Source organism: Deltaproteobacteria bacterium (assembly GCA_016208165.1).
Classification (GTDB): Bacteria; Desulfobacterota; Desulfarculia; order JACQYL01; family JACQYL01; genus JACQYL01.
The window spans coordinates 1-57,671 of the sequence record JACQYL010000011.1 but is presented as its reverse complement, the minus strand read 5'-3'; the positions used below and the strand labels follow the sequence as shown (position 1 = coordinate 57,671).

The 57,671-nt window shown below is 54.2% G+C and carries 46 protein-coding genes (1 of these 46 running past the window's edge); 31 read left to right on the top strand and 15 right to left on the bottom strand.

Translation table 11 applies throughout. From position 1 onward, the window contains the following. Together HY788_02240 and HY788_02235 are read right to left on the bottom strand one after the other, a co-directional pair. Positions 1-70, bottom strand: partial view of a helix-turn-helix domain-containing protein gene (locus HY788_02240; protein ID MBI4772996.1) — the start only. It extends 758 nt beyond the left edge of the window; the window shows 70 of its 828 coding nt (coding positions 1-70); its start codon is at positions 68-70; the stop codon falls past the left edge of the window. Beyond that, on the bottom strand, positions 67-423 hold the full coding sequence (locus HY788_02235; GenBank protein MBI4772995.1) for a hypothetical protein: 357 nt from the start codon (positions 421-423) through the stop codon (positions 67-69). Before HY788_02235 ends, HY788_02240 begins: the two co-directional genes overlap by 4 nt. 391 nt (positions 424-814) lie before the next feature. Between HY788_02235 and HY788_02230 the strand changes: the two genes are divergently transcribed. Then, the gene (locus HY788_02230) at positions 815-979 is read left to right on the top strand and encodes a hypothetical protein (GenBank protein ID MBI4772994.1); all 165 of its coding nucleotides are present in this window, start codon (positions 815-817) and stop codon (positions 977-979) included. Between the two features lie 25 nt (positions 980-1,004). Here HY788_02230 and HY788_02225 read toward each other — a convergent pair whose 3' ends face one another. The 5 genes from HY788_02225 to zwf all read right to left on the bottom strand — a co-directional run bounded on the left by HY788_02225 (position 1,005) and on the right by zwf (position 14,025). Then, positions 1,005-3,416 (bottom strand): PAS domain S-box protein, encoded by a 2,412-nt coding sequence (locus HY788_02225; protein MBI4772993.1) that lies wholly within the window; start codon positions 3,414-3,416, stop codon positions 1,005-1,007. Positions 3,417-4,321: 905 nt separating this feature from the next. After that, the gene (locus HY788_02220) at positions 4,322-5,986 is read right to left on the bottom strand and encodes a transposase (GenBank protein MBI4772992.1); all 1,665 of its coding nucleotides are present in this window, start codon (positions 5,984-5,986) and stop codon (positions 4,322-4,324) included. A 1,840-nt stretch (positions 5,987-7,826) separates the two neighbouring features. Continuing rightward, positions 7,827-8,744 (bottom strand): diguanylate cyclase, encoded by a 918-nt coding sequence (locus HY788_02215; GenBank protein MBI4772991.1) that lies wholly within the window; start codon positions 8,742-8,744, stop codon positions 7,827-7,829. 43 nt (positions 8,745-8,787) lie between these two features. Beyond that, the gene (locus HY788_02210; GenBank protein MBI4772990.1) at positions 8,788-11,718 is read right to left on the bottom strand and encodes a response regulator; all 2,931 of its coding nucleotides are present in this window, start codon (positions 11,716-11,718) and stop codon (positions 8,788-8,790) included. 750 nt (positions 11,719-12,468) lie between these two features. After that, positions 12,469-14,025 carry a glucose-6-phosphate dehydrogenase gene (gene zwf / locus HY788_02205; GenBank protein ID MBI4772989.1) on the bottom strand — a complete coding sequence of 519 codons (1,557 nt, stop codon included), beginning with the start codon at positions 14,023-14,025 and terminating at the stop codon, positions 12,469-12,471. Positions 14,026-14,549: 524 nt separating this feature from the next. Here zwf and HY788_02200 point away from each other — a divergent pair. The 15 genes from HY788_02200 to HY788_02130 all read left to right on the top strand — a co-directional run bounded on the left by HY788_02200 (position 14,550) and on the right by HY788_02130 (position 33,983). Then, positions 14,550-16,388: a transketolase gene (locus tag HY788_02200; protein ID MBI4772988.1), complete on the top strand. Its 1,839-nt coding sequence runs from the start codon at positions 14,550-14,552 to the stop codon at positions 16,386-16,388. A gap of 109 nt (positions 16,389-16,497) precedes the next feature. Then, complete coding sequence (gene tal, locus HY788_02195) at positions 16,498-17,631, top strand: transaldolase (protein MBI4772987.1); 1,134 nt, start codon at positions 16,498-16,500, stop codon at positions 17,629-17,631. 212 nt (positions 17,632-17,843) lie between these two features. Further along, positions 17,844-19,259, top strand: a complete 1,416-nt coding sequence (gene gndA / locus HY788_02190; GenBank protein MBI4772986.1) for an NADP-dependent phosphogluconate dehydrogenase — start codon at positions 17,844-17,846, stop codon at positions 19,257-19,259. A gap of 288 nt (positions 19,260-19,547) precedes the next feature. Further along, positions 19,548-19,862 (top strand): NADH-quinone oxidoreductase subunit A, encoded by a 315-nt coding sequence (locus HY788_02185; protein ID MBI4772985.1) that lies wholly within the window; start codon positions 19,548-19,550, stop codon positions 19,860-19,862. Continuing rightward, positions 19,844-22,240 (top strand): NADH-quinone oxidoreductase subunit B/C/D, encoded by a 2,397-nt coding sequence (locus tag HY788_02180; GenBank protein MBI4772984.1) that lies wholly within the window; start codon positions 19,844-19,846, stop codon positions 22,238-22,240. Before HY788_02185 ends, HY788_02180 begins: the two co-directional genes overlap by 19 nt. A gap of 10 nt (positions 22,241-22,250) precedes the next feature. Next, positions 22,251-22,745, top strand: coding sequence for an NADH-quinone oxidoreductase subunit NuoE (nuoE, locus tag HY788_02175; GenBank protein MBI4772983.1), 495 nt, complete (start codon positions 22,251-22,253; stop codon positions 22,743-22,745). Between the two features lie 5 nt (positions 22,746-22,750). Continuing rightward, positions 22,751-24,049, top strand: a complete 1,299-nt coding sequence (locus tag HY788_02170) for an SLBB domain-containing protein (GenBank protein MBI4772982.1) — start codon at positions 22,751-22,753, stop codon at positions 24,047-24,049. 6 nt (positions 24,050-24,055) lie between these two features. Further along, positions 24,056-26,539 (top strand): NADH-quinone oxidoreductase subunit NuoG, encoded by a 2,484-nt coding sequence (gene nuoG, locus HY788_02165; GenBank protein MBI4772981.1) that lies wholly within the window; start codon positions 24,056-24,058, stop codon positions 26,537-26,539. Positions 26,540-26,550: 11 nt separating this feature from the next. Beyond that, positions 26,551-27,543, top strand: coding sequence for an NADH-quinone oxidoreductase subunit NuoH (nuoH, locus tag HY788_02160; GenBank protein MBI4772980.1), 993 nt, complete (start codon positions 26,551-26,553; stop codon positions 27,541-27,543). 69 nt (positions 27,544-27,612) lie between these two features. After that, positions 27,613-28,176 carry an NADH-quinone oxidoreductase subunit NuoI gene (nuoI, locus tag HY788_02155; GenBank protein MBI4772979.1) on the top strand — a complete coding sequence of 188 codons (564 nt, stop codon included), beginning with the start codon at positions 27,613-27,615 and terminating at the stop codon, positions 28,174-28,176. A gap of 11 nt (positions 28,177-28,187) precedes the next feature. Continuing rightward, positions 28,188-28,724 (top strand): NADH-quinone oxidoreductase subunit J, encoded by a 537-nt coding sequence (locus HY788_02150; protein ID MBI4772978.1) that lies wholly within the window; start codon positions 28,188-28,190, stop codon positions 28,722-28,724. Further along, the gene (gene nuoK / locus HY788_02145) at positions 28,721-29,026 is read left to right on the top strand and encodes an NADH-quinone oxidoreductase subunit NuoK (GenBank protein MBI4772977.1); all 306 of its coding nucleotides are present in this window, start codon (positions 28,721-28,723) and stop codon (positions 29,024-29,026) included. Before HY788_02150 ends, nuoK begins: the two co-directional genes overlap by 4 nt. Before the next feature lie 9 nt (positions 29,027-29,035). Then, entirely contained in the window at positions 29,036-30,892 is a 1,857-nt protein-coding gene (locus tag HY788_02140; GenBank protein ID MBI4772976.1) for an NADH-quinone oxidoreductase subunit L, read from the top strand. Between the two features lie 197 nt (positions 30,893-31,089). Continuing rightward, the gene (locus tag HY788_02135) at positions 31,090-32,571 is read left to right on the top strand and encodes an NADH-quinone oxidoreductase subunit M (protein ID MBI4772975.1); all 1,482 of its coding nucleotides are present in this window, start codon (positions 31,090-31,092) and stop codon (positions 32,569-32,571) included. Continuing rightward, positions 32,568-33,983: an NADH-quinone oxidoreductase subunit N gene (locus HY788_02130; GenBank protein MBI4772974.1), complete on the top strand. Its 1,416-nt coding sequence runs from the start codon at positions 32,568-32,570 to the stop codon at positions 33,981-33,983. The genes HY788_02135 and HY788_02130 overlap by 4 nt, the downstream gene beginning before the upstream one ends. Before the next feature lie 53 nt (positions 33,984-34,036). On the opposite strand, the gene cydB is transcribed toward HY788_02130, so the two are convergent. From cydB to HY788_02110, 4 genes are all read right to left on the bottom strand, one after another. After that, positions 34,037-35,032 (bottom strand): cytochrome d ubiquinol oxidase subunit II, encoded by a 996-nt coding sequence (gene cydB, locus HY788_02125; protein MBI4772973.1) that lies wholly within the window; start codon positions 35,030-35,032, stop codon positions 34,037-34,039. Between the two features lie 33 nt (positions 35,033-35,065). Then, positions 35,066-36,412 carry a cytochrome ubiquinol oxidase subunit I gene (locus HY788_02120; protein ID MBI4772972.1) on the bottom strand — a complete coding sequence of 449 codons (1,347 nt, stop codon included), beginning with the start codon at positions 36,410-36,412 and terminating at the stop codon, positions 35,066-35,068. Positions 36,413-36,640: 228 nt separating this feature from the next. After that, complete coding sequence (locus HY788_02115) at positions 36,641-37,702, bottom strand: radical SAM protein (GenBank protein ID MBI4772971.1); 1,062 nt, start codon at positions 37,700-37,702, stop codon at positions 36,641-36,643. 332 nt (positions 37,703-38,034) lie between these two features. Further along, entirely contained in the window at positions 38,035-38,994 is a 960-nt protein-coding gene (locus HY788_02110) for a UbiA family prenyltransferase (GenBank protein ID MBI4772970.1), read from the bottom strand. A 525-nt stretch (positions 38,995-39,519) separates the two neighbouring features. On the opposite strand from HY788_02110, the gene HY788_02105 reads away from it, so the two are divergent. Next, on the top strand, positions 39,520-41,232 hold the full coding sequence (locus tag HY788_02105) for an AarF/ABC1/UbiB kinase family protein (GenBank protein MBI4772969.1): 1,713 nt from the start codon (positions 39,520-39,522) through the stop codon (positions 41,230-41,232). A gap of 43 nt (positions 41,233-41,275) precedes the next feature. On the opposite strand, the gene HY788_02100 is transcribed toward HY788_02105, so the two are convergent. Both HY788_02100 and HY788_02095 read right to left on the bottom strand, forming a co-directional pair. Next, complete coding sequence (locus tag HY788_02100; GenBank protein ID MBI4772968.1) at positions 41,276-41,869, bottom strand: class I SAM-dependent methyltransferase; 594 nt, start codon at positions 41,867-41,869, stop codon at positions 41,276-41,278. Positions 41,870-41,875: 6 nt separating this feature from the next. After that, positions 41,876-42,577: a ubiquinone/menaquinone biosynthesis methyltransferase gene (locus HY788_02095; protein ID MBI4772967.1), complete on the bottom strand. Its 702-nt coding sequence runs from the start codon at positions 42,575-42,577 to the stop codon at positions 41,876-41,878. Positions 42,578-42,833: 256 nt separating this feature from the next. Here HY788_02095 and HY788_02090 point away from each other — a divergent pair, with 256 nt between their 5' ends. From HY788_02090 to HY788_02045, 10 genes are all read left to right on the top strand, one after another. Next, positions 42,834-43,079, top strand: a complete 246-nt coding sequence (locus HY788_02090; GenBank protein MBI4772966.1) for a hypothetical protein — start codon at positions 42,834-42,836, stop codon at positions 43,077-43,079. Between the two features lie 513 nt (positions 43,080-43,592). Further along, positions 43,593-44,264, top strand: coding sequence for a response regulator transcription factor (locus HY788_02085; GenBank protein MBI4772965.1), 672 nt, complete (start codon positions 43,593-43,595; stop codon positions 44,262-44,264). Positions 44,265-45,137: 873 nt separating this feature from the next. Next, the gene (locus HY788_02080; protein MBI4772964.1) at positions 45,138-45,536 is read left to right on the top strand and encodes a response regulator; all 399 of its coding nucleotides are present in this window, start codon (positions 45,138-45,140) and stop codon (positions 45,534-45,536) included. Continuing rightward, a complete protein-coding gene (locus HY788_02075) occupies positions 45,515-45,973 on the top strand; it encodes a response regulator (protein ID MBI4772963.1) in 459 nt (152 codons plus the stop codon). The genes HY788_02080 and HY788_02075 overlap by 22 nt, the downstream gene beginning before the upstream one ends. 85 nt (positions 45,974-46,058) lie before the next feature. Next, the gene (locus HY788_02070; protein MBI4772962.1) at positions 46,059-46,361 is read left to right on the top strand and encodes a hypothetical protein; all 303 of its coding nucleotides are present in this window, start codon (positions 46,059-46,061) and stop codon (positions 46,359-46,361) included. A gap of 176 nt (positions 46,362-46,537) precedes the next feature. After that, positions 46,538-47,542, top strand: a complete 1,005-nt coding sequence (locus tag HY788_02065; GenBank protein ID MBI4772961.1) for a sensor histidine kinase — start codon at positions 46,538-46,540, stop codon at positions 47,540-47,542. 436 nt (positions 47,543-47,978) lie between these two features. Next, a complete protein-coding gene (locus HY788_02060) occupies positions 47,979-49,109 on the top strand; it encodes a site-2 protease family protein (GenBank protein ID MBI4772960.1) in 1,131 nt (376 codons plus the stop codon). A gap of 234 nt (positions 49,110-49,343) precedes the next feature. Next, positions 49,344-49,619 (top strand): AF1514 family protein, encoded by a 276-nt coding sequence (locus HY788_02055; protein ID MBI4772959.1) that lies wholly within the window; start codon positions 49,344-49,346, stop codon positions 49,617-49,619. A gap of 27 nt (positions 49,620-49,646) precedes the next feature. Next, positions 49,647-50,033, top strand: coding sequence for a class II SORL domain-containing protein (locus HY788_02050; GenBank protein MBI4772958.1), 387 nt, complete (start codon positions 49,647-49,649; stop codon positions 50,031-50,033). A gap of 277 nt (positions 50,034-50,310) precedes the next feature. After that, positions 50,311-51,030 (top strand): response regulator transcription factor, encoded by a 720-nt coding sequence (locus HY788_02045; protein ID MBI4772957.1) that lies wholly within the window; start codon positions 50,311-50,313, stop codon positions 51,028-51,030. A 101-nt stretch (positions 51,031-51,131) separates the two neighbouring features. On the opposite strand, the gene HY788_02040 is transcribed toward HY788_02045, so the two are convergent. Continuing rightward, positions 51,132-51,908 carry a hypothetical protein gene (locus HY788_02040; protein MBI4772956.1) on the bottom strand — a complete coding sequence of 259 codons (777 nt, stop codon included), beginning with the start codon at positions 51,906-51,908 and terminating at the stop codon, positions 51,132-51,134. A gap of 699 nt (positions 51,909-52,607) precedes the next feature. Next, entirely contained in the window at positions 52,608-53,084 is a 477-nt protein-coding gene (locus HY788_02035) for a universal stress protein (GenBank protein MBI4772955.1), read from the bottom strand. 656 nt (positions 53,085-53,740) lie between these two features. Between HY788_02035 and HY788_02030 the strand changes: the two genes are divergently transcribed. From HY788_02030 to HY788_02015, 4 genes are all read left to right on the top strand, one after another. Further along, positions 53,741-54,397 carry a hypothetical protein gene (locus tag HY788_02030; protein ID MBI4772954.1) on the top strand — a complete coding sequence of 219 codons (657 nt, stop codon included), beginning with the start codon at positions 53,741-53,743 and terminating at the stop codon, positions 54,395-54,397. Positions 54,398-54,401: 4 nt separating this feature from the next. Next, the gene (locus tag HY788_02025) at positions 54,402-55,637 is read left to right on the top strand and encodes a glycosyltransferase (GenBank protein ID MBI4772953.1); all 1,236 of its coding nucleotides are present in this window, start codon (positions 54,402-54,404) and stop codon (positions 55,635-55,637) included. A gap of 357 nt (positions 55,638-55,994) precedes the next feature. Beyond that, positions 55,995-56,528, top strand: coding sequence for a YIP1 family protein (locus tag HY788_02020; protein MBI4772952.1), 534 nt, complete (start codon positions 55,995-55,997; stop codon positions 56,526-56,528). A 785-nt stretch (positions 56,529-57,313) separates the two neighbouring features. Next, on the top strand, positions 57,314-57,448 hold the full coding sequence (locus tag HY788_02015) for a DUF3096 domain-containing protein (protein MBI4772951.1): 135 nt from the start codon (positions 57,314-57,316) through the stop codon (positions 57,446-57,448). Positions 57,449-57,671: the final 223 nt, after the last annotated feature.

Below are 57,671 nucleotides of genomic sequence, written 5' to 3'. Positions count from 1 at the left end.
GCTTCTTCAAGTCCATCGAGCCGCACTCGTTGGGGCAGTCCTTCGTGTGTGCTTCGAATGTAGGCGTCATGGTTTTCTGGCCTCATGTAACGATACGAGCCAAAGTGTATTTCCTTTGAGCGCGAACTTGAGGTAGGCTCGACACCCCAGTCGCTTACTCCACCAGGTGAAGGCGAAAAGCTCACTATCGCGAATCACCTCTTTGTACGATCTCTGTGGAGGATTTCCTCCCGAGTAGTCCTGCTCCCTGACTTCGTCGAGCAAAGCCCTAAGAATCGATGGAAGATCCTCGACCAGATACCCGAGGTCAAGGAGATCCGCAACCAGACTCTCCTGGTCGACCACCTCGATCGAAGAGCTTGCGACCCGTTGCCGGGCTCTTGCAAGCTTTCCGGACAGTTCCTTGCGCGAAGGTTGTTTCATTGGCTATTTTAGTATCAATTGATACCAAGTCAAGAGGAATCCGGATAGGGCCCCTGTAGATATGTTGGCCCCGGCCGGTGCTTTGCTTTCAAGAGTGCACTTAACTCATATCCCCTCGCTTGGCAACAAAGAATGATGTGGCGCCTGCATTTTGAACAGTGGACATGGTGGGGACGTCCATGATTTTGAGCTTTATAAGAATTCATTACAGTTGATACGAGAGGCCCATGCCACGGAAAGCAAGAATAGACGCGGCGGGGGCGCTGCATCTGATCCTCGAGGGGATAGAAAGACGGAGGATATTCCGGTGCGATGATGACCGGTTGAATTTCGTTAATCGGCTCTCGGAATGCGGCCGGTGGGTGGCGTATGGTCAGGGAGGCTTACCGGAATGGAGTTCGGCTTATCGATCTCCGGAAGCGAAGTGGCGCGTCGTCTGAATGTAGACCGTTCGGCCATCTGCCGTGCGGTGAAGAGGGCGAAGGGGGATGAAGAGTTGATCGCAGCCGGAGCAGCCGTTCGGGAATTGCTCGAGACCGAAATAAGTCAACAATGAAACAACGTCCCTTTTCTGCGGTCGGTTACGCCGCGTCCAGGACCTCCCGAACCACCTTCAGCAACCGCCTCATTTCATAGGGTTTGCTCAGAACCTCTTTTGCCTCGAATTGAATAGCCGCCGCCGAAGATCCATTGGCGGAATACCCGCTGGCAATAATAACCTTTGCTTTCGGATCGATTTTCAACAGCTTCTCGAGGCACTCCTTTCCTCCCATCTTCGGCATGATGAAGTCCAAGATTACCAGGGAGATGCCGCTCCGTCGGCGTGCGTAAAGCTCTAATGCTTCTTGTCCGTTGGAAGCAGTGATAACGGTGTAGCCCGCTTGGCTGAGGACCTTTTTCCCAAGGTCTCTCAAGAGTTCCTCGTCATCCACAAGCAGAATGGTCTCAGTTCCGACACTGGGTATGGCTCTTTCCGTTTCGTAGTGGGATACCCGTGGCTCGTCTATGAGCGCCGGAAGGTAAATCATGAACGTAGCGCCTTGGCCGGGTTCGCTGTAACAGGCGATATAGCCCATATTTTGCTTGACGATTCCGTAAACAATGGCAAGTCCCAGACCTGTGCCCGCTCCTGATTCCTTAGTGGTGAAGAAGGGTTCAAATACGTGCTGAAGCGTTTCCTTATCCATGCCGACGCCGGTGTCCGATATGGTGAGCAGTATGTAATCACCGGGTACGGCTCCCGGATGCAGCATGCAAAACTCTTCATCCAGAGTGACATTTGCAGTTTCAATGGTAAACTTGCCACCCTCGGGCATGGCATCTCTGGCATTGACCGCAAGGTTCATCAGTACTTGATCCATCTGGGTGGGGTCCGCATTGACCCTGGCTAGATCATGGGCAAGTTTCAAATCGATCTCGACCATCTTGGGAATGGTTCTGCTCAGGATATTCCTGATCTGTTTCAGCTGTAAGTTCATGTCTATAGGCCGGGGCTTCATCGCAGACTTGCGACTGAAAGCAAGCAATCCCTGCACCAGGTCGGTTCCTCTCCTGCCCGCCTCGGCTATCCTTTCGAGATCCGCCCGATCCGGGTGCTCCGATGGTTTGTCCGACAGAAGCAACTCGGAGAAGCCCAGGATAATGGCCAGAATATTGTTAAAGTCGTGCGCAACTCCGCCTGCCAGCGTCCCTATAGCTTCCATTTTCTGGGCCTGAAAAAGCTGCGCCCTCAGTTTTTTTTCTTCGGTCCTGTCTGCTAAAAAGTATAAAAGGGCAGGCTCTCCAAGGTAATCAATTCTCTTCGGCCAGAAAACCAGATCGAGCAGTTCTCCGGTCATTTTCAGGGCCGTTCCCTCGAAAAAGCCGGGAATCGACTTCCCGGCCCGGCGTGCTATTCGTCTTTTTACAATAAGCTCTTGGGTCTCACTGGTGACAAGATCTTCCTGGGACGCACCAAGAACCTCCTGTGGGCTCTCATATCCAAAGAACTTCAGGAACGTCGGATTGACATAGACGACTTTATCGTCCTGCAAAATCTCGATGCCGAGAGGGGACCCTTCGATGAGGAGTCGATTTCGTTGTTCCGATTTTCTTAATGCCTCGTCCGACTGCTTTCGCTCGGTGATGTCCCGAAAAACGATCACCCTTCCCAAAATCCCGCCGTCTTCGCCAACCGGACCGGCTGTGAATTCCACGGGGAAGGCGGCGCCATCCTTTTTCCAGAAGACCTCTTCCCCTGCAAAATTGGAAATGCTTTCCCTCAAAGGGGCGCAAATGGGGCATTCCTCTTCCGGATAGGGACTCCCGTCCGCTTTGAAGTGGTGCCAGGTCGAATGGCTATGGCTGCCGACAAGCTCTCCTGTTTCATAACCGAGCATTCGCGCCGCTGCCGGGTTGACAAACGTGTGAATGCCACTGGTGTCCACTCCGAGTATTCCCTCCCAGACCGAATTCAGGATCAGTTGATGCTGCCTTCGAAGCCCGTCGAGCTGCTGCTCGGCCTTCTTGTGGGCATCAATATCCACGTTGGTTCCAATGGCCCGAAGCGCCCTCCCATGTTCATCCCGTTCCACCACTTTTCCACGGTCCAGAACCCACTTCCATTCCCCTCCTCTTGTTCTCATGCGGTGTTCGGCCCGATAGAATTCCGTACTTCCTTTGAAGTGATCGATCAGTGCTTTTCTAATAACCGACAGGTCGTCCGGATGGACAAGGCCTTTCCAAAAGCTCATCCGCCGGGGCACCTGATCAACGGTATAGCCAAGCGCTTCCACCCACCGCGAATTGAAATAGAGTTCATCCGTTTCGATATTCCAATCCCAGAGACCTTCCCTGGCTCCCTCGAGCGCCAGTTTCAGCCGTTCCTCGCTCTCGTACAAAGCCTTTTCAGTGTTCCTGGCCTCTTCTTTCGATACCTGGAGTTCATCGATCCTCGCGCGGAGTTCGTTCAGCTCGTTGAGGAGTTGCTTCTTGCTCTTGTGGTGGTCTCTCATATTTAGTCGCTTTCTTTGGAGATCCGGATGGTCGGGGCGCGATGATGAACCTCAGCTGATCATGGATCTTCCCAGGCCGGTGAACATCAAATTCGGGGAAACCTTGTCGGAGAAAGGCTCAGGCGCTCGGCCCCGAGAGGTCCCGACACATTTGGTATCGGTAAAAACAGCCTTTTCTAAACCAATTTCTTCAAGGATTCCGATTTGTTCAGAAGGGTGTTTTCGGAGCTTCCGCCCTTTGGCCAATTTTTCCCCGCCTTCCAAGCGAGGATACAATGGGGACGTCCATGCTTTTAAGCTTTATAAGAATTCATTTCACTTGATATGAGAGGCCCATGCCTCGGAAAGCAAGAATAGACGCGCCGGGGGCGCTGCATCATGCGATCGTCACAGGGATCGAAAGACGGAGGATATTCCGGTGCGATTCTGATCGGTTGAATTTCGTTAACCGGCCCTCGGAATGAGTCCCCGAAAGAAAAACCGACTGTTTGGCCTGGCCGAGTATAGAAAACCACGCCCATCTCTTGTTCAGGATCGGGAGAATAAAGGTATAAAAGCACGGACGTCCCCATTATTTCCTAGGAAAGGTCGAGGCGCACTTGCCGTTTATAAGGAATCCGGCAAACAGCAATTTCACTGGATATTTGAGATAGTGAAACCTGGGTTTGAGGATTCTTGTCAGAATGGGTGTCAGAGGGCTTCAGCGAGACGTACGGAGAGGCAAGAATTGTGTGCAAGGGGGGAATCAGGGGCGGCAAAAGGAGTGAAACATCCTCCATGCGAGAAGGAGGTCGGAAGTTGGCGTGTGATGGGGAAAGCGTAAAAAAGGAGAGGAGAGACCAACCGGGAACCTGAAAACTGATTCGGGTCAGGGAAAATAAGAACGGCCGAAAGAGCGTATGAGGTTATTCCAGTAATGCGCCGTACTTGAGCAATATATCCCTTTTGGTGATGGTTTCGGGGACGCCCGTGGGCATGAGGACGGTTCGGCCGCAGAGGATAAGGACCTCATAGGTGTCAAAGATTGCATAGCGGTGTTCGTCAAAGAGAATCAGCTTGTTGCCGTTTTCCTGTTTAACCTTTTGGCGAAACTTTCGTATGCCGGTCTCGTTTCCGGCCTGCTCAAGTCTATCCTGCTGGTCCATCCAGGTTTGGAAGGCGGTGGTAAGGGCCATGACGATCATGGTCAGATAGACATGGGCTCGGAAGGCGGAGGCATTGTTGCGGGGCGGACGTTGAATGAACCATGCCTGCTTGGCCTCGCGGAACACGGTATTTTCGATCTCACTTCTGGCGTCATAGCCGTCATAGACCTTAAGGGGTTTTTGTACGGGGGCGTTGGTAAGGATAACGAGAGTGTCGGCATTGGGGTTATTGACCTTGTAAGGGTCGTCTACGACCGCCACGGCGTTGATAGGGTTGGGGGCAAAGTCGGGACGATTTTCATGACTCCCACTTCCCTTCTCCCCGTAAAAGCCGGCAGAGATAAGGCCCTCGATGCCCACCACGCGCCAACGATCCATCACGGTGGTCTTGTTTTTCCCGGCCCCAATGGTGCGTTTTCTCTCTCTGGTTTGGGCAATGCCTGTCTCTATAAGGGAAAGAGCGTCCTTATAAACGTTCATATTGGTCTTGGCCGGGATGTAGAAGGTGATCTGCATGGTCTGTGCAAGCCACCACAGAAACGGGCCGTCCACAAAACCCCGATCAATGGCCAGAGATGCAATCGTGGCATGGGGGGTAAGGTTGCTTACGGCTTGGCTGACGACTTCGCGGGCGAAATCCAGATCGCTGTGCTCGATTGTCGCAAAGCGGATGGCAAGGGGAAGACGACTGACAGGGTCCCAGACGACCCAGAGCTTAAAACCGAAGACGGCTTCCATGACTTTACGGATACGGTTTTTTCTACGACGAAGCTGGGGGGCTTTCTCTTTGCCGACTTTCCCGCAGCCTTCACACGCTTCGGTGGATTGAATCTCCGAGGAATCCAAAAGGGCGTGGATGCGCTTGGGGAAGAAGGACTTGGCTGCCAGGATAGAGATCACACGGTTAAAGAAACGTTCCAGGGCGTGTGCGGAGATGGCCTGAATGTAGGCGGCGATGGAATCAGGGCAGAGAGGACCTCGGATGTTGTCCTCTGAGTTTTGATCGGCAGGAGGAGCGGAAGAGTTCTTTTTTCCCCTCTGAGAGGTGCCGTGGCGTATCTGTGTGCCGTTGAATCCCACAATCCTCATAAGGGGTTGGGATCGAAGGAGCACGGGGTGGATATGCCAAAAGAAGGCAAGGCCGGCCACGATGCGCATCACATAAATAAGGATGACGGCAGGGAAGGTGACATTGCTTGAGCGCTGGGTATGTTGAGGGTCAAGGTCCAGGAATAGATCCATGATGCCGAACTGATCCAGGAAGTAGAAGAACTCATCGAAGAGTCCTGCTTCGCCAAGGCCATAGACTTCGGAGATGTCTTTGCCCTCGGCGAGGTCTTTTGCGATACCGGCCTGGTCCCTGTGGGCGACGCACCAGGTGAGTCGTTCGGCGATTCGTTGAGAGGCCCGTTTGATCAAATCCATGGTGTGCGAGCGTAGCAGGCGAGGTGGGAGTTGTCAAACGGGTATTAGATATAACATATTGATAATACTACTAAAATAGGCCGCCATATCCTAACGGGACGGGCATTTGACCGTTGATCGAGGGGGGGGATGTATCATGCTTACGTTACGCCATCCTGTGGCCGTCTCAGCCCACGTGGCGAGGGCATATGGCGGCCCTCGGAATGGCAAGAGAAAAATCGAAAAACAACGACCAGGGGAAATTTTCCTAATTTTTTTTGCTCTTAAAAAGATTGCCTTCAGGATCTTTGAATCACTATTTCGAATATCCAGAGCAATTTCACGTAAAAATTGACAGTATATTGAAGAATCGTGTAAAATTTAATTTATAACTAAAGGGTACGATGATATTTGCAATTTTGACAGACTGATGACAATCTCAATCAACCGCTTGTCCCCCGCTGTTTGAGTCTTTGGCATGTGATCGTTACCTGTTCGGCGGTCTACCGGATTACAATGTATTCGAATCCAATAAGAGAAATGGAGGTCGCACATGGCCGTGAGAATCCGCCCATCCGTGGCCGTACTGATTTTTGCCATCGCATTTTTCTTAACCAATTCGGTTTCAACAGCCGAGAGTGATAAATCAGATTTTATTCCAATCATAGTAAACTTGCTATTAAGTGGCTATGCATCTTGAACCGATGTGGGGAAAACGGCCCTGGAAGGGCTGAAAGGCGTAACAAGGGTCGAGAGAGCAAGGATGAACTTCAAAGAGATCAACACAGTAGACTATTCCCCTGATCTGATCTCCATAGAAGAGATGGAGGCTGCTCTCCAAAAGGCAGGGACCTACCGCGGGACCGTAAAATAGTGTTTAATGGCGTGAGGCTGCGGGGAACTTTAAGGAGTTTTCCTCGGATTCCTTTCGAATTTTTGAAACAGGGGACATGGTGGGGACGTCCATGCTTTTAAGCTTTATAAGAATTCATTTCACTTGATATGAGAGGCCCATGCCTCGGAAAGCAAGAATAGACGCGCCGGGGGCGCTGCATCATGTGATCGTCACAGGGGTCGAAAGACGGAGGATATTCCGGTGCGATTCTGATCGGTTGAATTTCGTTAACCGGCCCTCGAAATTCGCCCCCGAAACGAGAACCGACTGTTTGGCCTGGCCGAGTATAGAAAACCACGCCCATCTCTTGTTCAGGATCGGGAGAATAAAGGTATAAAAGCACGGACGTCCCCATTATTTCCCTCGACCTCATCTGCAATCCCACCCAGTTCCTTTGTCGCTTATCCAGCCTTGGCCCAAACCAAGCACAACGGCCGAAACCCTTCTGGGCCGGAGAAACCCTGACGACGTGCTTTTCCATGCTGCCACGCAATGCGGTCCCGGATCGGTGCAGTTGCCGAGATTGCGTTATTGAAGGACCAACCCTGCCGGCATCAGCAACCCCAGAGTCCCCAATACCAGCGCCAGGATCATAAGGGAACGAAAACGCCACACGGTAAAGGCCTCGGCCGTACCCGCTTTAACCACCTTGCACCAGGGGAAATCCGGGATAGGTGGGATGGCCGCCGCGAACCACGGTTCGCCGTAAATCGCCTATAAAATCTTGCGCTTTGCCGCCTTCCATATGAAGCAAGATTTATGTTGGCGGTTTGTTCGCCCGACGAAATGAAAGCTAACCCTGTTGTGGATAATCACATCCGCTAAGCTCCAGACGACATTGTAACCACCCTGTGATTCACGATCGGCTGATAACATCCGGAATCAACGTGTGATTACCTAACGGCACTGTGTCGGGATCGCCTAATTTATCGATACGCCGATCTTTTTCAAACCGATCCAGTGCGATTATTCATTATCCTTGGAGCATTCAACGCGATTGCGCCCCAATTTCTTGGCTTGATATAGTGCAGCGTCTGCAGCTTGTATTACCTCATCCGCATTTCCGCTCCCGTCTGAGCTCACCACACCCGAGCTTACAGTCACCCGAATGGCCTTATCCGCTAAGACCATCTCTCGCTCTCCAACGGCCATTCGCACTCTCTCCAATACGTTTTTCGCTTCAACTTCCTGGACCCCTGGAAGAATAATCAAGAATTCCTCTCCTCCGTACCGCCCTACGGAGTCGTAGTCCCTGACTGTGGAAAGGATTCTCTTGGCGCATTCCCTCAGCACCCCGTCGCCCGTCAAATGTCCCAAAGAATCGTTCACTCGCTTGAAATGGTCAATGTCAATCATTGCCACACCGAGGCTCCTTCTTTCTCGTCGCGCTCGGGAGAGTTCCATCTTGAGCCGTTCGAGAATGGCGCCATGATTAAGGAGCCCTGTCAGCGTGTCAAGAGTTGCCTGTATCTTCAAAGCCTCCTTTGCGGAAACCAGTTCGGAGTGAAGTTCCACGATCCTTTGGCCGGCTCGGATGCGCACTCGGAGCTCCTGAGGGTGGAACGGTTTCACCATATAATCATCCGCACCCGCTTCTATGCCGACCACAACCTCTTCCTTTGACCCTTTCGAAGTCAGCAGGATGATGTACACGTAGCGTTCGTGCATGGGGATATGGGCTCTGATATTGCGGCACACCTCCACACCATCCATTTCAGGCATAATCCAATCAAGCACGACCAGTAGAGGTGGATTGTCCGCTTGCATCGCGCGCCATGCCTCGGCTCCGTCACGGACGGCGGTGACTTCGTAGCCGCACTTTGCCAGCGTGGATTCGAGGATGCGGCGGCTGGTCACATCGTCTTCAGCAATCAATACCCTCATAATGCGGTTCCGATTTCTTGGGTTCCATTTCAAACCCGGGTGTTCATTCTCCGAATGTCGCATGCGAAGCCAAGGCTTTGAACCGTTCGAATTCCCGGCCCATTTTCCGAACAAGGAAGAGCATGGTTTCTGTTTCACCGCGCTTTCCCGCGGATTCTATCTCGAGAGCCGTGTCGCGCAATCGCTGGGCTCCGATGTTGGCGGATGCTCCTTTAATCGAATGCGCCTGCCGAACTGCGACTGACATATCGTTCTTTCTCAAGGCAGATTCCAGCTTTTCCATCTGAATAGGCAGATCTTCCACATAACCCATCAGGATATCCCTACACAGGTCCTCGTCCCCCTCGAGTCTATGGAGTAGTGATGTCCCGTCAAAGATTTCTTTTTCCGATTCCGGCGCCGGTGCTTCGGGGGGTTCAGGGGGTTCCAACCGCAGAGTTCCGGAAGACTGTCTCTCTATGGCATCCGCGAGTTCCTTGGGCTGGATGGGCTTGCTCACGTAATCGTCCATTCCCGCGGCGAGACATCGTTCTCGATCCCCTTCCATGGCATGTGCGGTCATGGCGATTATGGGAATTCTTGGATTACGAACCCTGGATTGGGGGTCCCGAATGGTCTGGGTGGCTTCAAAGCCATCCATTTCCGGCATCTGGACATCCATTAAGACCAGGTCGTAGGACTTCCGTTCAAGGGCCTCGACGGCTTCCGCGCCGTTCGAAACCACATCGGCGCGGTAGCCAAGTTTGCCCAGCATCCCTAAAGCCACCTTCTGGTTTACGATGTTGTCCTCGGCAACGAGAATACGAAACCGGCCCTTCTGGTTTTCCGCCAGTGTATGCCTTGTAATGAGGGAGGGAGCCGGCGCCGTCACACCAGCGCTTCTCGCGCCGACCGCAGTGGCTATCGCATCGTAAAGCTGAGAACGTTTAACCGGCTTGGTGAGGTACGCACCAAAACCGATTTCCCTCAGGCGGGCGGCATCACCCCGCTGGCCGACGGACGTAAGAAGGACAAGGATGGTGCTCGCCAGATTCGGATCTCCCTTGATGATTTTTCCGAGCGTCTCACCGTCCATTTCAGGCATGTGCATGTCCAGGATGGCAACACCGAAGGGCCTCTTTTGAGATGCGGCCTCTGTCAGCTTCTCGATCGCCTGCTTTCCATCCACGGCCTCTTCATAGACGCAACCCCATGATCCAAGGTACCCCGTAAATACTTTCCTGTTGGTGGCGTTGTCATCCACGACTAGGATCCGCTGCCCTCGGATATCCTCGGGAATGACGATCTCCGCCTCCCGGCCCTCTGGTTGCTTTTCCAAATTCACTGTAAACCAGAACATAGATCCCTTGCCTTCGGCGCTCTCCAACCTAATCCGTCCATTCATCGCCTCCACCAGTTGACGGGAAATGGCCAATCCCAGACCTGTGCCACCATATTTACGCGTGGTCGAGGCGTCCACCTGAGTGAAAGGTTGAAACAGACTACTAACTCGGTCCTCGGGAATACCGATTCCGGTGTCGAAAACGCTGAAACGCACCCGTACGTGGGTATCGGTTTCTTCTTCTATCCCAACTCGGATGAACACCTCGCCTTTTTCGGTTAACTTGATGGCATTGCCTGCCAGGTTGACAAGGATTTGACGCAAACGACCGGGATCACCGCGCAGGAGCGAGGGAAGTTCGGGGGCAACCCAGCACACAAACTCAAGCCCCTTTTCGCTGGCTTTAACAGCCAGGGTATCGACAAGATTCTCTACGGTGACCCTGATATCAAAGTCGACGGAATCCAGCTCCAGTTTTCCGGCTTCGATTTTGGAGAAGTCCAGAATATCGTTTATCAGGCCCAGCAGAGCATCCGAGCTCGTGCGAATCAGTTCAGCGTAATCGTGCTGTTCCGGGGTGAGCTTCGTATCGAGGAGCAAAGTGGTCATTCCAACGACACCGTTTAGAGGGGTACGAATTTCGTGGCTCATATTGGCGAGAAATTGAGTCTTGGCCACGTTGGCTATCTCCGCTGCCAAGGCCATCCTGTTCGCGTCCGCAATGGCTTGTTCAAGCTGCCCGTTCAGCTGCAACAGGTCGCGGTTGGCGGTTTCGGCCGCCAGTTTGGCCTCTTGCAGAGCCTGCTCCATTTTCTTGCGTTCGGTGATGTCCCGCGCGATTGCGGCGACCCGGTCAGTTTTGCCTTCCTCCCCTTGGATCCGGACGCCTCTGGCCCAGACCCACCGAATGGAACCGTCAGGTCGGACGATCCTGAATTCCATATTGTATTCCGCCCGGCCCTGAAGGAACGCTTCCAAGGTCAAATACACCTTCTGTCGATCCTCCTCATGCACGGCTTCCAGCCATTTCCTATGATCTTTGTACGCCTCCTCTCGCTTAAGGCCCCACACCTGTTCAAAGGAGGGGCTGAGATACAGAATTCGCCTCGGCCTTTCGAAGGTAGCCAGGAAAAACACGTCCTGGATGTTTTCCGCCAGTTCCGTGAACCGTTTTTCGCTTTCCTCCAGGGCTCTTTCGACCTTCTTCTGCTTTGTATTGTCGCGGACAATCCCTTGGAAGGCAACGGGACGGCTGGAATCATCACGGATTACAACCCATTTGTCATGCATCCATCGAACGGATCCATCCTCATCCAAAAACCGGTATTCAATCTCTCCGCCGGGGCAACCCGGTACTAGAGATGCTTGCGCCGCTTTCCGCACCTTGTCCCTGTCGTCTGGATGGATACGCATCAACACAGTCTTTCGACTTACTATTCGACCGTGTTCTTTGTCGTCAATTCCAAACAGATCAGCGAATTTCTTATTCCATAATACAAATTCCGTTGAGATAATATCATATTGAAAAATTCCATCTTGTGATTGTTCCACAATGGTCTTGAAACCGTCAGGTATCGAGTTCCTTTCTTTGTGTTCTGAATCCACTTTTCCCGATTCATATCTAAGGTTCGTTGGATACTCATTCGCTTCCATGGTGTATGTCCTAAATTAAAGAATGCGTGACCCCGGTTCATCAGACAGTTGCATCTCGTGTATCAATAAATTAGAGGCCTCGAACACCTATGTGTACGTGCGTTCTGCCTTCAAGAGTCTTTTGCAGGAATGATGCACGCCTTGTTTACGAACCTCCGTTCAGGGCTGCAGTCGCGGTATTGGGGCGAGTCCGAAACAAGGACCGAGTCCTGCGCCATCCTTGGAGCGTTTTGGGCCTTTTCCGAAGTATGCGAACAAAAAATGAACATTTGCCATTATTTGGATAAATTAAACCCTTCACGTCCTATCGTCAAAGCATTTCTGACGCCTGTACTTTTAAGCCATAATTCGTCAACCAAAGCGCTGATTGGGACAATACATTCCAAGAGCCTCGCTCCTCTATATCAGCCTCTTATCGTCCCGTCGAATAGCTCACTCAAATACGCAGCCACATGTCCCAAAATCCACCGCGCATCCCTGTCTTCCGGGCTCGCCAAGCTCGCTCATTCTCCTTTTCGCTACGCTGAAAACCAATGAGCCAAAAGCAGATGGCTCGCTTGTCTTTTTCGCCCATCAGGAGGTGATGCCGATGCTGCTGGATCGGGACATGTGGCTTTTGTGCCGCATTGGTGAGATGCGCAGAGACGAGCAAATCAGGATCGAAGAGAAAACATGGGAAGGGGGACGGAGTTGATTTTGCATGGGAAGGGGGACGGGGTTGATTTTGTGCGTTTCTATTCTTCAGCGGACTTACCTCGCCGCCGATTCCTCACGGACTCCGCAAGAGGCATGGTCGTCACATACGAGGAGCGTGGGTATGACCCAACTGAACCCGTCCTGAGCAATGAGGACTTCCGCCTCTTCGGGGCCCCAGGCGCCCGCCTGGTAATTGGGAAAGCCGGTGAACTTCATACTCCCCCAAACATCGAGAATGGGCGTAATCACCGACCATGCCGCCTCCGTCTCATCCCCCCGCATGAATAATGTGCGGTCCCCCAGCATGACGTCCAACAGCAGCGTCTCGTAGGCATCCGGCGAAGGTATTTTAAAGACCTCGTGATAGAAAAACCGCATGGTCACCGGAGAGAGCTGCATGGTTGCCCCCGGATATTTGGTTTCGAAGCGAAGCAGAATGCCCTCCTCAGGCTGGATGGCGATGATCAAACGGTTCGGATGCAAATCCAGCACCGTGGTCGGAGGGAAGGTCTGGTGAGGTACGGTTCGGAACTGAATGGATATCTCGGAGACTCTGGCAGGAAGACGTTTGCCGGTCCTCAGATAGAAGGGCACGCCCTGCCACCGCCATGTGTCTACAAAGAGCCGCACGGCGGCGAAAGTCTCGGTGAACGAGTTCGGTTCGACATTCGGTTCTTCGCGATAGCCGCATACATGCTTCCCTTCGATCCAGCCGGCGCCGTACTGGCCGCTGACGGCAAACTGATGGATCTGTTCCGTGGCGATCGGACGGATGGCATGAAGCACGTCCACCTTCTTGTTGCGAATTTCGTCATCCGCCAACGAGACAGGAGCTTCCATGGCCACCAGGCACAGGATCTGAAGCAAATGGCTTTGCACCATGTCCCTCAATGCTCCGGCGCTGTCGTAATAATGGCCTCGATGCTCGACTCCCACTTGTTCCGCAACCGTAATCTGTACGTGATCGATATAGCGCCTGTTCCACACGGGCTCGAAAAGGGTGTTGCCGAAGCGGAAAGCAAGAATGTTCTGAACCGTTTCTTTTCCAAGGTAGTGGTCGATACGAAATATCTGTGATTCGCGGAACACATCGGAGAGGATCCGGTTCAGTTTCCGAGCAGAATCCAGGTCGCGGCCAAAAGGCTTTTCTACGACAATTCGGTCCCGCTCCCTGTCCTGATGTAAATTTGCTCCAGCCAGTCCTTGGGTCACCGTCTCGATCATCCCGGGCGGCAAAGCAAGGTAAAAAATCCTGTTTGCCCGTGTCTTAAAGGCCTTGTCCTGTGCCGCAAGTTTTTTCGCAAGGTCGGTATAGGCCTTTTTCTTGCTCAGGTCGACCTTCAGGAATTTCAGATGCGACGCAAAGGATTCCCACGATTCCGAGTCGGCCCGGCCCCGGCGTGAAAACGTTTTTACCCCATCACGCAGATGGTTTCGGAAGTTCTCGTCATTCATGTCTCCATGACCGATTCCGATGACTTCAAACCGCTCGGGCAGTAACCCGTCGAGAAAGAGGTTGTGAAGCGCAGGCATCAGCTTGCGCTGGGTGAGATCCCCTGCGGCGCCGAAAATGATGAATACGGTAGGATCAAGATGTGCGTTCGCTTTCATGGTTTGTCTCCTCCACGCAGGCCTCCCTATAATAAGGCCACGCATTGTCGGCGCCGGCTTTCTCATCCAGGCTTCCCGTTCAATTTCCGTGAGGGCGTTCTTTCAGGATGGGAGCCTCGGCCGTCTCCCCCGGTAACGAGTCGCCCTTATTCTGTTTCCTATCTCATGTCGGATCATGCCAAGGAATAGGGTCCATGGTGCATTCTCAGGCAAACGATACACTATTTGCCGCCTCCTGCAGCCCGTACACTCCGATGAATTCCTTGAAATCAAAGGTGTTCGTCCCTGCCGGGGAAGACGCTCGAGTTCTAGTTTTCTCCGGGCGTCGGATTTCTTTCTCTGTGAGTGTACTCGAGATCGTTTTCGTCTCCGGTCTTGTTCCGTTGATCAAAAAGATACCATCCTCATAATCCTTAAATACAGGACTGAATGGATTCTTTTGAAATAAAGTCCTACTATTCTGTTCTCAATACATCGCACCGGGAGATTATTTTCTGCAACATGCAGTCAAGAGGAGAAATACCATGTCGGACAAGCTTGAAAAACTGGAAAAATTAGCGAAGCTGATCCGCTACTATATCCTAACCGCTACAACAAAGGCCGGTTCGGGCCATCCCACTTCTTCCCTGTCGGCCACGGAACTGATGGCAGGGCTTATGTTCGGAGGCCTATTCCGCTTCGATCCGGATCATCCTGAGCACCCCAACAACGACCGTCTGCTCTTTTCCAAGGGACATGCCTCGCCGCTCTTTTATGCGTTGTGGCTTGCCGCGGGAAAGGTGACAGCGGAAGAAATGATGACCTACAGGGAATTCGGCAGTCCCTTGGAAGGGCATCCCACTGTTGCGTTCCCCTTCACGGAAGCGGCTACCGGTTCGCTGGGACAGGGCCTGTCCATCGGTCTGGGCATCGCACTGAATGCAAAGTATCTGGACGAGCTTCCTTACAGGACGTACGTGCTCCTCGGCGACAGTGAAATGGCGGAGGGTTCTCAATGGGAGGCTCTGCAACTGGCGGCCTATTATAAGCTGGACAACCTCGTAGGCATCCTCGATGTAAATCGTCTGGGCCAGCGTGGGGAAACCATGTACGGTCATGACCTGGAGGCCTACCGGCAAAGGATTTCCGCTTTCGGATGGGAAACCATCCTGATTGACGGTCACTCGTTCGAGGAAGTCCTGGATGCCTACAAGAGAGCCTCCGCCGTGACGGAAAGGCCCGTCATGGTCATTGCCAAGACCATCAAAGGTAAGGGGGTCTCCTTTGTGGAAGACAAGGACGGCTGGCACGGCAAGGCCTTGAGCAAGGCGGATCTGGAGAAAGCGCTCAAGGAAATGGGCGAAGTGGATACATCGGTTCGGGGAGAGATCGCGAAACCCCGGGATCTGAGACCTGAAGAACCCGACAGGAGAATGGCGGCGGCAACGTCCTACCGGAAAGGGGAATCCATTCCAACCCGGAACGCGTATGGAAATGCACTGAAACGGGTCTTCCCACAATTCCCGAACCTGGTCAGCCTTGACGGCGAAGTGAGTAATTCCACCCAAGCTGAATACTTCAAGAAAGAGCATCCCCAACGTTTTTTCGAAATGTTCGTTGCAGAGCAAAATATGGTGGGGGCGGCTTTAGGTCTTGCCACCCGCGGAAAGCTACCTTTTGTTTCCACCTTCGGCGCCTTCATGAGCCGGGCCTTCGACCAGATCCGCATGAGCCCCTACTCGAACGCCAACATCAAATTCGCGGGATCCCACGCGGGGGTGTCCATCGGGCAGGACGGCCCCTCCCAGATGGGACTCGAGGATATCGCCCTGTTTCGTTCGATCCTGGAAAGCGTGGTCCTCTACCCCTGCGATGCGGTATCCGCCGACCGGCTGGTGGAAGCAGCGGCCGGGCATGAAGGCATCGTGTACATTCGTACGACTCGTGGCGGCGCCCCGGTCATTTACGATAACGATGAAACCTTCCCCATCGGAGGATCCAAAACCCTGAGAACAAGCGACCATGACAAAGCCACATTGATCGGCGCCGGAGTGACCCTGCATGAGTGCTTGGCCGCACATGGGGAGCTGAAAAAACAAGGCATCGCGGTCCGGGTCATAGACCTGTACAGCGTGAAACCCATAGACAGAGAGACGCTGCAAACCGCCGCGCTGGATACCGGCCTTATCGTCACCGTCGAGGATCATTATCCGGAAGGAGGCCTAGGGGAAGCGGTCAAAAGCGTTCTCTCCGGCTCGGCGACGCCTGTCCACTCTCTGGCGGTGCACAAAAGACCGAGGAGCGGAAAACCTTCCGAGCTCTTGGATTATGAAGGTATTTCCAGTAAGGCCATCGTCGGAACGGTTAAAGAGAAGTTGGGCTGATCGGCCCGGCGTCATGCGAGATCTCTGAAATAGTTTGGAAGGCAAGTTGGCCAAGCGTCGACTGTTGATTTCCAATCATTAGGTTTAGACTGAAAGAGGAAGGAAAACCATGAAAGAGAATCCGTTACTCAAAGTCCGGGACCTGGGCCAGAGCATTTGGCTGGATTATTTGAGCCGAAAGATGATCGCCTCCGGCGAATTACAGGAGCTTATTGAACGAGACGGCCTTCGGGGGATGACCTCAAACCCGAGTATTTTTGACAAAGCCATCACCGGAAGCCAAGATTATGACGATGACGTCAGGACGCTCGCCTTGGAAGGAAAGAGCAAGGAAGAAATCTACGAGGCGCTGACGGTAAAAGACATTCAGGACGCGTCGGACCTGTTTCTACCCGTATACGATGAATCCGAAGGCAAAGCGGGATTTGTGAGCCTTGAAGTCAACCCCCATCTGGCTCGGGACGTCGAAGGAACCAATTCGGAAGCTCGCCGGTTGTGGAAGTTATTGAATCGACCCAACGTATTCGTCAAGGTCCCTGCCACCAAAGAAGGGCTTCAATGCATCCGTCAACTGATCAGCGAAGGGATCAATGTCAACGTGACCTTGCTTTTCGGTCTCCCGAGGCACCGCGAAGTGGCTCAGGCTTTCATACTCGGCTTGGAAGACAGAGCCAAGGCAGGAAGATCGCTCGATACAATTTCGTCGGTGGCCAGCTTTTTCCTGAGCCGGATCGACGTGCTCGTCGATCCCATGCTCGAGAATTTGATCAAGGAAGGCGGTCCCAAGGCGGCGGTTGCGAAGGCAGTCCTTGGCCAAGTGGCTATTGCCAGCGCCAAGGAGGCCTACCGGATCTACAAGGAGATTTTTGGTGGAAAGCGGTTCCGTGAGTTGCAGGAAGAAGGAGCCCGACCCCAGAGAGTATTGTGGGCCAGCACGAGCACCAAGAATCCGAATTACTACGATGTGAAGTACGTCGAGCCGTTGATCGGTCCGGAAACCATCAACACCTTGCCTCAGGAAACGCTCAACGCTTATCGAGATCATGGAAACCCGGCCCCGAGGCTGGAAGACGACCTTGAAGCCGCCGGAGAAGTGCTCGAACGCTTATCCGACCTGGGTATCGACATCGATCAGGTGACCAGGCAACTGGAAGACGAAGGCATCGAAAAGTTCAACCAACCCTATGACAATTTGATGTCGAACCTTGAAGAAAAGCGCGCCGCCGCCCGGCGGAAAGGGTAGACGCCCGACCACTCGAACCGGGAGGCTATGAGAGAGCGGTTCGTGAAACGATCGGGCATTTGGAGAAAGACGCTGCCGCCGGGGGATTGTTCAGTTCAGGAAAATCCTTCAAGAGGCGCTCGCCGGAGGAAGATCGCTATGAGTGAAGATCCCGTCGGCATTCTCGGTCCGGGCATCGGCGATCCGCTTGAAGAACAACGAGGTGGGAATACATGACCGACAGATCATGCGACATCGGATTGGTAGGCCTGGGGGTCATGGGCAAGAACTTTGCCCTTAACATGGCCGACAAGGGTTTTCACGTGGCAGTCTACAACCGGACGGAAGAAAAGACCCGCCTGTTCATGAGCGACGAGGCGGGTCATCGATCGATTGAAGCAGGATATACTCTGGAAGAATTCATCGGAATCCTGAAGAAACCCCGAGCAATCCTCCTGTTTGTTCCAGCGGGGGATGCGGTGGATGAGGTGATCAGCGAACTGGTGAGAAACCTTGAATCCGGAGACCTGATCATCGACTGTGGAAACTCCCACTTCAAGGATACCGACAGGAGGGAAGAGTCGCTTTCGAAGGAAGGCGTTCTCTTCCTCGGCATGGGGGTCTCGGGAGGCGAGTCCGGCGCCCGTCATGGTCCCAGTCTGATGCCGGGGGGACCAAAAGAAGCCTTCGAACGGGTCCGAACCATCCTGGAGCCTTCCGCCGCCCGGGTAAAAGGAGAACCCTGTGTTGCCTATCTCGGTCCCCGGTCTTCGGGACATTATGTGAAGATGGTTCACAACGGCATCGAGTACGGGATTATTCAGCTCATTGCCGAGAGTTATGATCTTCTCAGACGGGGCCTCGGTTTTGACATTGAACACCTGCAATCGATCTATGAAGAATGGAACGCGGGAATATTGGACAGTTACCTCATCGAAATCACGGCTCGGATCCTGGGCCAAAAAGACGGCAAAAGCGGCAATCCTCTGCTCGACATGATCCTCGATCGCGCCCGCCAGAAGGGTACGGGTAAATGGACCTCCAGGGACGCGCTGGATTTGCAGGTTCCTGTTCCTACAATTGACATTGCAGTCGCGATGAGGAACATGTCGGATTACGCTTCAGAACGCCGGAAGGCGGGCGCAGCGCTCAGGGGACCCTCCAACTCGTTCACTGGAATTCGGGAAATCTTCATACAAGAGCTGGAAAAGGCGCTCTTTGCCGCCGTCCTTCTAACGTATGCACAAGGAATGAGCCTGCTGAGGAGAGCTTCCCTCACGTACGAATACGACCTGGACATGGAAGCGGTGGCCCGAATCTGGAGAGGGGGGTGCATCATTCGAGCCGCCCTGCTTGAAGACATTCGTCACGCATTCCGGATGCAGCCGGACCTGGAGAATTTGACCCTTTCCCCGGAGATAGGCGAACGCCTTCTGCAAGCGCAAGAACACCTCCGGAGTGTGGTGTGCACCGGAGTCGAACTCGGCATTCCGGTTCCAGGGTTCATGTCTGCGCTTGCCTACTACGACTCTTACAGGAGCATTCGACTTCCCGCCAATCTGATCATGGCTCAGAGGGACTATTTTGGAGCACACAGATACGAAAGGACCGATGCGGAAGGAACGTTTCACACGGATTGGGAGTCGTGAAGATCCCTCGCAAGTCCGTGAGCGACAACGTCCTTATGGCGCGGTCGGCTCGATCTTTCACCCTTCGATTGTATATATATTCTCATTTAACCTGTATAATATGACCCACATCCGGAGTGAAGCTTTCACAGGTTCGTGAAAGCAGAAAAAATCGGATAAGTTCCTAAGCTCTTGATCATCCAAAGGCTGTTCTTACCAACGCAAGGGAGGCGATCCGTGTCTAACGGCTTCTCACCTTGGGAACCGGGTATTCTAAGTCTTTTCGCCTACACGGCGGTGGTCCTGGCGATGACGGGGATCCTGCTTTTCTTCTGTAGCCGGCTCGGGGAGAAGAAACCAAGCCCGGAAAAAGCACGCCCCTACGAGTGCGGCATCATCCCCACGGGTTCGGCTCGGTTTCACTACCCTATCCCTTTTTACCTGGTGGCCATCTTCTTTTTGATTTTCGACGTGGAGGCCGCCTTCATATTTTCCTGGGCTGTGGCGTTCGAGCAACTGGGCTGGATTGGTTATCTGAGGATCACGTTCTTTATTGTCGTGCTACTGTTCAGTCTCTTCTATGTCTGGAAAAAAGGAGCGCTTGATTGGAAGAAGGCAGAGTAAAAGCGCCACAAGACGTTGAAGATTTTATCGAAAGTAAGATCAACGATCTTATCAACTGGTGTCGCGGGTACAGTCTATGGCCCATGTTTTTCGGTCTTTCCTGCTGTTTCATCGAGCAGATGGTCACATACACATCGCGGTACGACATCAGCCGATTCGGGGCCGAGGTCCTGCGTGGCACTCCGCGACAATCGGATCTTCTCATCACTTCGGGCACCATTTTTAAAAAAATGGCGCCTGTGATCCTTCGGTTGTACGAGCAGATGCCCGAACCCAAGTGGGTCATGTCCATGGGCTCCTGCTCCAACTGCGGCGGTATGTACGATGTGTATAGCGTTGTCCAGGGGATCGACCAGATCCTCCCAGTCGATGTGTATATTCCGGGGTGTCCTCCCCGGCCCGAAGCCGTCATGCAAGGGCTGATGCTTCTTCAGAAAAAGATATCGTCCGAGGAGAGACCTCTCCGGTCCATCCTCCGCCTTTCGGGAGGAACCCAGGGTAGCCAAAAAGCGATCCTCGTGGACGGAGTCACCAAGTCCCGCGAACCCCGCGGACCCGGTTACCACGGTACACCGCCCCGGGGCACGGCCGTGACGCCGCCGGCATTTTGGGAGAGCCGCTCCGATCTCATGTGGACCCCGCCTCCGCGCCGCATCGAAATCAGCGAGAGGGACCGTCGGTTGGCCGCTTCTCTGAAGGAGCGGTTTGGAGATCGTATACGGCAAACGCCGTACACTTCCGACATGCTCACCTTGCATGTGGAAGCTGCGTCTCTAAAGGACGTCTTGCGTTTTCTGAAGACGGAATCCAATCCAAAATTCCGGCGGCTGGACGATCTGACGGCCATTGACGAGTCCGCCCGCCGCAATCCAAAGGAATACCCGGACTACACCCTGGTATATCATCTGCTTTCCTACGATTCCGCCGGCCGGGTGCGTCTGAAGGTCCCCCTGTACGGAAAGGACCCCATCGCTCCAAGCATCACGGAGATCTGGCCCTCCGCCAACTGGTACGAACGGGAGGTGTTCGATCACTTCGGAATAGGATTCCAGGGCCATCCCAGGCTGCGCCGGCTCATCATGCCCCCCGATTGGGAAGGGCACAGCCTGCGGAAAAGCTTTCCCGGGCGGGCGACGGAAATGGCCCCCTACACCCGCGCGGATGCTGAAAGGCTCCAGCCCCTCGATGCCGGCGACTATTTCGCCCCTCAGGGCGACGAGGAGTATCTGCTCAATATCGGTCCTCACCACGTGGGCGCCCACGGCCTCATGCGCTTTATCCTGCTGGCCCGAGGAGAGTCGATCCGCGGCCTGGACATGGATATCGGCTACCACCACCGGGGCGTCGAGAAAATCGGTGAACGCCAGTCCTGGCACCAATTCATGCCCTACACGGACCGGGTGGACTACCTCAGTGGTGCGGCCAACAATATGTCCTACGTACTCTCCGTGGAGACGCTGGCGGATATCAAAGTTCCTGACAGGGCCCAATTCATACGGGTGATGCTTTCGGAGTTCTTTCGTATCAGCAACCATCTGATGTGGCTCGGAGAACTCGCCCACGACACGGGCGCCATGAGTCCCGTCTTTTACACGGTGAGCGATCGCGAAAGGATCATGGACATCGTCGAGCTCATTACCGGCGCCCGGCTGCATCCGGCCTGGTTTCGACTGGGCGGATTGGCGGCCGACCTTCCGGAAGGGTGGAAGGAAGCCGTGGACCACTTTGTGCGTGTGTTTCCTGACCGCATCAAAGCGTACGAGTCACTGCTGACGCACAACGCCATTTTCGAGGGCCGAACCCGTGACGTGGGTTATCTCTCATTGGATGACGCCATCGAATGGGGAATTTCTGGGCCGGTCCTGCGCGGCAGCGGTCTGGATTGGGACGTGCGTAAGAGCATGCCGTACTCGGGTTACGAAGCGTTCGACTTCGATGTTCCCTGCTTCAGCGAGGGAGACAGTTACGCACGGTATCTGGTCCGAATCGAAGAAATGCGCCAGAGCCTGCGAATCGTCGAGCAGGCCGCCGCGCAGATGCCTCCGGGCCGTTATGTGACCGATGATTACCGATACGCCATTCCCCCGAAAAATGAGACCCTGAGAGACATCGAGACCCTGATCCACCATTTTATCAACGTGACCCGCGGCCCCAAGATCCCCCGTGGTGAGGCCTACCTGACCACTGAAAGTCCACGAGGAGAACAGGGCTATTACGTAGTAAGTGACGGTCTCAACATGGCTTATCGGATGCGGATCCGTACACCCGATTTTGCTCATATTCAGGCCATGCCGTTGATGGCTGTGGGCGAACCCATCGCCAACCTCATCGCCATCATCGGTTCGGTCGATTACGTTATGCCCGACACGGACAGGTAGGAATGCTCCCATGCTGCCGAAGGAACTTAAGGAGAGGCTCCAAAAACAGATCGAGGAGAACGAGCACCCCCGCGAAGAAGTAGTCAACGTAATGTACGCCGTCCAAAATCATTACGGCTACATGAGCGATGAGGCGCTCTGCGAGTCGGCTTCCCTTCTTGGCCTGACGCCTCTGGAGCTCGAGGAACTCGCCACGTTCTATGATTTCATTTATCGCGAACCGGTAGGGAGATTCGTAATCCACGCCTGTGACGGGGCGGTGTGCTGGATGTTCGGCGAGGTATCCGTGGTGGATTACCTCTGCAGGAAACTGAATATCAACATGGGCGGAACGAGCAAGGACGGCCTGTTTACCGTCTTACCATCCGTCTGCATCGGTTATTGCGATTACGCCCCGGCCATGCTCATCAACGGAGAGTTTTATGGCCACCTGACACCGGCGAGGATCGATGACATTTTGGAAAAGCTAAGAATAGAGCATTGCACTTTGGTACCGGACCGGTGATTCCCATGGGCGAGCTCGTACTTCTCAAGAACTACAGGCCGGACAGACCCGCGACGATTGATGAGTATCGCCGGAGCGGCGGTTACGAAGCCCTTACCAAAGCGGTTCTGACACTAAAACCGAACGAGGTGGTTAAGCAGGTCAAGGACTCCGGACTGCGGGGCCGGGGGGGCGCCGGCTTCCCCACGGGAATCAAGTGGTCCGGCGTTCCCGAGACGGCTCCGTTCCCGAGATATGTGGTGCCCAATACGGACGAGATGGAACCGGGAACCTTCAAGGATCGCGTTCTGGTCAATGCAGATCCTCATCTGGTTATAGAGGGTATCGTGCTGGCGGCCTACGCCATTTCAGCGCAAAGGGGGATCTTTTTCGTCCGTCCTTCTTATGAAATGGATGCGGAACTCATCGAGAGGGAACTTGAAGTCGCCAGAAATGCCGGATACCTCGGAGATCGTATTCTGGGAAGTGAGTTTTCCTTCGACATCACCGTCCATCGGAGCGCGGGCCGATACATTTGCGGGGAAGCCACGGCTCAGATCAACGCCATCCAGGGTAAGCGACCGCATCCTGTGAAGGGCGGTCCCCACATGACCGAAGAGGGCCTGTGGAAACGGCCGACTCTGGTAAACAATGTCGAAACACTCTCCTGTGTGCCGTACATACTGAGACACGGACCCGATTGCTTCAAAGGCCTGGCAAAATCGGAGAAGGGAGCGGGAACCAAGCTCTATACCGTTTCGGGGAAGGTCTGTCGGCCCGGTTGCTACGAGATGCCCATGGGCACGCCCCTGAGCGAAATTATCGAAGGCCCCGCCGGAGGCATGCTCCCGGGTGCGGAGTTCAAGGCGTGCTTGCCGGGAGGCGCCTCTACCGGGTTTATGTCGAAAGAATTCTACCACACCCAGATGGACTTCGACCCCCTGAAGAAGGCGGGGCAGCGACTTGGCACCGGCGCCATCATCGTTTTCGATCGAGACACGTGCCTGGTCGGCGTCACTCTGAACCTCATCCAATTTTTCGTTCGCGAGTCCTGCGGGTTCTGCACGCCTTGCCGGGAGGGATTGCCTTTTGTCCTGGATCTGCTTCAACGAATCGAAAACGGAGAAGGGGAAGAATCCTTCATTCCCATGCTGCGCGAAATGGCGTCGTTTATGGATCACGCTTATTGCGCCTTTGCCCCCGGGGCGGCGGCGTCCGTTCACCACCTGCTGAAGTACTTCATGGATGAGGTGCAGGAACACATCAGCCGGAAGCAGTGCCCTTTCAAGTCAGGCGGGCCGTCAGTGGAAAAAAGGGAGGAATGAAATTTCGTGCCAAAGCTGACCATTGACGATCGGGAAGTCGAGGTTCCAGCCGGAACCAAGGTGATCCAAGCCGCAGAGCGCCTCGGCATCATGATTCCCCGTTTCTGCTACCATGAGGCTCTCGGATCCTTAGGAGCCTGCCGCATGTGCGCCGTGAAATTCAAAGAGGGTCCGGTCAAAGGCATAGAAATGAGTTGTATGGTGGAAGCCGAGGACGGCATGGTGGTTTCCACCGTGGACCCCGAGGCCGTATCGTTCCGAAAATGGATCATTGAATGCCTCATGTTGAATCATCCCCTCGATTGCCCTGTGTGTGACGAAGGAGGCCACTGCCTCCTCCAGGATGAAACCGTCTCGGCAGGCCACGGGATCAGACGTTATCTTGGGAAGAAACGCACCTATCGGGACCAGGACCTGGGTCCTTTTGTGCAGCACGAAATGAACCGATGCATTCACTGCTGGAGATGCCGGCGCTTTTATCAGGATTTTGCGGGTTATCGCGACCTGGGAGCCATGCAAATCGCGAACCATACCTATTTCGGCCGATTCCAGAGCGGGCCTTTGGAGAGCCCCTTTTCCGGGAATCTCATCGACCTCTGCCCCACAGGCGTATACACGGATAAACCCGCCCGCTTCAAGGGCCGCCGGTGGGACTTCGAACGAGGTCCTTCCTTGTGTATTCATTGTTCCCTGGGATGCAACACCTCGGGCAGCGCTCGCTACCGGGAGATGGTACGGCAGGAAGGTCGTTTGAACAAAAAGGTAAACGGCTATTTCATTTGTGACCGGGGGCGTTTTGGTTTCGATTTCGCCAACCACCCCGATCGCATGCGAAAAGCGCGGGTGGGCGACCGGGAGGTTCCCTGGGAGGAAGGGATTCGGGCGGCCGCCGACAGGCTCGACCGGATCGGCCGCGAGGCCGGAGCCGAGGCTGTGCTTTGCGTCGGCTCGGCTCGATGCAGCTTGGAAACCCAGGGTGCGCTCAAGCGCCTTTGCAGGCTCTCGGGTTGGCCGGATCCCAGGTTCTTCGTGGAGCCTGCCATCTTGAAAAAGGTCAAGACTGCGGTGACAAAGCTGGACGAGCAGGTGGCCGTTTCCATGCGGCAGGTCGAAGACGCGGACTTCATTCTGGCCCTGGGCGCCGATGCCGTCAACGAAGGTCCCATGCTGGCCTTGGCCATGCGTCAGGCCCAACGCAAGGGTGCAACAGTGGCGGTGATAGATCCAAGGCCCGTTTTTCTCCCTTTCCCCTTCTCTCACCTGGCCGTTAAGCCGGATCACATAGACCTTTACGCCGCCATGATCGGCAAACGTGCTCTCGGTGGGAATGGAGCCAAGGGCCTGAGCAGGAACGCGGCAAGGTTCCTCGAATCCCTTCCCGAACATCACCGGCAGAACCCGGAATTGGAAGCCCGCATCGAGGAAGTCGCCGAAAAACTCGGGACCAGCAAAAGGCCCGTGATCGTGTGCGGCACGGACATTGTCAGAGAACTCACACCTGTACTGGCTGCCGACCTTGCCTATCTTTTTCATCAAGTCACGGAGAGAACCGGACTCTTCTACCTCTTGCCCGGTCCCAACGCCTTTGGGGCCGCCCTATTGTCTTCGGCGCAGGATCAAAGCGCGGTGACCGATACGCTGGAAACGGGCAAAGTCAAAGCCTTGGTCCTAGTAGAACAGGATCCTTTCCGGCTCTACCCCGATCGCGGACGACTCGAACAGGCGATGAAGAAAGTGGAATGTCTCATCGTCCTCGACTATATCCCTTCTCGCTCCGCCGGGACGGCCGACGTGTTCCTGCCGACGACCTCCCTTTTTGAGCGCACATCGTCCAGCTTTGTGAACCAGGAAGGCAGACCTCAGGAGGCCCGGCCCATCCACCGGGGGGGCACACCCATTTCACGGATCAGTGGGGGAAGCCATCCGCCCAGAACGTTCGAGGATCACATTCCCGGCGGGGATCCCAAGGCGGCCCATGAGGCGCTGGATGAACTGTATTCGGCCCTCTCGGGGCAAAATCACGGAACCCTCCTGAAAAACCTGTGGGATTGGCTGGCCAGGGAACATCCGGTCTTCAATGCGCCTCTCTCTTCGCCGAATGGGGATCGTTTCGTGCCTCGTGAGATCTCGAAGGATGATTTTTCTTTCTCCAGGATCGGGGACATCGAATCCGGCGGAGAGGGAATGGAACTGGTGCTCACGGATTGGACGTTCGGGACGGAGGAGCTCTCCTCCTATTCCCGTATCGCCCGGAGGGGTGAATCAACTCCAACTCTTTTCCTGCACCCTGATGACGCCGCGAGGCTGGGTCTGATGGAGGGAGATAAAGTGGCCCTTCGATTGGACGGAGGGGAAGTGGTTTTTCAGCTCGGCATCGGGTCGAGTATGGCGGTCGGCGTGGTCGTGGCGCCCAGGCACCGTCAGGTGGAATGGCGGAACTTAACGGATTGGCCGGCGTTCGTGCCGGACGATCGCATTCATAAAATGTAGGGATCCAAGCGATGCACCTCGCCCTGGGAACCGTCCTGCTCGTACTGAAGATCGTTTTCGTGCCGGTGGCGCTCCTGCTGGGGGCCGGCTGGCTCATCTTAGGGGAGCGCAGGCTGTTGGGATGGATCCAGATCCGTCTGGGTCCGAACCGTGCAGGCCCGTGGGGCCTCCTCCAGCCCGCGGCCGACGTCGTAAAACTGCTGACCAAGGAAGATCTCGTGCCCGAGGGAGCGGACCGGTGGATTTTTCTCTACGCTCCCGCTGTGGTTGCGGTAACGGCCATGCTGATGTTCGCCGTGGCGCCCTTTGGAGACACCTGGACGTTTTTTGGAATGCGATTCCCATTGATCGTCACCGACCTCAACGTTGGACTGCTCTTTGTGCTGGCCCTTTCTTCCATCAGTGTCTACGGCGTGGCCCTCGGGGGATGGGCGTCGAATTCCAAGTTCAGCCTGTTGGGTGGGATCCGAGGGGCGGCCCAGATGATCAGTTATGAACTCTCTCTTGGTTTGGCGCTGGTTCCTGTGGTCATGTTGGCCCAATCATTCAGCCTTGTGGATATCGTACAGGCTCAAGCCAAGTATCCGTTTATCCTGGTTCAGCCGGTTGCGTTTCTCATCTTCTTCATCAGCTCGGTGGCTGAAGCAAAGAGGATTCCCTTTGACCTGCCGGAAGCGGAAAACGAACTGGTGGCCGGTTACCACACGGAGTACAGCGGCATGCGCTTCGCTCTTTATTTTCTCGGGGAATACGTCACCGTGATCGTTCTGGGTGCTCTCGTCGCGGTGTTCTTCCTGGGAGGCTGGCGAGGCCCCTTACTGCCGCCCGTGCTCTGGTTTTTCCTGAAAGTGGCGGCCGTCGTGTTCGTCTTGATCTGGCTCAGAGGAACGCTGCCCAGGCTCCGATATGACCAGCTGATGCACCTGGGATGGAAGATTCTGATCCCGGCGGCCCTGCTCAACATTGTGGCCACCGGGGGCCTGGCCTTGCTCATTAAAGGATAATCCTCACGGGCCAATGGAACATAGGGTATCTTCGGACATAGGCAATCTGCACATCTCAGCGGGAAACACATGACGGACAACAAGAAGAAAGACGGGTACGTTCAGCAGACCATCGAGATCTTCCAGGGCCTGACCCAAGGCATGGGTACAACCTTGGTCCATCTCTTTCGCCGAAAAATTACGGAGGAATACCCGGAATACAAGCGTCCGCTGCCCGAGCGAACGAGGGCTAGAATCATTCTTACCCGTGACCCGGACGGCGAAGAACGTTGTGTGTCGTGTTTCCTCTGCGCCGCCGCCTGCCCGGTAAGCTGCATCTCCATGGAGGGAGAAGAGCGCGAGGACGGCCGCCGCTGGGCCCGATGGTTTCGCATCAATTTCGCGCGTTGCATCTATTGCGGACTGTGCGAAGAGGCGTGTCCCACTCTCGCCATTCAACTGACCCCCGACTTTGAATTCTGTGACAGAGACATCCTCAACCTGGTGGCCGAAAAGGAAGACCTGCTGGTAGACCACGGCGGCAAGAACGGAGAGTACAATTTTTATCGATACGCCGGGGTGACGATGGTGGGAGACAAAGGTTCTCACATCAACGAGGAAGAACCCGTCAACCTGAAAAAGAACCTGCCCTGAAGGAGGGAAGCGTGAGTCTGCAGCCGGCGATATTCTACTTTCTTGCGGCGTTTATTCTGGTGTCCACCGGGCTGGCGATCACCCGGAGGAACCTGGTGCACGTAGTGGTGTTTCTGATCTTCTCCTTCCTGGGCAGCGCCATGCTCTTTTTCCTTCTCGGGGCCCCTTTTCTTGCCGCCCTCGAAGTGATCATTTACGCGGGCGCCATCATGATCCTTTTCCTTTTTGTGATCATGATGCTCAGGGTGGACCTGGCCGAAAAGACTGGCCTTTCTCTGCGTCGGTGGCTGCCGTCGATCGTGATCGGTTTCCCGTTTTTGGCGCTCTCGGCCTTGGCCGTGTTCAGGGAACCCGGCAGCGCCGAAATCCTGAAGTCCGCCACGGTGGGGCCGGGGGGATTCGGCCGTTTTGTCTTCGAGCGTTACTGGCTGGCCGTTGAAATCATCTCCATCCTTTTGCTCCTGGCTCTTCTGGCCGCCGTCCTGGTGGGAAGAGGCGGGAACCAGAAAGCAAGTCCTACCGAAAGCGAGGCGGGAGAAGAATCATGATCGTTCCTTTCAACCATGTCTTAATGCTGGCGGGAGCCGTGCTGTTTCTTGGGCTGATATGTGTCCTGACGCGTCGTAATCTGATCATGACCTTGATCGGCATCGAGATCATGATGAACGCGGCAGCCATTGCGTTTGTTGGTGCGGCGCTGCACTGGCAGCGGATCGACGGCCAGGCGTTTGTTCTCTTCATCCTTGGGGTGGCCGCAACAGAGGTCGCCGTTGGACTCGCTCTGGTGGTCGCAGCCCACCGGATCACAGGATCCGTTGATCCGGACCGGTACGACTTTTTGAGATGGTAGGCGCCTGATATGACCCCGCCCGCGGATTTCAATTTTCTGACGACGGCAACGGCCTTGGGTTCGCCCTTTGTCGCTTTCCTGGTGATCATGATTTTCACGAGAGCGTATCCTCGTGTTTCCGCAACTCTGTCCATAGCCGGCGTGGGTATCTCGATGGCCGCCGCGCTTGTGCTCCTTTCGCGCCTAGGGTCCATGGCACGACCCATCGAGTATTCCGCCCTCTGGTACAATGGCGAAGGATTTTCTCTCTTTTTCGGGTTTCTGCTCGATCCCTCGAGCCTGATCATGTTCGCCCTGGCGGCCGTGATCTGCTTTCTGGTGCAGATGTACTCTCTGGGATACATGCGCAAGGACCCGGGATTTTCACGTTACTATGCCTTTCAGTCCCTCTTTGCCTGGTCCATGCTTTCTCTCTGCGTGTCCTCTTCCCTGCTCCAGCTTTACATTTTTTGGGAGATCGTGGGGTTGTGCTCGTATCTGCTCATCGGCTTCTGGTATGAAAAGTTCAGCGCCACGCAGGCCGGAAAGAAAGCCTTTGTGATGACCCGCCTAGGGGACGCCTCTTTCTTCCTGGGCATGCTGCTGCTGTTGGCGCATTTGGGCAATGTGAGCATCATTCAACTGAACGACCCGCTTGCGGCGAGCCGGCTTTCGCCTGCCTTCCTGACGCTTTCCGTTCTGCTCATATTCGGGGGCGTCATTGGGAAAAGCGCCCAGTTCCCCCTCCTAACGTGGCTGCCGGACGCCATGGAAGGACCCACACCGGTCAGCGCCCTGCTGCATTCCGCCACTATGGTGGCTGCCGGTGTTTTTCTGTTCAACCGCCTCTTCCCTTTTTTCAGCCATTCCCCCACCGCCATGACGGTCTGCCTCGCCGTGGGCACGCTCAGCATGCTCATGGCCGGCACGATGGCCATGGTGGACAATGATATCAAGAAGGTATGGGCCTACTCCACCATCAGCCAGCTGGGATACATGGTAATGGGCCTTTCGGCGGGCAGTTCCTTCGCCGGTTTCTTTCATCTGACCACGCACGCCACATTCAAGGCGCTCCTGTTTCTATGCTCCGGCGTCTGGATCCACTATTTCGAGACCAATGATATCTACGAGATCGCTAAGAAGAGAGGACGAAGCCTGAAGATACCGTTCGCTTGCACCATCCTGGCGGCGGCGAGCCTTTCGGGATTCCCCCCTTTTTCAGGGTTCTTCAGTAAAGAAATGGTTCTGTCCGCCCTGCTCGAAAAACCCAATCCAGTGTGGTTTCTGGCCGGCCTGCTGGGTGTCTTCATGACCGCCTATTATGCCTTCCGCCCGATCTTCATTATTCTTTTTCCTCGGATAACGGAATCTGTGAAGAAGGAGCACCTTTCGAAAGGGCCCTACCGGGCCATGGCCTGGCCTCTGCTCTTCCTCGCTGCGGTGACTACAATGCTCGGCTTTTTCAAAAGCACTTTCGGAAACTTCCTTGGTGTGGAAGCACCGCAGGAGCACCCCTGGGTTGCGCCGGTGAGCGTCTTCTTGGCGGCTTCCGGAGTGTTCCTGACGTGGTGCGAGTTCGGCAGAAACGCGGCTTCACAGATCGGCTTTGTGGAACGGTTTCCTGCGGTGAAAAGGTTCTTCCTGAAGCGGTGGTTCCTGGACGACCTGTACGCATTTCTGCTGAACAAGGTAGTCTATCGGGTCTTCGCCGAAAATTTGCATCGGAACGACCAGAAGGTCATCGATGGGGGGATCGATGAAATTTGTCGCTTTACCATAGAAAGCGGCAGAATCCTTTCCTATGTACAGGCGGGTCGTGTGCGGTTCAACCTGATGGCGATGTTTCTCGTTCTGGCGCTGGTCGGTCTTTACTTTTTCCTGGCTTAGAATACGGACATATTCGACATGCTTATATCTCGGCTCTTGAAAGCGTTATCTCTATACCGTTTAAAACAAAGTCCGACATATCAACCCGGTGTTTCTTCGTGGGGCGCATTGAAATCATCGACTTTGTCGGCTCACGGTTCGTTTGACGAAAGCGTTTGGCAATGGCCAAGGGGCGTATATCCTAGGAAGATCGCCGCATGAATGTATCCCTCGCAACGTTTCCTTTTCTGTCCGCCACGTTGCTCAGTTGCATCGTGGGGCTGGTGACGATTCTGCTGATTCCCGGCCGGCGGAAGGATCTCATCCGGTGGGTGAGCGCCTGTTTTTCCGGTATATCCCTGGTTCTCTCCATCTATCTTTTCGCGGCCTATGACAGAACCCAGGGGGGGCTTCAGTTCGTGGAAAAGATCACCTGGGTGAAATCCCTGGGGATCCAGTACTTCAATGCAGCCGACGGCTTCGACCTTCCGCTGATCCTGCTCACCGGAATCGTTCACTTCACGGGCGTACTCTCCATGTGGGAACTGGAAAGGCGAGTGAAAGAGTTCTTCGCCTTGTACTTCGTTCTGGTGACCGGGGTTTTCGGTTTCTTCATGAGTATGGATCTGTTCTTTCTGTTCGTATGGTACGACGTGTCTCTTTTTCCCATGTATCCGCTCATCGTCATATGGGGCTCCACCCGCAAGGAATACGGGGGCATGAAACTCTTTCTCTACCTCCTTTTTGGAAGCGCGCTCATCCTTCCTGCGATGATCTATCTTTTCGTTCAATCGGGCGGAGTCGGATTCGACATCCCTAGCTTGATTCAGCCGGGGACTTTCAGCCCTTTTCAACAGAAATTCGCATTCCTTTTTCTCTATTTAGGATTCGGCATCCTGGCGGGCGTTTGGCCTTTTCACACATGGTCGCCCTCCGGCCACGTGGCCGCTCCCACATCGGTCAGCATGGTTCACGCCGGCGTGCTGATGAAGCTGGGCGCATTTGGCGTGCTGCGGGTCGCCATTTTTCTCTGTCCGCTGGGATGGGAGTACTGGGCTCCATGGATGGCCGTCCTGGCCACCATCGGCATCATCTACGGCGTGCTTGTCGGATTGGTGCAGAAGGACCTCAAATTCGTGGTGGCCTATTCCAGCGTTTCGCATATGGGGATTGTCGGGCTCGGTCTAGCCACAGTCACGGCGGAAGGCCTTAGCGGCGCCGTGTTTCAGATGTTTGCCCACGGCATTATGACGGCCCTTCTCTTTTCCTCGGTGGGATATTTCCACGACAGGACCGATACAAAATCCATACCCGAACTCGGAGGCATGAGCCGAATCATGCCCGTGGCTTCCACCTACTTTATTGTGGGTGCTCTTGCGGGTATGGGGGTCCCGGGGTTCGCCAATTTCTGGGCGGAACTGACCGTCATCCTCTCCTCATTGAGAGTCTATCCAATCAGCGGGGTGACGGCCATTCTGGCCCTCGTCGTAAGCGCCCTCTTCATGCTGCGGGTTGTCCAGCAGACCTTCTATGGTGCAACAAACGAACGTTTCGCCAAGTTGCCTGATGTGACTCCGGGTCTGGGTGTCCCTCGAATCATCCTGATCGCGACTTTACTTCTGTTCGGATTTTTCCCCTCTCTGATGCTGGATCTGATCCACGCCTCCGTGTTCCCCTTTATGGAGGGCTTACCGAAATGACCTGGATCATCGCCGCTCCCGAGCTTTATTTCCTTTTCACGGCCGCCGTGTTTTTCACCTTCGCCATGATCTCCAGGCCCAACGCCAAACGAGACTACATCACGGCTCTTGTTCTCGCGCTGCCGGCGGTTTTGGTGACCTTGGCCTGCGTGAAGCTTCACGGGGGTTTTTCCCAGTTCTACCGGGTCGATCTCTTTTCTCAGATATTCAAGGTCTTATTGGCCATGGGTTTTTTCCTGATCGTCTGCATCTGCCTCCAGCTTCACGGCATCAGGGAAGAGCGCCACCCGGAGTTCTACCTTCTTCTGTCCGTCTGCACCCTTGCCATGATGGTGCTCGTAAGCAGCGTTGACCTGCTTACCATCTACGTGTCTCTGGAACTCAGCAGTTACTCTCTTTATATCCTGGTGGCCCTTAGGAAAGGGAATGGCCACTCCTTGGAAGGGGGGATCAAATATTTTCTCATGGGCGCCGCCGTTTCCGCCATCATGCTATTCGGCATGGCCTTGCTTTACGGCGCCTGTGGAGAGACCAATGTGTCGGCGATCGCGAACGCCCTTTCAGCCGACATCGCTTCCCCTATGCTGGTGATCGGGCTGATGCTCACGCTGTGCGGTTTCTTTTTCAAGCTGGCCGTGTTCCCCTTCCACTTCTGGGCGCCCGGCGTGTATCAAGGTGCGGCGAATCAGGTGACGGCGTACATCGCCACAGCCACAAAGGCGGCGGCCGTCGCCCTTCTGCTGCGGTTTGCGACCGTGGGCGCGGAAAGCGTCTACCTCGTTCACATTCTCGTGGCCCTGGCTATCGCTTCCATGACCCTCGGCAACCTGGCGGCCATTGGTCAGAAGGATCTGAAGCGTCTCCTGGCTTACTCCACCGTGGCCCAGGCAGGGTACATCCTCATCGGGATCCTCTGTATGAGCGAGAGCGGGTTCGCAGCGGCCATCTTTTACGCCGCAGCCTACCTCATGATGAACTTCATCTGTTTCGTGGTGGTGGTGAAGGTGGGTGAGCAGGGAGGCAACGTGCTGGTCTCCGGCCTGGCAGGGCTGCACCGCCGTTCGCCCTTACTCGCCGTTTCGATCATGGCCGGCGTCTTCAGCCTGGGCGGCCTTCCCCCTACCGCCGGGTTCACGGGGAAGTTTCTAGTATTCACTGCAGCTATGGAAAAGGGCTATTTTTATCTCGTTCTCATCGGTATGTTGAATGTGCTGGTCTCTCTCTACTACTATGTGCTGGTGGTCAAAGCGGCCTACTTTCTCGACCCGGAGGAACCGTTGCCCGCCATCGAACTCTCGTTCCCGACCAAGCTGCTGCTTGTCGCAATCGTTATCTCGCTCCTCGTGGGCGGAATGTATCCGGATATTTTCTACGGACCGGCCTTGGCGGCGGCAAGAGCCCTCGCAGGTTAGTACGAAATGCGATCGAGCCCGGATCCTGCCCTTTCACTCTCCTTAACAGGCTGTTAAGCTTTGACTTTACCCCGGAAAACCCGGTGGGTGTACGTGGTATAGAACACCATGACTGGGATCAGTATTCCCGTGACCACAAGCATGAAAGCCAACGTTCCCGATGAAGCGGCCGCTTGATGCACGGTAATGGGAGAAACGACATGGGGAATCATGTACGGATACACGCTTATCGATAGAGTGACAAAACTAAAAACCACCGTGACGGCATTCCAGAAAAAGGGAGCGGCCTCCCGAGTTCCGCGCAAACTGCGGAACAGCATGAAAAACGCAAGGGCGGTCAGAGAGGCGGCGAGCACTCTATAGAATGCATCCGGCAAGAACGTCCATTTCCCCGCAGCATAGGAATATCTCATATTGATCCAGAGGAGGACTACTGAGGAGAGGACCAACGTCACAGTAAACAGGAACCGGGCATAGCCAAAGACTCGTTTCTGTAAGTCCCCCTCCGTTTTGAGGACAAGGTAATTGCATCCCAGCAGGACATAGCCTGCCACGACCCCAAGGCAGACAAGAAAAGAGAGGGGATTGGCCCAGTCCCATACACCGCCCGCAAAATGGCCGTCCCTGACATGAATTCCTGAAAGCAGGCCCCCCAGGAGCAGGCCCTGCGCCATCCCGGCGACCAGACTCCCCGCGCCGAACATTCTAGCCCAGAGACGCTTGCTCCGCGAATGTTCGTGAAAATCGAGGGCAATCCCTCGAAATATCAGGCCCACCAGCATGAGCACCGCAGGGATGTAGAGTGCGGAGAACAGGATGCTGTAAAACAGAGGGAAGGCGCCGAACAGCATACCACCAACAACGACGAGCCAGGTTTGGTTCGTGTGCCAGATGTAACCCACACTCTCCATCATGGCCTTTCGGTCTTCGTTCTTGCCGGGAAAGAGACAGAGTATTCCCACACCCAGCCCAAAACCGTCGCTTACCACATAGTACAGAAGAAAAAAGCCTATGATTGCGAGCCAGAGACCGGCAAGCGAGAATTCCATATCTTTCCCCCTTTCTCAAACCCCGATCTAAACCTACTCAACTCCCTCGGGTCCCCTGTTGACGATATACCCGGCGAAGAGCAGAAAAGCGATGAACAATACCGAGTAGATCCCTGCAAAAACCAGAAGGGATGTTCCTATGGGATAGGCCGGCAAAGGGCTGGCGGCCTCGTGCGTGCGCAACACTCCATAGATGACCCACGGCTGGCGTCCGACCTCGCGGGTCACCCAGCCCGATTCCACGGCGACATAGCTCAAGGGCAGAGCCGCCATCCATGACAACAGGAGCTTCTTTTGCTCCGAGATGACGTCCGGCCTTAATCGACCTTTCCGCCACGCCCACAGCGTCCAAACCATCAGGAAAAAGAAGAGAAAGCCCAGACCGGCCATAACACGGAAGGAATAAAAGGGAAGCCAGACCGGAGGCTGGTCTTCCGCCGGAAAGTCCCGTAACCCCTGGACTCGGCCTGTGAACGATCGGGTAACAAGCAGACTCAGTCCGTCGGGGATTGTGATGGCCCAATCGTTGTCTTGTTTGGACTCGTTGGGCCACGCCAGCAAGTTCCAGGATGCGCCTTCGCCTTCGGGATTGGTGCGCCAGTGCGCCTCCATGGCGCTCAGTTTGGCGGGCTGGGTTTCCGCGACCTTCTGTCCCGAGCCGTCTCCAAGATAGATCTGCAAAGGGGTAATGACGATGGCGGCAATGACCATGATCCTGAAAGATTTTAGAAAGAAGTCCACGTGACGCCTCTTCAGCAGGCGCCAGGCGCTAATGGCGCCTACCACGAAGATCGTGACTTCGAGGCAGGCTACCCACATGTGGGAAACCGCCCATGGCAGGTCCGGATTCAGAATGGATTCGAGGTTGCTCGTCGTGAAAAAACGGCCATCTTGAAAGACGCCTCCGGCGGGAGTCTGCATCCAGGCGTTAGCGGACATGATCCAGAAAGCGGAAAGCGAGGAGCCAAAGGCGACCATTGAGGTAGCAAAGAGGTGGACCCGGGGAGAGACCCTTTTCCAGCCCCACACCATAATGCCGAGAAAGGCGGCCTCCAGCATAAACGCCATGGTCGCCTCGAATCCCAACAAATGGCCGAAGATATCCCCCCCGGCTCCCGAAAAGACGCTCCAGTTGGTGCCGAACTGGAATTCCATCGGAATGCCCGTGATAACGCCCACGGCAAAATTCAGAACGAACAGCCTCGTCCAGAAACGGGCATGCCGGTAATAGGCTTCTTCTTTGGTCTTGAGCCACAGGGCTTCCATCAGAACGATGAACAGGCTCAGTCCTATGGTCAGAACCGGCCAGATGATATGAAACATGGCCGTAAAGGCGAATTGAAGCCTGGACAACATGACGTGATCGAGCAGGATTTCCATGGTGAACGTCCTCCTTTAGCGAACAGCGGGTCGTTACTGATGGACGGAGAACATCATCCCCGAACGGGACGCTGATTCATAGGGGCGAATCCTGGCTCTTTGTCTAAATAAGTGTGTAGGACCGAGGAGCCCTTTCGAGTAACGGGGTTCCTTTCAAAGCCGCCCAAGCCCCCGCCGGGCCGATACTCAAAAACATCTGTCGAGGAGACTTAAAAAATAAACATTTAATCATTTAACCGTCGTCAGACGACTGAGAACCTTCGCGTAGTGACTGATCATGGCGGTGTTGTTATACCAGCACCTGCAGTCCCCATTTCTCGCGATCTCCTTACGGGTATGGTTAAATAGTTCTGAATACCAGATCGTCCGGAAACCCTGCTCGCGCACCGATCCGACACACACGTGCTGTTCCAGGCAGGGATAGACGCTACCCCACGGATCGATACGAACCATGAGCGTTCCGGCGTAACAGCGCATGGCCGGGTAAACGCCGTCCTGCCTGAGACTGCGTATAAGCCCGTCCAAATACTTCCCCTTCCTCAAGGGAGTTCCGTCGATTTGGCGGGCGAGTCTCACAGGATCCAGTCCAAAGGTCTCCTTGTCCAAGCCGGTGTAAAAGGCGCCGGTACAGAAGTGCGCGGGTTGGAACAGTACATCATCGGCGATTTGACTCCATTTCCGGTAGTAGCGTTTCACTTCATCCACGTTCCGGTTGGAAACGGTCATTCTCACGCGAACGAGGGGGCGATCATGCGGCGAGGAAGCCATCAGGCGTCTGACCCCTCTTTCGATTCTTTCGTAGGAGCCGGGGACGCCCCGAATCGTGTCGTGAGTATCCGCCGCAGCGCCATCCACGCTCACGGTAACGCAGGAAGCGCCACTGTAGGACAGGGATTTGACGTGTTCCTCTACGGACAAGCCGTTCGTGCACAGATTGACGCACATGCCGTATTTGGCGAAGCATCGGATGATGGAGAAAATGTCTTCACGCAGCAGGGGTTCGCCGCCGGCGATACTCACAAGCTGTACCCCCATCCTCCGGAAGACGTCAGCGAGCCGCTCATATTCCCCGAGTGTCAACTCACCCCGGCGATGATCCCTCCATCTCTGACACATCCGACACCGGCAGTCGCAGCGATAGGTGACGTCGAGCTCGGCCATGAACGGACCTGAAACCGGCGGCCGCCCCTGCCGGTCCGCGAGGATATTCTGCCTCGACCGCCACAGGCACGCAGCAAAGCGACTCGAGAGAAGAATGCGACGATAGAGCCAGAACCTGTCGAATCTCATTCAAGAAAACTCGTCAAAAAGGATTTCGGGAGACCGAACATTCTCCTCATAATGCCCCAAAGGCGTATCCGAATCCAGCAAAAGGAACACCACACGTTGCGGTCAGGGATTCTACCCAATGTGAATCGCGAGCAGGATGACACATTAGAACATCCGGCTTTACTCCAAAATAGGGTCAACACATGAAAGGCCACCCTATGCCTATCTACACTCTTCTCCACTTCACATTTGTCGGCCGCTGAATTTGGATCCCCCACGAACCAAACCAGGATAATTACCACACGAAGGACCATGGCCAAATCGGATATGATCTTTCGAGCGTTGTGCGTGGATCAAGTAGAGTAGGCAAGAATCCTGATCGTCAAAACAATCAGCAGGGCCAAAGGGTAGTAACTGGCCTTCTTGAACAGGATCAGGGCCTGGAGGCGCTCCCTGGTTCGAAAGAGCCGGTAGGCCGGAATCAGGAGCAGATAGAATCCGATAAAAGAAGAGGCCGCACCATACAGGATTGGGAACTCTTGGTCCTTCACGAGGAGAAGAGCCGGGTTCATGATGAACGCGACGAAAACGCAGGCAAGGGCAATCACGCTAGCCCGTTTGGCGCCGAACTGAATCAGCACCGTTTTTGCCTGGAAACGCGTGTCTTCTTCAATCTCCGCCCAATCGTTGGGTATGTTTTGGCCGCCGATCTCCCAGGAAAAAAGCCAGCAAAAAAGCATTCCCAGAAAAAGCAAGGAAGGACTGGAATCCACGGCATAGACGGCGGCGAGAGCGCCGCATGTTTTCACGGCGCCGCTGACCACTGTGCGAAAGGGGCTGATTTTCCACAAGAGGCAATAGACGATCTCGAGGGAGGCGCCTGCAAGGAAAATGAGAACACACACCGGGTTCAAAAGGTAGGCGCAAATCAGGGATACGAGGGCCCATCCACCGGCCCACAGCAGCCCTTCCAGGAAACTCAGCAGACCCTGCGCCATAGGGTGTCTCACCATGGCCCCATCGAGATAGTTCTCGCACTGCCGGCACCCTCCCTCCAGGACTTTCTTTCTATCGTTCCGGAAGTCGACCAGATCATTCAAAGCGTATACGGCCGTGTACCCGGCAAAGGCCGTGACGAACCCCAGGACCATGACCCGCGCCGAAGGAAAAGCCCTCAACCACAGGAGCGCTGAAAGAGCCGGCGCCGCAAGATCTAGGAGCAGATGGGGAGTTCTAGAAAGGGCTAAGAAAGGCTTCAGTCGTGAAAGACCTGCCGGGACCCTCCGACCAAGCATCACATCTGGATTTCTCATAATGGCGGCAAGCTCTCAAGTCCGTTTCCGGACGGCATTCGTCCCTCCTTTTCCTCTTGTCCGCATAAGACGAGATTCCTGTAACAAATGGAAAACTCCAATAAAAAGGGGCCATTCGAATGTATCTTATTCAAGCCTAGGAATCAACGCGGTTCAATACGTACGGTCTTCGTGAACGAAGACCGGGTGATTCCGGGCTCAAACTACACGACATACCGTAGTACCCCATCGTCATTTCCCATCAGAAGAGCCGCAGGAGGATCCGGCAGGTCCGTCTTTACAATCGGCCGGTAAGAGCGTATTCTGACCACGTCGTTGCTTCACGACAAGACACCCCTCACGAACAGCCACCTTGGAAACGAAACCTCCGGTGAGACATTTCGGAGGCTTGGAAGGTGTGACCAGTAACAGGTTCGCCGCTCAATCCGATCAAAAGACTAGGTTCTTGACGACCCCCGGAGATCAGCCGTCCAGGCCCTCGGCTGAGGCGCTCATCTCAGCCCGTCGTCAGGGAGGGAGAAGACAATGAGACCTATTGGGGCTCCCGGTGGCCGGATACCATTGAAAAGGGCCGCCGTCATCTCGTTGCTCGTGATGAAACACAGCCTTGGAGATGTGACGGAGCGGCTTCTGGGTAGGACGAAGAGAGGGAAAGAAGCGGCCGACGAGCATTTGTGGCTCAGATCCGGATTTCCGACACCCACGAGATTCCGTATGGCCCTCCAAGACCTGGGGCCCACCTTCGTAAAGATGGGACAATTGATGAGCACTCGGGCGGATATCTTTCCTCCCGAATATATCGAGGAGTTCAAAAAGCTTCAGGATCAGGTTCCCCCGGCGCCTTTCTCAGACATCAAGCAGCTTGTCGAGGGACAGCTGAGGCGCCCTCTTCTAGAAGTATTCGCTGAATTCGACCCTGAGCCACTGGCCGCCGCATCGGTTGCGCAGGTTCATCTCGCCACCACGCGGAACAACGAGAGAGTAGCCGTAAAGGTAATCAGACCCAGAATACGAGGAAAGATCCAAGAGGACATCCGATTGATGTACTACCTGGCCGCTAGATTCGAGAAAACGTTCGAAATGGGCCGCATCATCGGAGCCACGGAATTGGTCAAAGAGTTCGAACGCGTCATCTACAAAGAACTCGACATGTTCATCGAAGGGGGGAGCATCGAGAAATTCAGAAAGAACTTCCGGGGGAGCAGCGAGATTTACATCCCCAAGGTGTATTGGGACTATACGACCAAGTCCGTGCTCGTGATGGAACATATCGACGGCATCAAAATGGATCATGTACAGGAGATCGAAGCTCAGGGCATCGACCCCAAAGAAGTGGCTTTGATCGGTCTGCGCTCTTTTTCGAAACAGTTGATGGAGTACGGTTTTTTTCATGCGGACCCCCACCCCGGGAATACGATCGTGTTGCGTGACGGCAAGGTCTCTCTCGTGGATTTCGGCATTACAGGCTACCTCGATAACGATACCAAGCAACAGGTTGCCAATCTCTTTCTGGGTTACGCCGAACACGATTACGACATGGTCATGGACGCCTTGCGGAACGCTGGCCTGGTCGACGAACAAACTCAGAAACTGGGGAACTTCCGGGCGGATTTGGAGGACATGAGCGAAACCTTTTACGGCCGGTCCCTGAGTACCATTTCATTCAAGGACATGTACGACCAGATTATGCGCCTCGTGCTCAAGTATCGTGTCCGCCTTCCCAGAAACCTCTTGCTGCTCCTAAAAACCTTCGTGCAGACCGAAGCCCTTGGCAAGATCTTGAAAAGCGACGCGAGCATTCTCGAAGTGACACGGCCTTACGCCATCCGATTGATCGAACGGGAGCACGATCCAAGGAAGGCGTTCAGGAGGATGAACCGTGAAGCCCGGGACGTTGGCGGACACGTGAAAGTCATGCCGAAGTTCATGCACGAAATCCTGAGACAAGTGGCCGAAGGGAAACAGCGCATCGAACTCGTGCACGGGGGGTTTCACGATCTTGACGTGCAGATCGACAAGGCGGTCAACCGCCTGACAGTGGGAATGATTGTTTGTGCTTCCGTGATAGGAGGTTCCCTCGTTCTGAATTCCTCTCAAACGATCATGGAATTTACCATCGAGTTCCTGGGCGACAGAACCATATCTTTGACCGGCCTTCTGGGCATTTGCGGGTACGGCATCGCTACGATCCTGGGTCTCTGGTTGATCATCTCCATATTTCGGAAGGGGAGGCTTTGATGGCTTCGACCAGTGGCAAATGCCTATTCCAGGCAATTTCCGTCTATTCCTTTTCGGCAACTCCCAGAATACCAAAGCGGCTTTCACGATAGGAGGATCTGAGCTTCAGACCAACTCCCGACAAGGCATTCCGGTAATCCGGGCCGAAGAAACGGTCTTGCGTAGGGTGGACCAGAAGACGTCGGAAGAGCCGGTTGGCGTAGAGAGGCGGATAGATCTCTTCGAAGTAGAAAGCCCCGCCTTTGACAAGCACACGGGAAATCTCCTTGATTCCCTGTCTCCAATCCTCGAGATGATGTATGATCCCGAAGTTGAAGACCGCGTCGAAACAGGCGTCCCCGTAAGGAATGTGCTGCGCATCCGCCACCAGGAAAAAGATTCGGCATTTGCCTGATCCGGTAAGCTTTCGAACCGCAAGCTCGATCATCGCCGGATCGATGTCAATTGCATCGATTCTTCGCGGGGAAAAGGTTCTGGAAATCATTTTTGCGCCCACGCCGCGCCCGCAGCCGATTTCCAAACAACGGCCGCCCGGCGCCAGAGGGCGAACTTGTTTGAACCAGAGGGCCTCCCTCGTCTGTGCCAGCATACGCACCGGGCTGTTCACCCAAATTCGTTCAGGCCAATTGACTTTCATGATTTTTTAGGAAGAACGTTTGATTCCGCTGTAAATTTTGGCGATGCCGAAGGTAAGGCTCCGGCTTTTCACTTGCTCGAACCCGGCTTCCGCGATCTCGGCGCGAAACTCCGCATCAGTGGGGAACCCGCGAATGGATTCCACGAGATACGAGTAAGCATAGTCGGTCCGGGACAGCCAATTTCCCAACGGTGGTAAAATGTGGTTAAAATAGATGCCATAGAGTCGGTTCAGCACGGCGACATCCGGAAAGTCGAACTCCATGATCAGAAGCTGACCGCCTTCTTTCAACGCCTGCCTCATTTCATCCAGAACGACCCGGCGCTCTTCAATATTGCGGATACCGAACGAGATGGTCGCGCAATCGAAAGAGACGCTTCCGACCGGTAATCGGCGGGCGTCTCCAACCAGCAAATGAATCCGGTTTTCCAGGCCCATTGCCTTGATCTTCTTCCGGCCGATCGACAGCATGCCGGGAGAAAAATCCACTCCGATAACCCGGGCCCCGGCATGGCGCCCGCAAATCTCCATCGCCACTTCAGCGGTGCCGGTGGCCAGATCGAGCACCAGCGGACCGCTTTCAAACTTGAGGGATTTTGCCAGTATTCGCCTCCAACGTGCGTCTTGCCATAGGGAAAGGACGCTGTTCTGAAAATCATAAGAGAAGGCTATGGACTCGAACATCTTTTTCACTCGAAAATCCTCCACAGCCTTCCCTCCTGGCTCCTCCTAAGGTTCCGCGCAGCAAAGGTGTTCCTTCCGCGCCGATTCACCGCGTAGCAGCTTTTCCCTTCAGTGTCAACACGGCCCCCTATGGACGCTCGGTCCCTCGTGGAACGGGGGAGACGTGGAATGAGCTTTCATCCCCGGATAAGTTATGTTTGACTTCTGTCAAGGCTAGTGTCAGAGTTAAAGTACTTGTTATACCGACTAAAAATTACGAGTATACTCAGGGAGAAGGGACATGAAATTTGAGGATGACTGGGACGATTTGTTCGATGTAAGAATCGGTCCTTTCGGCATGGGAGCGTTTTTGGGGCCCAGACCTTTCAGGGTGAAATACTCGCGAACTTCCGATTCGAACCTGCTGCGCCTCAGGATAAACAAAGGGGTCGAAAAAGGAGACATTAAAGTCCGGTTCGTGGAAAAAGGCCTGATCGAAATCGAATGGCCGCTCCGGACACAAGGCGAAGAGATTCCTGTGGAGTAGATGGGCCGGCCCACGGCCGCCGTTTTCGCCGTTTTAAAAGGTTTTCTTCACAGGAAAACCGCAGGCGGTGAATGGTGGTTTCTATACATTTTGCTCAATCGCACAACGGCCAATCGGATCCATGGCGCAGTACTTACCTGCTCATCGATTGACGGTCGGAGAAATAGCCACGAGGGTCTCCATAAACTGATCAAGAAACGGAGAGAGCCTGGGATCTGGAGCACGCCATTCTCGACATGGATTTCGAGCCTATGGCCGTGCCGGACAAAGATGGCGGGGAGGTCTTCGCCAATAGAGCAATGTCACGGCTCATCCTTATCCCCCGGAACCATATTGGAGGAACCGATGTCGCGGATTTCAATGCCGCCGTTCACGAACAAACAGACCTTCAATCAAATCTCATGTCAACTGGAAACGCAGATCGGGAATGGCGCCCACGTACTCCTTGAAATTCCGATGGACTAAAGCGGACTCACCAGCGAACATCCGACACGCTTCCGGAGGTCAAGCAACATGAGTGAAAAGGCGACCGTGCTGATTGCGGACGACCATCACGTGGTGGCCGAAGGCATCCGCAGGGCCATTGAAAAGGAACCCGATCTGGAGGTGGCGGGAGTGGCCACGGACGGACTCCAGGCCATCGAACAGGTCAAATCCCTCAAACCGGATCTGATCGTTCTGGATATTTCCATGCCGAATTTGGATGGAGTCGAAGCAGCGTCCGAGATCCGGCAATGCAGCGACCGAAGCCGTATCGTCATATTCACCATGTTTTCGGACACGGCGTATGTGACCGAGTTGTTCAGGCACGGTGTTTCCGCCTACGTGCTCAAGGAAGAGCCTTTGTCGGATCTGGTGCTGGCCCTCAAGGTCGTACGAGCGGGTGGAACGTTCTACAGCAAAGCCATTCAGAAGAAGCTTCAGGATCACATGAGGAAGCTGGAACTGGGCGAGGTGAGAGACCACACCGAAGCCGGTGACGAGATAGCGAAGCTCAGCGTTCGGGAGAAGGAGGTGTTCGTCCTGCTGGCCGACGGTTATACCCCCAAGGAGATCGCCGACAAGCTTAGTATCAGTCCGAAGACCGCTGAGAGCCACAAGTACAACATTATGGAAAAACTGGACGTCCGCTCAGTCGCCGCCTTGACGAAAATAGCCATCAGGAAGGATCTGATTGAACTTTGAAATACATTTTCGGGCCTGAATCAGGCATTTCCCGATAGGCGATCTTGTTGAAGGACCGCATTCGGAACCGTTTTGAACCACCACCCGCCCTCGCTGGGAGCCTTCCCCCTCGACAGGCTCGGGTTCTGAACAGCACGAGAGAAAGCTGACCTCGCCCCGTCCCTTTCCAGGAGGGTAGGGAGAGGCGGAGGTTCGTAACCAATAGATATACCGCGCTGATTCGCTTACTTTTTCCACATAGCCTTCACCGCACTCTCCCTCTGAAAATGGACCGGAATGAGGGATCTTCTCGCAAAGCGCCGCCGTCCGACGCCTTTCAATGTGCTTTTGCACTGGGTACTTACACAACATCTTGATGACCTCATTTCATTTCCTACAATATATGGTATGCCACTTGAACTGACCCTTTTCTGCGATATTCCTTAGTAAAAATCAGGCTTATCCCGATAGACCTTTTCGCCTGCATGAGCTTATATTCCAAACTAAAGAGACCGGTTATCTCCTCTAGAGAAACAAACATTCACAGCGGCCATGTCAGGCCTACAGCAATTAGACTGATCCTCTCAACCAACCGGGACATTAGAATTATCAATAAGGACATCCTCAAAATTAGCTATTGAGTATACAACCACATAAACAATTATTAAAAAGTATGCTGCCTGAAACATTAGGGCAATATCCATGTATTAATAAGCCACATAGTATGTTTTGTAGCTTTTATATCGATAAGGATCAGACTGAATGCGGTGTAGTATGAATTATCTGTATGGTACTTAAAATGACAAACTCATTCAATTACCGGATTCCCATAGCTTATCAGACCAACGATCCTTTAAGACGTGTTTAGTAAGACAGCTAACAAGGGGTAAGCACATGGCTCGCATTATGATTATCGACGATCAGGCGTTCTATAGGGATTACCTGGCCTATGAACTCCGACAAGAGGGACACCGGATTTGCTCGGGGCCCGGGACGGACAACATCCTCGAAGCCGTCGACACACTCCAGCCGGATATCGTGCTGATAGACCCCTTTTATAGGGACTTATCCGGATACCGCCTTGTGGAGCGCCTTAAGGAGGAATATCCCCACCTCCCCGTGATTCTCATGAGTGTGTACGACTCGGGCAGGGCGGAATCGGACAAGGTGACCTGCGACGGATACGCGATGAAAAGCGTGGACACTACGGAGATCAAATCGACGATCCACGAACTCCTCATTGCACATTTAACCAAAGGCATGGAGGGAAGATGTCTAGAGTACTCTTCGTAGACGATGACTATCATATTCGGGCCCTGTATGCCGAAGAATTAGCCGAAGAAGGATATGACATAATCACGTGGGGAGATGTGTCACGTCTGATGGATGTCATCAGCATGAAGAAACCGGATGTGTTGGTAATGGAGATTCATCTGGAGAAGGAAGACCAGTGGGATTTACTCAAGACGGTCCGTAAGGATTGCCCGACACTGCCGGTGATTCTCAATACGGCGACGTTGAATCTGCCGATAGAGAGGGATGTGTTGGTGGCCGCGCACGTGATCAAGAGTATCGACATGACGGAGCTAAAAACCAAGATCAGGTCGATTCTTGAGGTCGCTTCGGCCTTCCGGTGGGACCTGCCGAAGTCGCCTATGCTTCCGGCATCGCTGCAGCAGAACGCGACTCAGCCTCCTCTACTGCTGACGTATAACAGCCGTTCCGAATGATCTTCACCGGAACCAAGCGGCTTCCGACGCCTGATGATTCCCCAGGTGTAGGCGCCGCATTCGAGTGACACGAGGAGGAATTCAGGTGGCCGGCAATTTCAACATTCTTATGCACATCAGCGGTTCCAATTTGCACTTACGCTTGACGGGGGATTTCGATGGATCTTCCGCATACGAATTGATCAACCTGTTGAAAACAAAGAGGACCCGGTTCTCGAAGGTGTTCATCCACACCAACGGTCTCAAGAAAGTGCTTCCTTTTGGTAAGGAGGTGTTCAGGAGCCAATCCGGCTTCAAACAGAACGATTCGGCGGCCATCATCTTTACCGGTGAGTGCGCCCCTGACCTGGCGTTGGGAGGCAGCGCGGTGACGGAAGGATTCAAATGAAGGAGGAACCAGCACCATCCGGCTCTGCGCGGGCTACGCCGGCGAGACCAAGGGCTCTGGCACATTCCCCGGCGACGGTGCAGGTTCGAAGTAATTTCCGCACCAAATTGAGCGGCTCCGTCAGGCAAGACCGCCCAGGAAACAACCTTTTCAAGGAGATCGAGAGGTGAACGGCCGTGTCAGAATACCAAGTTTCGACGCAATACGAGGCCATCGACGTTGGCGAAAGCGCCACTGCAAAGATGAAAGACAAATATGAAGCCCTGGAGAGGTTGGCCGGCATATTGAAAGACGAAAATCGGGACTTGAAACAATTGGTCGAAGGGCAAGAACCGGTGCGGCAACACTCCTCCTCGCCTTTCTATCTGGATGACGTAGGGTTTCCACGCATGAACGAGTCCGTTCGGAATTACGCGCTCACGCCCGACGGCCGTATGGTCCGCGCCACATACGGTACATACAACGGATCGGTCCGGACACTGCAATACATAGAAATTGAGGAATTGAGACGCCAACTGAGAACGGTTTCCGCTCAGGTCGTCGACGCCCAGGAACAAGAACGGAAACGCGTCAGCAGAGATCTGCACGATGGTGTGTGCCAGTCTTTGATTGGACTCCGAATTCTGCTGGAAACCGTCCTGTTCAAGGCTGAAACGGAAAAGGCAAATTGCCAAATGATCCGGCAGGCCCTTGAGACGGCGCGCAAAACGGAAAACGACATTCGATGCATCATGGCCCAGCTGAAGCCGCCCAACCTCAAGGAACAAGGGCTTAAGAAGTCGATCGAGCAAGCTCTTGATGCCTTCAAACTATCCGGCTCGCTGGTGGATGTTCGTTCCGAAATTACTGCGGATCCAGCAGATATCCGCGACTCCCTCCAAGTAGTGATGTACCGAATCGTCCAGGAAGCCATCAACAACATCTACAAGCACAGTGACGCCAAGACGGCTACGGTCTCTCTCCGTCGCGATGGCAGCGCGCTCCAGCTTGTCATCGAAGACAACGGGAACGGCTTCGATCCACGAGCTGCTCTCAACAAAAACGGCCCGGTCAAAGGCATGGGACTTACGAGCATGCAGGACCGCGTTCACGCCAGTTGCGGCAAATTCATGATCGAGACCGAGGTTGGCCGTGGCACCCGCATCGTCTGCGAGTGGGATGCCAATCTCCATAAGCCATAGGGAGGCCGCCGCGCCCCAAGGCGGCATGTGCCGAGTCACACTCGCTGGATGCGGTATGCCGACCTAGCCCACCAAGGTGGTGAGCGTCGGATTGTGACCGGACCCATCGGGCCTTCGTTGATACCTCTGCCACAGACAACGCGTTGCTCCGAACCGCGCGGCCTTATCATGTGAAACTCACGGAAGCCTCGTGTCTGTAGGCCCGGGCCGGAAGGCATATTTACCCTCAGGCAGCAAACAACATCCTCTCCCCGGCCGATGCCTACCTCCCCTCTTCCCTCTGGTAGCTTCGAGGGTGTTCGCGACTTAACAAGGGACTTTTGTGCAAACTACATGTTAAGGTATTTAATCTATATCTTGACGGAATACTGCAACGTATGGTTGTACTAGGCGACATGACTCACATCCGCGCCGGCATGCCGTTTTGGAGGAAAACATGTTCGGACGACGCATACGTATTTTCAGGCTCCTGGACTTCGATGTAAAAATTGACCTGAGTTGGATCATACTTGCCATCTTGATCACATGGTCACTTTCTTCAGGCTACTTTCCTTTCTATTACAGGAACTTGGCGGAATCCACCTATTGGCTGATGGGAGCCATCGGCGCTATCGGACTCTTCGTCTCGATCATCATTCATGAACTGGCGCACTCCGTGGTCGCTCGGGCTCAGGGTCTCCCAATGAAAGGAATCACCCTGTTTATCTTTGGAGGCGTTGCCGAGATGGGGAGTGAGCCCAACAGCGCCAAAGCCGAATTCCTGATGGCGGTTGTCGGACCCCTCACCAGCCTGGTTTTGGCCGGTTTCTTTTATGCTCTCTACGTATTCGGGCAAGGGAGGTTACCCTCGCCTGTGGGCGGCGTTCTGGGATATCTTTCCTTGATCAACATCCTGTTGGCCGCGTTCAATCTCTTGCCGGCATTTCCTCTTGACGGCGGCCGTATCTTGCGTTCCGCTCTCTGGGTTTGGAAGAAAAACTTGAGATGGGCCACGGGAGTTTCTTCGAAGATCGGGGCCGGTTTCGGGATCGCATTCATCATACTGGGCGTGCTGAACATTTTGAGAGGCAATTTCATCGGAGGCATGTGGTGGTTCCTCATCGGCATGCTCCTGCAGGGTGCAGCCAAAGGATCGTACCAGGAGATGCTGACGCGACGGGCCCTCGAAGGCGAATCCATCGGCCGCTTCATGAACAAGAATCCGGTCTCGGTGCGCCCTGATCTGACCATCGAGAGCCTCGTCGAAGACTTTTTCTACAAGTATCACTACAAGATGTTTCCGGTCGTCACTGCTTCGGAAAACCTGATTGGATGCGTTTCGATCAAACAGGTGAAAGAAATACCCAGAGCTGACTGGAAAGAAAGGCAGGTGGAATACATAGCGGAAAGATGTTCCGAAAAGAACTCCATCTCTCCGCACGCCGATGCCGTTCAGGCGTTCTCCGTCATGAGGCGTAACGGAGCCAGTCGCCTGATGGTTGTTGACGAAGGCAAGCTGGTGGGCATCATTTCCTTGAAAGACATGCTGAGTTTCCTGGCCCTCAAGGTCGACTTGGAAGAGGATTGACCCCATGCTCGGATAGTTCCGAGTTCGTAGCCGGACTCCAACTTAAGCACCCCCGTTCAGGATGTCAGGCAGATGATTCCGGGATGGTGACCCGTTTAAACCGAGGGCGTCGCAAGAAGCCCAAGAAGAAAGTACCGGAAGTAAAAGGAATGTGAAGTAGAACTTGTCCGTTTTCCTCCAACACCATTGCGAAAAGTCGGGCTCGTGGTTCCCTGCACTCAAATGACCCGGCAGATGCTGAACGATCCTGTTCGCATCCACATGGGAGATCACCGGCTAAGCTTTGAAACGGCCAAACAAACGGCGGACACCGTTGCCCGGAAGAGCGCGCCTTCCCCTATGCTGCTGGCGTGGTTCGACCGCCGGAGACAGGTATTTTCACCGCAGGTGGAATGCTGCAGCGAGGAAAAGCCCGGATGGCTCGTATATGCAGAATCGAGGGGTGGCAGCTTGGTGATCGACATCAATGACGAGGAATACGTCTTCGTTTACTTGCCGGAAGCGCCTTAAGAGATCCGCCATCCACTCGCAGCCTTTTTGCATTCGTCGAACGCTACGGAAGATTGGAAAACCGAAAAGCACGTTCCCGTCATCGAATGTCCTGAGAAGGTCAAAGCGGACGAGATGTTTGAGGTCAAAGTGACCATTGGTAAGGAAGTGGATCACCCAAACACGACTGAGCACCATATTCGCAGGATTCAGCTCTACTTTAAGCCGGAAAGCGCCCGGGTCGCCTACCAGGTCGGAGCATTCGAGTTTACGGCTCATGGCGAATCCACGGAAGGTCCGAATACGGGTCCGGTTTACACTCATCATTGCGCAGCAGCCAAAATGAAAATCAAGAAAAGCGGAACCATCTTCGCGACATCCCTCTGCAACATCCATGGATTGTGGGAGAATTCAAAAGCCGTCTCACTGGGTTAGCATCAGACGAGCCGAGTGGATTTCAGTACGGAACAGCGCCGGGGGGGAATGCCCGTTGATCGAACGGAACCGACCCCTCCGGCATTTCCGCGACTCCGCCGATGGAGGAAGCATCGGCTTTTTTCCTATGAATTCAAGCAGCCCGGTTGAGGTTTAAGGCGTTAGCCGGTGGATGATAAATCCTGATGAAGGGATGGCATCTTGGTGACCGGGAAATGGATGACATTCGCTCATTCAGAGCATATAATCTTATCGATGTACTGAAATTGACGTATCCATGTTCTTAATCTTTCCATCGAATTTTTTAAGACTTGTGAATCAGAAAGAAGGTTATAACGTGGGAAACCCAAGACGCATGGTCATCGTCGAAGATCACGAGGTCATCCGTCAGAGCTTGAAGACGCTGATTTCCGCCAAGACGGACTATCAAATCGTTGGGGAAGCCGCCAATGGCCTGGAGGCGATTCGCATCGTCCGTGAATTGGAGCCGGACCTGGTGCTCATGGACATTTCCATGCCCAAGATGAACGGACTGGAAGCCGTAGTTGAGATCAAATCCATACTCCCATCCACGCGGATCGTTATTCTAACCGTGCACAAGGAGGAGGAATTCGTGCTGGAAGCGTTTCGAGCCGGTGTCGATGGCTACGTGTTGAAACACGAATCCCAGAACGAATTGCTCATGGGATTGGCCACGGCCCTCGAGGGCAAGCGTTTCATCAGCCCGATGATCAGCGAAAGGGTTCTGGTGGGATTTCTGCAAGGAGCGAGGTCGCTCAAAGAGCTAACGTCTTGGGATACACTGACCTCCCGTGAACGTCAGGTCCTCAAGCTGATTGCGGAGGGGCATACCAATAAAGAAATTGCAGATCATCTTTTCATCAGCGTAAAGACTGTCGAAACACACCGGGCCAACCTGATGAGGAAACTGGATCTGCATAGCGCCTCCGAACTCACGGCTTTTGCAGCGAAAAAAGGGCTCATCGTGGACTTTTAGATCGATCGTTCGAAGAACGCCGGCATCGAATTGAATGGAGTTCCAAGTAACCACCGGAGGAGTGTCTCCCAAAAGCAGAGCGTTCGCGAAGGCCAGTACATTCAAGCTGCGAGCGGCCAGAACGCGGCGACACAGGTGCCTTCCCTATCCCGAGCAAAAACTTTCAGACGGCCTCCGCGGAGGCGCATTCGCGCCTGCGTAACGAGCATGCTGTCACCCGCATGTGCATGTTGTGTATCGCTCGCATCCGCCCTTGTCCGCTTCTTATCGAAGCCGCTCCCGTTGTCCTCGACCTGCAATTCCAGGAATCCACACTCGATTGCAAGGACGACCTCCATCCGGCGTGCCTGACTATGCTGAGCCACGTTGTTGATCAGAGCCTGGAACACACGAAAAACGTCCGTTTTGAGCTGGTCGGGAATGTCTGCATCATCTACTTTAAGGTGCTCGACGATATGGATCGAGGGATTCGCTTCCCGAAATTTTCGCAGGGTCCAGGACAAGGCTGACGTAATCCCGAGGACATCCAGGATAGAAGGCCTCACTTCGTCAATGATGTGTTCAACTTCGGACAGGGCGAACAGGCTCGCCGCCGAAATCTGTTCGAGCAGCTCCAACAGCTCGCTCTGCTCGGAATTCACGAGGATAGCGGCGTTTTCCGACAGCATTTTAATGGATGCCAAGGTCTGAGAAACTTCATCTCGGAGGCCGGCCGTAACATGCTTTCTTTCACGCTCATCGAAGTATAGAATCGCCTTCAACGGCGAAAGTACCTGATCGCCCCGAGGTGGAAACGATTTCTTCAGGGGGATGCCTTCCTCGATATGGGCGAGCAATTCCTCCGTGTGCTTCTTCACTTCATTCACCAGTGATCTCAACGAGCGTTCATCCTCGGGTAATCCATTCAACATCCGATTATATACATGAACGATCTCCCGGATCCGTCGCCAAGATTCTCTCTCCGAACAGGATTTACGGCCACCTTCAATCATACGTCCAATTACCTGCAATCGCCAAACCGTCAACACGGGATCGTCAACTCCCGACAATTATAGCCTTAAATACCGTTGGTGCGGATCCTTGTGCCCTGGCGTGCCTTCATTTGAGCTCGTTCGCTTGCTCCAAAGTTCCGTAAAGCAGCTAACAGCATTCTACGTCCGATGGAAAACATTTTGTATAGGTTATAAACCTCATCCTAGTCGAAAAAAAGCTGTACTAAGGGACCTGTCGGGCATATTGGACACCGCCCGCGTGCGCACGGGCCCATCTGGCCGGTCAGTATCCGATCGAATGCGTCTGGTGATCGTTCCACCTCCTTTTCCCGGCCTCATGGAGGCAAGGGTTTAAACATCGAGCCCGGATCGAACCTTGCAGGACTTGCCGGATACCATTGATGGTTCCGGGGCCCTAGGTGTTGAGAAGATCCGTTCCTCGGACGAACTGGTTCCGAAGCCTGTATCAAGAGACGGAGGCGTTGATCCAAAATGGAAATAGAAAGTCCGCGCCGGCATCGAGGCGATAGCCTTTTGTGTTTACATTACAATAGGTTCCCGTTTGGGCGAGTACCCAGGCCGTCGCTACGAATTCTTCGAGGCGCCCGTTTCTTCCGTAGGATGTAGAGTGAGCACGGGGCACGAGCTGAGTCGCACCACCTTTTCAGCAACCGATCCGAAAATCATTCGCGTCAAGCCCGTTTCGCCGTGCGTGGAAAGTACGATCAAATCCACGTGCTCCTCTTCTGCCAGGCGCGTGATTTCTTCTCCCGCACGCCCGATCGCCACGAAGGGTCGAGCGGATACGCTCTTGCAAACGCGATTTTCAATTAGGTCTTTAAGGGACTCCGCAGACGCTCTTTGCATTTCATCCAAGTAGTTATTCTTCGTGAAGATAGGAATTGTCCCTGTAGGTCGAACGGCAGTCATGGGCGAAACGACGTGAATCAGGATCAGCTCCGCGCCAAAATGAAGAGCCAATTCGTCCGCCACCCTGATTGAAACATTGGAGGCTTCGCTGAAATCGGTGGGACAGAGTATCTTTTTGATGGGTAATAGCATGATGATTCTCCTCGCTCATTTCTTTCCGGAACCGCCCCGGAGACATAAGCATATGCTATCCGATTGATTACCACGAAGCGCCGATCTCGCATATAAGGTCTATGCAGTATTTGTTCCTATCGGATTGACCATCTGTTGGAACACACCGTTCCGGCCGGAGATCATCTCGACTCATCTTCAGATCTACATGGTCCTTTTCCCTAAATTGGGTTGTCCAACTGATACGTCGGATGCAAGTTAGCCATCATAATGTCGGAAATTCGAAGGATTCACGATAACCAAGAGATGAAAAAACCGATAACCTTAGCGATGAACCCCTGTTTGGAGGTGACTGTTCGCGGTACGGTTATCGCTCCTGAGCTCAAGGTGGGGTGTCGAGGCGATCATCACGATTCGGGAGGAAGCGGCGGACTGCATGGTCCGGCCACCTTAGGAACACGAGTTCCGCAGATCCGTGGGTAAACGCGCCCAAGCCATGGTTGAGGAACAACTTTTGATCAGTGGTTATCCAAAACCGCATATTGATCTGTTCAATGCGTTTGAAACCACGTATAAACTGACTGAGTCGTAGCCGCGAATCATGACCCTTTCGGGTTCGTCGAAGAATCTGATCCTCGATTTCGGGGGAGTGTTTATGCTTGCTTGGGGAGTCAAATATGTCGGAACCTTTTGAGGTCAAAGACTGTGCGCTCATCACGCTTGCCACGGGCTTAAAAGCCTTCACCTGCCGGGAAATTGCGGAAGCCGTAGCGAGGGTCGATGCCTCGAGTATTTATCATCACTTTTGGGGAGGATTACTCAGGCCGGGTCTTGAAGATCCGGAATATCAGAACGATTTCGCCGCATGGGCTTGGCACGGTCTCAACGACGCGGTTTTGGCCGAACGGCTGTCCATCATCGATCCAACGGCGTTCCCCGATACCGAGGAGTTGCGTCAAGAGTTGATTGACGTCATCGAGGAACATATTGACGAATCGGAAACAGCGAAATGGAAAGCCGCCAATTTCGAATTCCATTTTATCAATTCCCAACTGGTGATCTTCGATACCAAAGTTAGGCTGCATGAGCCCGAAGACCTTAGGATCAATGCTCCCCTCATGTCGGTGGGAAGTATCTACTATCACTTGATCGACGGGCGAGGACGATCCTACACCGGAGCGAATGATTTCTCCGGTTGGCTTTTGCAGTTTGGTGAAAAGTATCTAGCATTGGCCGACAAAATCGCGGAAATTGACCCCTATTTCACGACGTTGGTCGACCTGAAAGCGGATCTTGTCTTCATTCTGGACGCATACATGGATGGGGTGAGCTGACGATATGGGTACCCTGATCGAAAGCTACGAAGCCATAGTTGGCGAAGCCGTTATCGAACATCTCTTCCAACTTGCCGGACCCCTTCAAGGGTCTAAGATCTTACACGTCAACTCCACCAAGGAAGGCGGAGGAGTGGCGGAGATTCTGAATCGTCTGGTACCGCTGATGCGCGAACTGGGACTGGAGGCGGACTGGCAGGTGATCACCGGTGAGAGCGACTTTTATCGGTGCACCAAAACCATGCACAACGCTCTTCAAGGAAAACGAAGCGATCTTTCCCGATCCATGATCGAAGCCTATGAGAGCGCCAACCGGGAAAACTATGAACTCCTGAAGGACAGGCAGGTTGAGTCCGACTTCGTTTTCATTCATGACCCGCAACCCGCCCTCTTCTTGAATCTATGTCCGGAGAGGAGGGGAAAATGGATTTGGCGATGCCACATAGATGTCAGTCACCCGTACCTGCCTGTATGGAAATATCTCAGACGGTTTGTTCGAGACTACGATGCCAGCATTTGGTCCATGGCCGCATTCGCGCAGAAACTTCCTCATCCCCTCTACCTGGTCCCGCCCAGCATCGACCCGTTGAGCGAGAAGAACATCCCACTCGAGGAACAGGAATTGAAAACCACCATGGAGCATTTCGGCCTGGATCCTCGGGTGCCGATCGTCGCGCAAGTGTCCCGATTCGATCGGTTCAAAGATCCGGTGGGCGTTATTCAGGCCTTTCGCATGGTTCGTAAGTATACGCCCCTTCAGTTGGTATTGGCCGGAGGAGGAGCGACCGATGACCCGGAGGGTAAAGAGGTGCTGGACGAGGTCATGGTCGCAGCGGGAGACGATCCGCAGATTAAGGTCCTCTTACTCCCTCCGGATGCCCACCGGACCATCAATGCCCTTCAACGGGTATCCGATATTGTGATACAGAAATCGGTCAAAGAGGGTTTCGGACTGACCGTAACGGAAGCGCTGTGGAAAGGTAAACCCGTTATTGGCGGGGCCACCGGCGGCATTCGTCTTCAAGTGGTCAATCATCATACGGGATTTCTGGTGAACAGCCCTGAAGGCGCGGCGCTCCGGATACGATACTTGCTGAAGCGCAAGGACGCCGCCAGAGAAATGGGAGAAAAAGGGAGAGCCTTCGTGTTGCATAATTTCCTGATCACCCGACACTTGCGCGAATATCTCACCCTCATGGTTGCGATGAGCAATAACGCGAAGGGTAGGATCGAACTGTGATTCGCTCGTCGGGTTCTCCCGAACCGGAAAGGAAGTCTTCTTCGATACGACGAACGGGAGCTGTTTTATGATCGTCCCTCACTTAGAGTTTGCACTGATAGTGGCCCTGGTCCTGTCGGCCCTATTCTTGACCGTGTTTCGACGCAGGGGTCCGCGGGCCAATGTACCGCTCTGTTCGTTCTCATCGTATTCATGGCGCTTTGGGTTTTCCTTTGGGTATTTCTCGGCCTGCTTGCAGCCGTCATTATTATCCGGTATCTTGCCTCATAACAAGGCTTAGCCGTTAGCAGGCTGGGTGCTCCGGACTCCGGCCCGGAGGCGTCCGGCATTACATTTAGCAGGAAGGGAGAAGACACTATGGAAGGAATTGCTGACCGAGTCATTCGGGCGGCCAAGCTGGATCCTCAGGTCTACGAAGAGGTGGAAGCCGACCCCCGAGCCCTAAACCAGGCCATCACCGTAGTCATTGCCTCCGGCATTGCCGCCGGGATTGGGAGCATTGCCCAATCGGGCCTCGCCGGACTCTTTTTCGGGACGATTATCGCTCTCATAGCCTGGTACGTTTGGGCATTCATTACGTATTACGTGGGCACCAAATGGCTGCCCGAACCCCAGACCCACGCCACCCATGGAGAACTGCTTCGAGCCATCGGTTTTTCAAGCGCTCCGGGTTTGATCCGCGTACTGGGCGTTATTCCTTTCTTGACCAACTTCGTATTCATCGTGTCCGGTATTTGGATGCTTGCGGCCATGGTCATCGCCGTGCGGCAGGCGCTGGACTACAAGAGCACCGCGCGCGCCATTGGGGTCTGTCTCATCGGGTGGGCCATCAACATCGCCATCATCTGGATTTTCGCGTTGATTACGCGCGCAGCCGGTGCGATGACGTAAACAACGGGACACCTCGGTGTCCAAGGCCGACCACACGAAAGCCGGCCCTATTCTCCAGCCGGCAAGGAAGCCGGCGCCGGCTCGACCGGCTTCCACTGGTTACCGATCGTCGCGACCAGCCACCGAACCCTCTTCGGATGCGTTCACCCTTGAGGTTCATATAACTCAGAGTGGACTGCACCCGAAACTCGGAAGCAGGGGTCCGGGATTCGCAACTGCCTGGTGAATAAAGGAATGGATTCCATATCCTTGAATTCGGATCGCGTCATTGAAATCATCCGGCATGTAGCCGACGTGGAAAGAGTGTAAGAAAGCGCCGCCGTAACCTATCTCGGTTTCCATCCAGAAATGGCCCTTTTTCACAATTTCGGCGTCAATCCGCGCGATTCCTTGTGCGACGTACCTCTCCGACGTACCTCTCGTACGCCTCCGCGGAATCGTTTGATTTCCTTGAACTTATAAAAAATGACACATTCTGATCCGGAAACCCCATAGCGCCCACACTTCATTTTTTGGATGGACACTATCTCAGGTGCTTCTCGACTAAAAACCGGGTATTGACCCCATGTGCTTTTCCTGCATCCGGGTGTATTTTGGTAAGGTAGATTGTCTTATGGGTCGGTTTACGTTTTTATGCGCCTCCTATCCCATCCATATCCGCTCGCGAGACGGGATAGGTTCGCCTCAACTCCTCGCAACGGCGGCCCCGGGACCTCAAATTGGATCTCAGCCATTCACAGCCGAATTCATTGTCTTACACCACCTCAGGCAGAAGGACCGTATGTATGCATTTTCCCTTTGAAGCTGTATTGGCCTTAATTTCCGGAATTCTCATTCTCATCATCCCCCGCCTATTAAACTACATCATCGGTATATATCTGATCCTCTACGGCCTTCTTAGGTTGTTCCCTCCCAGGTGACCGGGAGGGGACATAGGCTCGGCGCTGCCGAGTGAAGGAGTCGTTTCGCATTTCCAGGTAATGTATCTTTATCAGGGGACGGTCAATGTCATTGACTTAAGCGATAGGTTTGTAGGCCATAGCGAAGAGCTTCAGCTTGGGACCTTTTCTTCTTGGGTTCTTTCGTCCTGGTCGGATAGTGGACAAGGTTTTTCGTAAGAGCCTGGAGATTGCCTCTAAAATT

What these genes read in the sequence shown, in the direction of transcription:
- HY788_02080 (MBI4772964.1), top strand. Translation starts at nt 45,138, where the DNA reads ATGGCTCGCATTATGATTATCGACGATCAGGCGTTCTATAGGGATTAC.
- HY788_02235 (MBI4772995.1), bottom strand. Translation starts at nt 423, where the DNA reads ATGAAACAACCTTCGCGCAAGGAACTGTCCGGAAAGCTTGCAAGAGCC.
- HY788_02100 (MBI4772968.1), bottom strand. Translation starts at nt 41,869, where the DNA reads ATGAAAGTCAATTGGCCTGAACGAATTTGGGTGAACAGCCCGGTGCGT.
- HY788_02200 (MBI4772988.1), top strand. Translation starts at nt 14,550, where the DNA reads ATGTCGGACAAGCTTGAAAAACTGGAAAAATTAGCGAAGCTGATCCGC.
- tal (MBI4772987.1), top strand. Translation starts at nt 16,498, where the DNA reads ATGAAAGAGAATCCGTTACTCAAAGTCCGGGACCTGGGCCAGAGCATT.
- HY788_02215 (MBI4772991.1), bottom strand. Translation starts at nt 8,744, where the DNA reads ATGAGGGTATTGATTGCTGAAGACGATGTGACCAGCCGCCGCATCCTC.
- HY788_02075 (MBI4772963.1), top strand. Translation starts at nt 45,515, where the DNA reads ATGTCTAGAGTACTCTTCGTAGACGATGACTATCATATTCGGGCCCTG.
- HY788_02020 (MBI4772952.1), top strand. Translation starts at nt 55,995, where the DNA reads ATGGAAGGAATTGCTGACCGAGTCATTCGGGCGGCCAAGCTGGATCCT.
- HY788_02130 (MBI4772974.1), top strand. Translation starts at nt 32,568, where the DNA reads ATGACCTGGATCATCGCCGCTCCCGAGCTTTATTTCCTTTTCACGGCC.
- HY788_02170 (MBI4772982.1), top strand. Translation starts at nt 22,751, where the DNA reads ATGGGCGAGCTCGTACTTCTCAAGAACTACAGGCCGGACAGACCCGCG.
- HY788_02185 (MBI4772985.1), top strand. Translation starts at nt 19,548, where the DNA reads ATGACGGGGATCCTGCTTTTCTTCTGTAGCCGGCTCGGGGAGAAGAAA.
- nuoH (MBI4772980.1), top strand. Translation starts at nt 26,551, where the DNA reads ATGCACCTCGCCCTGGGAACCGTCCTGCTCGTACTGAAGATCGTTTTC.
- HY788_02225 (MBI4772993.1), bottom strand. Translation starts at nt 3,416, where the DNA reads ATGAGAGACCACCACAAGAGCAAGAAGCAACTCCTCAACGAGCTGAAC.
- HY788_02115 (MBI4772971.1), bottom strand. Translation starts at nt 37,702, where the DNA reads ATGAGATTCGACAGGTTCTGGCTCTATCGTCGCATTCTTCTCTCGAGT.
- HY788_02120 (MBI4772972.1), bottom strand. Translation starts at nt 36,412, where the DNA reads ATGGAAATCCTGCTCGATCACGTCATGTTGTCCAGGCTTCAATTCGCC.
- zwf (MBI4772989.1), bottom strand. Translation starts at nt 14,025, where the DNA reads ATGAAAGCGAACGCACATCTTGATCCTACCGTATTCATCATTTTCGGC.
- HY788_02055 (MBI4772959.1), top strand. Translation starts at nt 49,344, where the DNA reads ATGCTGAACGATCCTGTTCGCATCCACATGGGAGATCACCGGCTAAGC.
- HY788_02035 (MBI4772955.1), bottom strand. Translation starts at nt 53,084, where the DNA reads ATGCTATTACCCATCAAAAAGATACTCTGTCCCACCGATTTCAGCGAA.
- HY788_02105 (MBI4772969.1), top strand. Translation starts at nt 39,520, where the DNA reads ATGAGACCTATTGGGGCTCCCGGTGGCCGGATACCATTGAAAAGGGCC.
- nuoK (MBI4772977.1), top strand. Translation starts at nt 28,721, where the DNA reads ATGATCGTTCCTTTCAACCATGTCTTAATGCTGGCGGGAGCCGTGCTG.
- cydB (MBI4772973.1), bottom strand. Translation starts at nt 35,032, where the DNA reads ATGGAATTCTCGCTTGCCGGTCTCTGGCTCGCAATCATAGGCTTTTTT.
- HY788_02085 (MBI4772965.1), top strand. Translation starts at nt 43,593, where the DNA reads ATGAGTGAAAAGGCGACCGTGCTGATTGCGGACGACCATCACGTGGTG.
- HY788_02060 (MBI4772960.1), top strand. Translation starts at nt 47,979, where the DNA reads ATGTTCGGACGACGCATACGTATTTTCAGGCTCCTGGACTTCGATGTA.
- nuoE (MBI4772983.1), top strand. Translation starts at nt 22,251, where the DNA reads ATGCTGCCGAAGGAACTTAAGGAGAGGCTCCAAAAACAGATCGAGGAG.
- HY788_02015 (MBI4772951.1), top strand. Translation starts at nt 57,314, where the DNA reads ATGCATTTTCCCTTTGAAGCTGTATTGGCCTTAATTTCCGGAATTCTC.
- HY788_02135 (MBI4772975.1), top strand. Translation starts at nt 31,090, where the DNA reads ATGAATGTATCCCTCGCAACGTTTCCTTTTCTGTCCGCCACGTTGCTC.
- HY788_02230 (MBI4772994.1), top strand. Translation starts at nt 815, where the DNA reads ATGGAGTTCGGCTTATCGATCTCCGGAAGCGAAGTGGCGCGTCGTCTG.
- HY788_02210 (MBI4772990.1), bottom strand. Translation starts at nt 11,718, where the DNA reads ATGGAAGCGAATGAGTATCCAACGAACCTTAGATATGAATCGGGAAAA.
- HY788_02220 (MBI4772992.1), bottom strand. Translation starts at nt 5,986, where the DNA reads ATGGATTTGATCAAACGGGCCTCTCAACGAATCGCCGAACGACTCACC.
- HY788_02025 (MBI4772953.1), top strand. Translation starts at nt 54,402, where the DNA reads ATGGGTACCCTGATCGAAAGCTACGAAGCCATAGTTGGCGAAGCCGTT.
- HY788_02030 (MBI4772954.1), top strand. Translation starts at nt 53,741, where the DNA reads ATGTCGGAACCTTTTGAGGTCAAAGACTGTGCGCTCATCACGCTTGCC.
- HY788_02045 (MBI4772957.1), top strand. Translation starts at nt 50,311, where the DNA reads ATGTTCTTAATCTTTCCATCGAATTTTTTAAGACTTGTGAATCAGAAA.
- nuoI (MBI4772979.1), top strand. Translation starts at nt 27,613, where the DNA reads ATGACGGACAACAAGAAGAAAGACGGGTACGTTCAGCAGACCATCGAG.
- HY788_02090 (MBI4772966.1), top strand. Translation starts at nt 42,834, where the DNA reads ATGAAATTTGAGGATGACTGGGACGATTTGTTCGATGTAAGAATCGGT.
- HY788_02140 (MBI4772976.1), top strand. Translation starts at nt 29,036, where the DNA reads ATGACCCCGCCCGCGGATTTCAATTTTCTGACGACGGCAACGGCCTTG.
- gndA (MBI4772986.1), top strand. Translation starts at nt 17,844, where the DNA reads ATGACCGACAGATCATGCGACATCGGATTGGTAGGCCTGGGGGTCATG.
- HY788_02110 (MBI4772970.1), bottom strand. Translation starts at nt 38,994, where the DNA reads ATGAGAAATCCAGATGTGATGCTTGGTCGGAGGGTCCCGGCAGGTCTT.